At 68.7% G+C, this 56,935-nt stretch carries 50 protein-coding genes and 5 pseudogenes; 26 read left to right on the top strand and 29 right to left on the bottom strand.

What is annotated here, in order from left to right; all coding sequences use genetic code 11:
- Positions 1-175 precede the first annotated feature (175 nt).
- Positions 176-1,303 (top strand): permease, encoded by a 1,128-nt coding sequence (locus OG257_RS00280; RefSeq protein ID WP_329203896.1) that lies wholly within the window; start codon positions 176-178, stop codon positions 1,301-1,303.
- Positions 1,304-1,435: 132 nt separating this feature from the next.
- Positions 1,436-1,948 carry a GNAT family N-acetyltransferase gene (locus OG257_RS00275; RefSeq protein ID WP_329203894.1) on the top strand — a complete coding sequence of 171 codons (513 nt, stop codon included), beginning with the start codon at positions 1,436-1,438 and terminating at the stop codon, positions 1,946-1,948.
- 79 nt (positions 1,949-2,027) lie between these two features.
- On the opposite strand, the gene OG257_RS00270 is transcribed toward OG257_RS00275, so the two are convergent.
- From OG257_RS00270 to OG257_RS00240, 7 genes are all read right to left on the bottom strand, one after another.
- Entirely contained in the window at positions 2,028-2,849 is an 822-nt protein-coding gene (locus OG257_RS00270; RefSeq protein ID WP_329203892.1) for an S-methyl-5'-thioadenosine phosphorylase, read from the bottom strand.
- Positions 2,842-3,624: an acireductone synthase gene (gene mtnC / locus OG257_RS00265; RefSeq protein ID WP_329203889.1), complete on the bottom strand. Its 783-nt coding sequence runs from the start codon at positions 3,622-3,624 to the stop codon at positions 2,842-2,844. The genes OG257_RS00270 and mtnC overlap by 8 nt, the downstream gene beginning before the upstream one ends.
- Positions 3,624-4,199, bottom strand: a complete 576-nt coding sequence (locus tag OG257_RS00260; RefSeq protein ID WP_329203887.1) for a 1,2-dihydroxy-3-keto-5-methylthiopentene dioxygenase — start codon at positions 4,197-4,199, stop codon at positions 3,624-3,626. Before OG257_RS00260 ends, mtnC begins: the two co-directional genes overlap by 1 nt.
- A complete protein-coding gene (gene mtnB / locus OG257_RS00255; RefSeq protein ID WP_329203885.1) occupies positions 4,196-4,888 on the bottom strand; it encodes a methylthioribulose 1-phosphate dehydratase in 693 nt (230 codons plus the stop codon). Before mtnB ends, OG257_RS00260 begins: the two co-directional genes overlap by 4 nt.
- Positions 4,885-5,910 (bottom strand): S-methyl-5-thioribose-1-phosphate isomerase, encoded by a 1,026-nt coding sequence (gene mtnA / locus OG257_RS00250; RefSeq protein WP_329203883.1) that lies wholly within the window; start codon positions 5,908-5,910, stop codon positions 4,885-4,887. The genes mtnB and mtnA overlap by 4 nt, the downstream gene beginning before the upstream one ends.
- 38 nt (positions 5,911-5,948) lie before the next feature.
- Positions 5,949-7,211, bottom strand: a complete 1,263-nt coding sequence (locus OG257_RS00245; RefSeq protein WP_329203881.1) for an ATP-grasp domain-containing protein — start codon at positions 7,209-7,211, stop codon at positions 5,949-5,951.
- 584 nt (positions 7,212-7,795) lie between these two features.
- Positions 7,796-8,104 carry an ArsR/SmtB family transcription factor gene (locus OG257_RS00240; RefSeq protein ID WP_329203879.1) on the bottom strand — a complete coding sequence of 103 codons (309 nt, stop codon included), beginning with the start codon at positions 8,102-8,104 and terminating at the stop codon, positions 7,796-7,798.
- Between the two features lie 88 nt (positions 8,105-8,192).
- Here OG257_RS00240 and OG257_RS00235 point away from each other — a divergent pair, with 88 nt between their 5' ends.
- Positions 8,193-8,606, top strand: coding sequence for an arsenate reductase ArsC (locus tag OG257_RS00235; RefSeq protein WP_329203877.1), 414 nt, complete (start codon positions 8,193-8,195; stop codon positions 8,604-8,606).
- Between the two features lie 10 nt (positions 8,607-8,616).
- Here OG257_RS00235 and OG257_RS00230 read toward each other — a convergent pair whose 3' ends face one another.
- The 4 genes from OG257_RS00230 to OG257_RS00215 all read right to left on the bottom strand — a co-directional run bounded on the left by OG257_RS00230 (position 8,617) and on the right by OG257_RS00215 (position 11,271).
- On the bottom strand, positions 8,617-8,997 hold the full coding sequence (locus OG257_RS00230) for an ArsR/SmtB family transcription factor (protein ID WP_329203875.1): 381 nt from the start codon (positions 8,995-8,997) through the stop codon (positions 8,617-8,619).
- A gap of 88 nt (positions 8,998-9,085) precedes the next feature.
- Positions 9,086-10,144, bottom strand: a complete 1,059-nt coding sequence (locus OG257_RS00225) for an ArsO family NAD(P)H-dependent flavin-containing monooxygenase (RefSeq protein WP_329203872.1) — start codon at positions 10,142-10,144, stop codon at positions 9,086-9,088.
- The gene (locus tag OG257_RS00220) at positions 10,141-10,911 is read right to left on the bottom strand and encodes an aquaporin (protein ID WP_329203870.1); all 771 of its coding nucleotides are present in this window, start codon (positions 10,909-10,911) and stop codon (positions 10,141-10,143) included. The genes OG257_RS00225 and OG257_RS00220 overlap by 4 nt, the downstream gene beginning before the upstream one ends.
- Before the next feature lie 45 nt (positions 10,912-10,956).
- Positions 10,957-11,271 carry an ArsR/SmtB family transcription factor gene (locus OG257_RS00215; RefSeq protein WP_329203867.1) on the bottom strand — a complete coding sequence of 105 codons (315 nt, stop codon included), beginning with the start codon at positions 11,269-11,271 and terminating at the stop codon, positions 10,957-10,959.
- 71 nt (positions 11,272-11,342) lie between these two features.
- Between OG257_RS00215 and OG257_RS00210 the strand changes: the two genes are divergently transcribed.
- Together OG257_RS00210 and trxB are read left to right on the top strand one after the other, a co-directional pair.
- A complete protein-coding gene (locus tag OG257_RS00210; protein ID WP_329203865.1) occupies positions 11,343-11,762 on the top strand; it encodes an arsenate reductase ArsC in 420 nt (139 codons plus the stop codon).
- A gap of 5 nt (positions 11,763-11,767) precedes the next feature.
- Positions 11,768-12,766, top strand: a complete 999-nt coding sequence (gene trxB / locus OG257_RS00205; protein ID WP_329203863.1) for a thioredoxin-disulfide reductase — start codon at positions 11,768-11,770, stop codon at positions 12,764-12,766.
- 347 nt (positions 12,767-13,113) lie between these two features.
- Here trxB and OG257_RS00200 read toward each other — a convergent pair whose 3' ends face one another.
- The 6 genes from OG257_RS00200 to arsL all read right to left on the bottom strand — a co-directional run bounded on the left by OG257_RS00200 (position 13,114) and on the right by arsL (position 18,263).
- Positions 13,114-13,449, bottom strand: coding sequence for an ArsR/SmtB family transcription factor (locus tag OG257_RS00200; protein ID WP_329203861.1), 336 nt, complete (start codon positions 13,447-13,449; stop codon positions 13,114-13,116).
- Positions 13,450-13,521: 72 nt separating this feature from the next.
- Positions 13,522-13,710, bottom strand: coding sequence for a hypothetical protein (locus OG257_RS00195; RefSeq protein WP_329203859.1), 189 nt, complete (start codon positions 13,708-13,710; stop codon positions 13,522-13,524).
- A 60-nt stretch (positions 13,711-13,770) separates the two neighbouring features.
- Positions 13,771-14,559: a methyltransferase domain-containing protein gene (locus tag OG257_RS00190; protein WP_329203857.1), complete on the bottom strand. Its 789-nt coding sequence runs from the start codon at positions 14,557-14,559 to the stop codon at positions 13,771-13,773.
- 19 nt (positions 14,560-14,578) lie between these two features.
- On the bottom strand, positions 14,579-15,685 hold the full coding sequence (locus OG257_RS00185) for a GTP-binding protein (protein ID WP_329203855.1): 1,107 nt from the start codon (positions 15,683-15,685) through the stop codon (positions 14,579-14,581).
- Between the two features lie 37 nt (positions 15,686-15,722).
- Positions 15,723-16,982 carry a GNAT family N-acetyltransferase gene (locus tag OG257_RS00180; protein ID WP_329203853.1) on the bottom strand — a complete coding sequence of 420 codons (1,260 nt, stop codon included), beginning with the start codon at positions 16,980-16,982 and terminating at the stop codon, positions 15,723-15,725.
- Positions 16,983-17,012: 30 nt separating this feature from the next.
- Positions 17,013-18,263 (bottom strand): arsinothricin biosynthesis radical SAM protein ArsL, encoded by a 1,251-nt coding sequence (gene arsL / locus OG257_RS00175; RefSeq protein WP_329203851.1) that lies wholly within the window; start codon positions 18,261-18,263, stop codon positions 17,013-17,015.
- An 860-nt stretch (positions 18,264-19,123) separates the two neighbouring features.
- On the opposite strand from arsL, the gene OG257_RS00170 reads away from it, so the two are divergent.
- The 4 genes from OG257_RS00170 to OG257_RS00155 all read left to right on the top strand — a co-directional run bounded on the left by OG257_RS00170 (position 19,124) and on the right by OG257_RS00155 (position 23,303).
- Entirely contained in the window at positions 19,124-20,035 is a 912-nt protein-coding gene (locus OG257_RS00170; protein ID WP_329203849.1) for a phosphate ABC transporter substrate-binding protein, read from the top strand.
- A 2-nt stretch (positions 20,036-20,037) separates the two neighbouring features.
- Positions 20,038-21,870: a phosphate ABC transporter permease subunit PstC gene (gene pstC, locus OG257_RS00165; protein WP_329203847.1), complete on the top strand. Its 1,833-nt coding sequence runs from the start codon at positions 20,038-20,040 to the stop codon at positions 21,868-21,870.
- A complete protein-coding gene (locus OG257_RS00160; protein WP_443054205.1) occupies positions 21,858-22,592 on the top strand; it encodes an ATP-binding cassette domain-containing protein in 735 nt (244 codons plus the stop codon). The genes pstC and OG257_RS00160 overlap by 13 nt, the downstream gene beginning before the upstream one ends.
- A gap of 558 nt (positions 22,593-23,150) precedes the next feature.
- Positions 23,151-23,303 carry a hypothetical protein gene (locus tag OG257_RS00155; RefSeq protein WP_329203845.1) on the top strand — a complete coding sequence of 51 codons (153 nt, stop codon included), beginning with the start codon at positions 23,151-23,153 and terminating at the stop codon, positions 23,301-23,303.
- Between the two features lie 583 nt (positions 23,304-23,886).
- Here the strand turns inward: OG257_RS00155 and OG257_RS00150 are convergent.
- Positions 23,887-24,060, bottom strand: a pseudogene (locus tag OG257_RS00150) (IS5/IS1182 family transposase); the annotation flags it as partial.
- A 799-nt stretch (positions 24,061-24,859) separates the two neighbouring features.
- Between OG257_RS00150 and OG257_RS00145 the strand changes: the two are divergent.
- Complete coding sequence (locus OG257_RS00145) at positions 24,860-25,420, top strand: hypothetical protein (protein ID WP_329203843.1); 561 nt, start codon at positions 24,860-24,862, stop codon at positions 25,418-25,420.
- Positions 25,421-26,076: 656 nt separating this feature from the next.
- A pseudogene (locus OG257_RS00140) lies at positions 26,077-26,262 on the top strand (lamin tail domain-containing protein); the annotation flags it as partial.
- 64 nt (positions 26,263-26,326) lie between these two features.
- Here OG257_RS00140 and OG257_RS00135 read toward each other — a convergent pair.
- On the bottom strand, positions 26,327-26,923 hold the full coding sequence (locus tag OG257_RS00135) for a peptidoglycan-binding domain-containing protein (protein WP_329203841.1): 597 nt from the start codon (positions 26,921-26,923) through the stop codon (positions 26,327-26,329).
- A gap of 629 nt (positions 26,924-27,552) precedes the next feature.
- On the opposite strand from OG257_RS00135, the gene OG257_RS00130 reads away from it, so the two are divergent.
- The 5 genes from OG257_RS00130 to OG257_RS00110 all read left to right on the top strand — a co-directional run bounded on the left by OG257_RS00130 (position 27,553) and on the right by OG257_RS00110 (position 33,876).
- Entirely contained in the window at positions 27,553-28,119 is a 567-nt protein-coding gene (locus tag OG257_RS00130) for a hypothetical protein (RefSeq protein WP_329203839.1), read from the top strand.
- A gap of 503 nt (positions 28,120-28,622) precedes the next feature.
- The gene (locus tag OG257_RS00125; protein WP_329203837.1) at positions 28,623-28,970 is read left to right on the top strand and encodes a DUF2461 family protein; all 348 of its coding nucleotides are present in this window, start codon (positions 28,623-28,625) and stop codon (positions 28,968-28,970) included.
- 1,149 nt (positions 28,971-30,119) lie between these two features.
- A complete protein-coding gene (locus OG257_RS00120) occupies positions 30,120-31,949 on the top strand; it encodes a galactose oxidase early set domain-containing protein (protein ID WP_329203835.1) in 1,830 nt (609 codons plus the stop codon).
- A 384-nt stretch (positions 31,950-32,333) separates the two neighbouring features.
- Complete coding sequence (locus OG257_RS00115; protein ID WP_329203833.1) at positions 32,334-32,855, top strand: AAA family ATPase; 522 nt, start codon at positions 32,334-32,336, stop codon at positions 32,853-32,855.
- 124 nt (positions 32,856-32,979) lie between these two features.
- Complete coding sequence (locus OG257_RS00110) at positions 32,980-33,876, top strand: arginase family protein (RefSeq protein ID WP_329203831.1); 897 nt, start codon at positions 32,980-32,982, stop codon at positions 33,874-33,876.
- Between the two features lie 325 nt (positions 33,877-34,201).
- Here OG257_RS00110 and OG257_RS00105 read toward each other — a convergent pair.
- From OG257_RS00105 to sigJ, 4 genes and pseudogenes are all read right to left on the bottom strand, one after another.
- A pseudogene (locus OG257_RS00105) lies at positions 34,202-35,120 on the bottom strand (aminoglycoside phosphotransferase family protein).
- A gap of 310 nt (positions 35,121-35,430) precedes the next feature.
- On the bottom strand, positions 35,431-36,129 hold the full coding sequence (locus OG257_RS00100; RefSeq protein WP_329203829.1) for a nucleotidyltransferase domain-containing protein: 699 nt from the start codon (positions 36,127-36,129) through the stop codon (positions 35,431-35,433).
- Positions 36,130-36,690: 561 nt separating this feature from the next.
- A complete protein-coding gene (locus tag OG257_RS00095) occupies positions 36,691-37,269 on the bottom strand; it encodes a dihydrofolate reductase family protein (protein WP_329203827.1) in 579 nt (192 codons plus the stop codon).
- A 668-nt stretch (positions 37,270-37,937) separates the two neighbouring features.
- On the bottom strand, positions 37,938-38,894 hold the full coding sequence (gene sigJ / locus OG257_RS00090) for an RNA polymerase sigma factor SigJ (protein ID WP_329203825.1): 957 nt from the start codon (positions 38,892-38,894) through the stop codon (positions 37,938-37,940).
- A 150-nt stretch (positions 38,895-39,044) separates the two neighbouring features.
- On the opposite strand from sigJ, the gene OG257_RS00085 reads away from it, so the two are divergent.
- Positions 39,045-40,220: an LUD domain-containing protein gene (locus OG257_RS00085; RefSeq protein WP_329203823.1), complete on the top strand. Its 1,176-nt coding sequence runs from the start codon at positions 39,045-39,047 to the stop codon at positions 40,218-40,220.
- A gap of 188 nt (positions 40,221-40,408) precedes the next feature.
- Positions 40,409-40,696: pseudogene (locus OG257_RS00080) on the top strand (transposase); the annotation flags it as partial.
- Positions 40,697-40,758: 62 nt separating this feature from the next.
- On the opposite strand, the gene OG257_RS00075 reads toward OG257_RS00080, so the two are convergent.
- On the bottom strand, positions 40,759-41,976 hold the full coding sequence (locus tag OG257_RS00075) for a CoA transferase (protein WP_329214832.1): 1,218 nt from the start codon (positions 41,974-41,976) through the stop codon (positions 40,759-40,761).
- Between the two features lie 566 nt (positions 41,977-42,542).
- Here OG257_RS00075 and OG257_RS00070 point away from each other — a divergent pair.
- The 3 genes from OG257_RS00070 (at position 42,543) to OG257_RS00060 (ending at position 44,848) form a co-directional block, all read left to right on the top strand.
- Positions 42,543-42,797 carry a hypothetical protein gene (locus OG257_RS00070; RefSeq protein ID WP_329203821.1) on the top strand — a complete coding sequence of 85 codons (255 nt, stop codon included), beginning with the start codon at positions 42,543-42,545 and terminating at the stop codon, positions 42,795-42,797.
- Positions 42,794-43,345, top strand: a complete 552-nt coding sequence (locus OG257_RS00065; protein ID WP_329203819.1) for a trypsin-like serine peptidase — start codon at positions 42,794-42,796, stop codon at positions 43,343-43,345. Before OG257_RS00070 ends, OG257_RS00065 begins: the two co-directional genes overlap by 4 nt.
- Before the next feature lie 507 nt (positions 43,346-43,852).
- Positions 43,853-44,848 (top strand): hypothetical protein, encoded by a 996-nt coding sequence (locus tag OG257_RS00060; protein ID WP_329203817.1) that lies wholly within the window; start codon positions 43,853-43,855, stop codon positions 44,846-44,848.
- A 202-nt stretch (positions 44,849-45,050) separates the two neighbouring features.
- Here the strand turns inward: OG257_RS00060 and OG257_RS00055 are convergent, their stop codons facing one another.
- From OG257_RS00055 to OG257_RS00040, 4 genes are all read right to left on the bottom strand, one after another.
- Positions 45,051-46,565, bottom strand: coding sequence for an APC family permease (locus OG257_RS00055; protein WP_329203815.1), 1,515 nt, complete (start codon positions 46,563-46,565; stop codon positions 45,051-45,053).
- Between the two features lie 520 nt (positions 46,566-47,085).
- A complete protein-coding gene (locus OG257_RS00050) occupies positions 47,086-47,634 on the bottom strand; it encodes a DUF4262 domain-containing protein (protein WP_329203813.1) in 549 nt (182 codons plus the stop codon).
- 354 nt (positions 47,635-47,988) lie between these two features.
- Complete coding sequence (locus tag OG257_RS00045) at positions 47,989-48,483, bottom strand: NUDIX hydrolase (protein ID WP_329203811.1); 495 nt, start codon at positions 48,481-48,483, stop codon at positions 47,989-47,991.
- Between the two features lie 455 nt (positions 48,484-48,938).
- The gene (locus tag OG257_RS00040) at positions 48,939-49,442 is read right to left on the bottom strand and encodes a GNAT family N-acetyltransferase (protein WP_329203809.1); all 504 of its coding nucleotides are present in this window, start codon (positions 49,440-49,442) and stop codon (positions 48,939-48,941) included.
- 655 nt (positions 49,443-50,097) lie between these two features.
- On the opposite strand from OG257_RS00040, the pseudogene OG257_RS37170 reads away from it, so the two are divergent.
- The 3 genes and pseudogenes from OG257_RS37170 to OG257_RS00020 form a co-directional block, all read left to right on the top strand.
- Positions 50,098-51,295 (top strand): annotated as a pseudogene (locus tag OG257_RS37170) (hypothetical protein); the annotation flags it as partial.
- Positions 51,296-51,411: 116 nt separating this feature from the next.
- A complete protein-coding gene (locus tag OG257_RS00025; RefSeq protein ID WP_329203807.1) occupies positions 51,412-51,879 on the top strand; it encodes an HIT family protein in 468 nt (155 codons plus the stop codon).
- A gap of 55 nt (positions 51,880-51,934) precedes the next feature.
- Positions 51,935-52,528, top strand: a complete 594-nt coding sequence (locus OG257_RS00020; protein WP_329203805.1) for a hypothetical protein — start codon at positions 51,935-51,937, stop codon at positions 52,526-52,528.
- Positions 52,529-52,844: 316 nt separating this feature from the next.
- Here OG257_RS00020 and OG257_RS00015 read toward each other — a convergent pair whose 3' ends face one another.
- Positions 52,845-53,783, bottom strand: coding sequence for an SMI1/KNR4 family protein (locus OG257_RS00015; protein ID WP_329203803.1), 939 nt, complete (start codon positions 53,781-53,783; stop codon positions 52,845-52,847).
- 612 nt (positions 53,784-54,395) lie between these two features.
- Here OG257_RS00015 and OG257_RS00010 point away from each other — a divergent pair.
- Both OG257_RS00010 and OG257_RS00005 read left to right on the top strand, forming a co-directional pair.
- Positions 54,396-55,745 (top strand): helix-turn-helix domain-containing protein, encoded by a 1,350-nt coding sequence (locus OG257_RS00010; protein ID WP_329203801.1) that lies wholly within the window; start codon positions 54,396-54,398, stop codon positions 55,743-55,745.
- Positions 55,746-55,748: 3 nt separating this feature from the next.
- Positions 55,749-56,336 (top strand): hypothetical protein, encoded by a 588-nt coding sequence (locus OG257_RS00005; protein WP_329203799.1) that lies wholly within the window; start codon positions 55,749-55,751, stop codon positions 56,334-56,336.
- Positions 56,337-56,935 lie beyond the last annotated feature (599 nt).

Below are 56,935 nucleotides of genomic sequence, written 5' to 3'. Positions count from 1 at the left end.
TCGGCGCAACGAGGGACATCGGATCCCCATTGCCGGGCCTCTCTTTAATCGTCTATCATCGATATTCGATAAAAGGGATGCTGATCGAGCCTCCCCGCGCGGCTCGCCACGTCCCCCGTACGTACCTTCACGGCGCCGCTCCCCTCATGTGTCACCGTCTCAGAGAGGTTCACCCGTGGACGAATTGCGGGCCCTTGGCCTGTTCATCCTGCTCGAGGTGCTGCACTATCTCCCGTGGTTCCTGGTCGCCATCGTCCTGGGAATCGCCGTACAGCGTCTGTCGATCGACGTGGTCGCTCGCCGCAGCTTCGCCCACGGGCGCAAGGGCGTCCTCGGCATCGCCATCGTCACGGCCATCGGAGCGTTCAGCCCCTTCTGCTCCTTCACCGTGATCCCCCTGATCCGCCGCTTCCTGATAGCCGGCGTCCCGCTCTCGGCCGTGATGGCGTTCTGGATCGCCTCCCCCTCCATGGACCCGGAGATCTACGCGCTCTCCGCCGCCCAGCTCGGATTCCCCGTCGCCACCGCCCGTCTCATCGGCGCCCTGGTGCTGAGCTTCGGCGCGGGCCTCATCGTTCTCGCGCTCGAACGGCGCGGACGGTTCGCGGACCCGCTGATCGCCTCCACGGAGAAGAAGGCGCCGGCGAAGAGCTGCTCGCAGGAGGCGGTGACCGTTCCGGAGACCGCGTGCTCGGCGGCGAAGGCGACCGTGCCCGAGACCGTGGCCGTCGGAGGCGGAAGTGGCAGCGGTGGCAGTGCTGCCGGCGGGTGCGGCGGTGCCGCCCAAGAAGCCGAGCCCGCTCCTGAGGCCGGTGGCTGCTCCACCGCCGCGCGGAACGACGCTGACGACGACGGCACCCCATGGCGCGTACTCGTGCGGCGCGACATCAAGAACCTCCGGGCCGGCGAGATCCTGAAGGAGATCGTCAGCGACTCGCTGATCCTGGGCAAGTGGCTGCTCCTGGCCATCGTCCTCGAGGCCCTGATCGTCCGTTACGTACCCACCGACGTCGTCTCGGGCATCCTCGGCACGGACGGCGTCCTCTCCGTTCTGGTCGCCGGACTCATAAGCGTCCCGCTGTACCTCAACGGCGTCGGTGCCATCCCGGTCGTCGAGGGCCTCATGGACCAGGGCATGGTCGCCGCCGCGGGCGTCACCTTCCTCCTCGGCGGTGCCATCACGACGATCCCGGCGATGGTGGCCGTCAAGAGCGTCGTCAAGACGAAGGTCTTCGCCTTCTACCTCGGCGTGGGCCTCCTCGGCAGCGTGGGTATCGGCCTCGTCGCGCTGCCCCTGCTCTGACCCCGCAGTACTCCTCCTCACCCCCACCCACGCTCCTGCGGCGGCCCCCGACGCCGCAGGAGCGTCGCCGTACCCGCTGACGAACACCGTGCGTCCCCCGTCTGCGGGAGCGCACCGAGGCAAGGAGCACGCATGACCACACCCCCGCGCCCGGGAGTCACCCTGGCTCCGATGACCGACGACCACGCGTCGGCGGTCATGGCGATCTACCAGCAGGGCATCGACGAGGGCAACGCCACGTTCGAGACCGCCGCGCCGCCGTGGAGCGCGTTCGACACCTCCAAGCTCGCGGCGCACCGGCTCGTGGCGCTGGGTCAGCGGGGGCGGGTGGCCGGCTGGACTGCGGTGTCGCGTGTCTCGACCCGGCCCGCGTACGCGGGGGTCGTCGAGCACTCCGTGTACGTCAGTCCCACGGCGCGCGGAACCGGCGTGGGGCGCACGCTCCTGGAGGCGTTGATCGTCTCCACCGAGAAGGCGGGGATCTGGACGATCCAGGCGGGCATCTTTCCCGAGAACAGTGCGAGCCTCGCCCTGCACGAGTCCACCGGGTTCCGTGTCCTCGGCCGACGGGAACGCGTGGCTCGCCACCACGGCGTCTGGCGCGACGTCCTGCTGGTGGAGCGCCGCAGCCCGGTCGTGGAATGACGATGCCGGTCACCGTGGTGACCGGCATCGGGCCGCAGGTTCGTGGTCGGTGCGGACCGTGCCCGTACCGGCCGGGGTGTCAGGGAAGCTCGAAGGGCAGATCCATGCCGTTGAGCGCCGCTGCACAACCGCAACGCCTCTCGCGGTCCAGGACGGCGACCGTCTGCAGGACCAGGTCCTTCAGGCGCTCCACGTTCGCGCCGAAGACCCGGAAGACCTCGTCCTGGGAGACGCCCTCCCCTCGCTCCACGCCGGCGTCGTAGTCGGTGACGAGGGCGATGGAGGTGTAGCAGAGGGCGAGTTCGCGCGCGAGGACGGCTTCCGGGTGTCCGGTCATGTTGATCAGCGACCAGCCGGCCGACGCGTACCACTGGGACTCCGCCCGGGTGGAGAAGCGGGGCCCCTCGACGACCACCATCACGCCGCCGTCGTGAACGTCGGCTCCGGCCTCGCCCGCGGCCTTGAGCACGGCCGATCGCCCCGCGGCGCAGTACGGGTCGGCGAAGGAGACGTGGGTGGCGCCGTGGTCGTAGTACGTCTGGGCACGGCCCGTGGTCCGGTCGACGAGCTGGTCGGGAAGGACCACGCTGCCGGGGCCGAGGGAGCGGCGCAGCGAACCGACGGCGCAGGGGGCGAGGATCTGCCGTACCCCCAGTGAGCGCAGCGCCCACATGTTGGCGCGGTAGTTGATGCGGTGCGGGGGAAGCTCGTGGCGGCCACCGTGCCGTGGCAGGAAGGCCACGTCGCGGCCGCCGACGGTTCCCACGGATACCGCGTCGGAGGGCGCGCCGTACGGGGTGGTGACCTCGACGCGCCGTACCGACTCCAGGAGTTCGTAGAAGCCGCTGCCGCCGATGACCGCGATGTCGGCCTTCGGCACCGTGTCGGACGGATCACTCATCGCTTGGGTCCTCCTGCGGGTGCGTGTCGACCGGCACCGTCGGTCTGCCCGGGCCGGGTCGGGAAACGAGTGGGGCAAGGGAGGCGACGGCCTCATGACCTGGCACGGTCGCGCGTTCGTCGCCGGGGCGGCGTACGACCACCGTCTGCCAGCCGGCTTCGGCCGCGGCGTCGAGCTCGGCACCGACGTCGCTGACGAACAGCAGGTCGGCGGGTGCGTGCCCCAGGTCCGCCGCGATCGCACGGTAGGAGTCGGCGTCCGCCTTGGGGCCGGCCGTCGTCAGATCGAAGTAGCCGTCGAGCAGCGGGCGCAGGTCCCCGTGGGCGGTGTGGCCGAACCAGTCCTGCTGGGCGGCCACGGAGCCGGACGAGTAGATGAAGCGGCCTGTGCCCTGCGTCTTCCAGTGCTCCAGTGCGGGCGGCACGTCCGGGTACACGTGACCGTACAACTCGCCCGCCGCGTAGCCGCCGGACCAGATCAGTCCTTGCAGCGTCTTCAGCGGCGCCGCCTTCACATCGGCGTCGGCCCACTGTTCCAGGAGTGCCAGAGCACTTGCCTCGTCGTGGGCCGTCCCGGTGTGGGTGGTGACCGCGTCGAGGATCTGCTTCCAGGGCGCGGTGTCGCGGTGAGCCGCGAGCCAGGGAGCGAACCGCTCACGCGCGTAGGGGAAGAGGACGTCACGTACGTGGCTGAGGGAGCCGGTGGTTCCCTCGATGTCGAGGACGACGGCCCGCAGCCCGTTCTCGGGGGCTTGGGCCTGTCGGCTGCCCGGCATCAGCCTTCCCGCAGGAGCGCGTCGAGGCGGGGGAAGCCTTCGGCGATGGACTCCTGAGTGAAGTCGCCCACCCAGCCGTCCTCCTTCTCGAAGAACCGGATGGCGCAGAAGTCCGGTACGGGTCCCATGTCGAACCAGTGCCGGGTACCGGCCGGAACCGACAGCAGGTCACCGGCCTCGCACACCACGGCGTACACGCGGTCGTCCAGGTGCAGGTAGAAGCAGCCGGTGCCCTGGGCGAAGAACCGGACTTCGTCCTCGGCATGCCGGTGCTCGTCGAGGAAGGTCGACCGTGCCTTGGCCGCGCGCTCCTGCCACTCCGCTCCCTCCTCGGGGTGCAGCCGGGCGACATCGACGAGGCGCAGCCCTTGGTCGGCGCACAGCTCGTCGACCTCGGCCCGGTAGGCGTCGAGCAGTTCCTCGGACGATGTCCGCGGCGTCACCTCTGCGCGTAGCGGCCAGCGGGTGAAGGAGACCGACCGTTCGCGCAGGGCCTGCGCGATGGCTTCCTCGTCGCGGGTGCGGAGCAGCACGGTGTCCGGTGCGTCGTCCGGCATGATCTGCAGCAGTGTCATGGCGCGGTCCTGTGGTCGGGTGCCTGCGCGGCACGGGAGACATGCAGCTCGGCGTGGGAGAGCACGAGCAGTTGGCAGAGCGACTCGAGGCATTCGAGCCGGTTCTTCGCCTGGCCCAGCGAGTCGCCCCAGGCGGTGATGCCGTGATCGGCCAGGAGGAGCCCGGGCGGGCCTTCCCGGTCCGCCGTGAGGTGGGCGGCTACGTCGTCGGCGATCCGGTCGACCTGGGGCCAGTTGGGGAACACCGGCAGGTCCGTGAAGGCCGGGTCCTTCAGTCCCAGGCCCTTGAGCAGCTCGAAGCGATCCACTCGTACCGAGGAGACAGCGTCCACGGCAGCGGCGCGGTGGGCGACGACGGTGGCGTACGGGGAGTGGACGTGGATGACGGCGCGGGCGCCGGTGGCGCGGTAGACCGCCGCGTGGATGGAGGTCTCCGCCGAGGGGCGGGCCTGGCCGGGATGGGATGCCTCGCCGGTGCGGGCGTCGACCTCCACCACGTCCCGGGCGGTCAGCTCGCCCTTGTCCCGCCCGCTCGCCGTGATCAGTGCCCGGCCGGGATCGTCGGGCAGCCGAATGGAGATGTTGCCGGCCGTGCCCGGCATCCAGCCGCGCTCGTACAGGGTGCGGGAGACGTCGGCCAGCTGCTGGGCGGTCTGCTTGCCGGCTGCGGTGGACCGCGCGTAACTCATGCGCTCACCTCGGATGCGTGGTGGACACCGTACTCGGAGACGATGACGGTGATCAGGGAGGCGGGGGTGACGTCGAAGGCGGGGTTGTACGCGCGTGTACCGGGCGGGGTGGTGCGGATCCCGCCGTAGGAGGTCACCTCGTCGGCGGCGCGTTCCTCGATGACGACGTCCCGGCCGTCGGCGAGGGACCTGTCCCAGGAGGATTCGGGGGCGACGACGATGAACGGGATGCCGTGGTGGGCGGCGGCGATCGCCAGTGCGTAGGTACCGATCTTGTTGGCCACATCCCCGCGCGCGGTGATGCGGTCGGCTCCGACGAGGACGCAGTCGACGAGCCCCTGGCTCATGGCCGCGGCGGCCGCACTGTCGACGCACACGCGGTGCGGCACACCGGCTTCTGCCAGTTCCCAGGCCGTCAGCCGGGCGCCTTGCAGGAGCGGTCGGGTCTCGTCGACGAGGACCTCGGTGACCCTTCCGGCGTCGGCGAGGGCGAGGATCGTACCGAGCGCGGTGCCCACGGCGGCGGTCGCGAGCCGGCCGGTGTTGCAGTGGGTCAGGAGCCTCAGGGACTCCTGCGGGCAACGGTCCAGTACGGCCTGGACCGCGTGAACGACCATCTGCCGGTTGACGGCCCGGTCCTCGTCGATCATGGCGGTGGCTTCGGCCAGGACCGCGTCCGGGCCGTCGGCGAGCTTTGCGAGAGCCCGGTCGACGGCCCAGGCCAGGTTGACGGCCGTCGGGCGGGCGGCGGCGAGCCGCTGTGCGTCGGCGCGCACGGCCTCCTGCCCGTCGCCGGTGATGCCCGGTGGGCAGTGGGCGTACGCCGAGAGCGCGACGCCCAGGGCGCCCGCGAGACCGATGGAGGGGGCGCCCCGTACCGCGAGTGTTGTGATGGCGGTGATGACGTCGTCCACGGTGTCCAGGCGCAGGAGCCGCCTCTCGTGGGGCAGCGCGCGCTGGTCGAGGGTGACGATCGCGTTGTTGTCCCAGCGCAGTGACGGCTGGTCGGAGGGCTTGCTCACGGGCGGCGGCTCCTTTGGGGCCTGAAAGGTGGAACCGGTCAGTCGGACAGGGGGCGCGACCGCAGTTCGACCAGGGCGGGCGCGGCGTCCACGTCGGCGGTCACCTGCTCGTGGTCCTCGCCGACGGCGATGACGTAGCCGTACCGGTTCATGTACGCCCGGGGCGGGAGGGCCAGCCGGGTGCCGTGGCCTGCCGTCGCGACCGCGCTGTGCACCGTGGGCCCGAAGAGGTCGTTGCGGACGGTCACTTCGACCGCCTCGCAGTCGGCCTCCGGGTAGAGGAACCTGATGGCTGCGGTCCTCTGCGCCTTCGGTGCGGTCTCGGGGGTGAGCCCGGCCGCGACGTGGGCGGCCGCGACCGCCGGGTCGGTCCCGGTGGCGAGCATCCCGATGAGAGGGATGAAGTCACCGCCGAGGCGCGCGTTGATCTCGACGAGGCGGGGACCCTTGGGGGTGAGTTTGAACTCGGTGTGCGTGGAGCCGTGTTCGAAGCCGAGCGCCTTGTGGACGCGGTGCAGCTGGTCCAGGAGTTCGGAGTCCTGGAGGAGGAGGTCGGCGGCGTCGACGGTGTGGCCGGTCTCTTCGAAGTACGGGTCCATGCCGACCTGCTTGCGCGCCACGATCATCGGGGTGCACACGCCGTCGACGACGACCGCGTCGATGCTGATCTCGGAACCGGTGAGGTACTCCTCGACCAGGACGTCGGCCTCGTAGCGGGGTACTCCGGGCCAGTTGGCGGAGCTGGCCGCCTCGAAGGCCGCTTCGACAGCGTCGCCATGGTCGGCCCGGACGACACCGAGGCTGCCGGCGAGTCCACGGGCCTTGACCACCACGGGGTAGCCGGTCGCGTCGGCCGCACGGCGCGCCTCGGCCGCCGTGGAGACCGGGGTGCAGGCCGGCTGCGGCACGCCGGCTGCCGTCAGCCGTGCCCGGGTGGTCGCCTTGTCGCGGCAGGCAAGCACCGCGTCGGGTGCGCTTCCGGGCATACCGAGCGCTTCGGCGAGGCGCGCGGCGGCGTGCACGAGGGACTCGTCGTAGGTGAAGACCCCTGCGACGGGAAGCTGTTGCATGACCTTCTTCGCCTCGGCAAGGAGTTCGTCGAGGTTCTTCGTGTCGAGGAGTGAGGCCCCCTCCACGTACGGCAGTTGCCAGCTCGGCTCGTGGGCGTCGAGGAGCCACAGGCGGAAGTGGCGCGAGACGGCCGCCACGATGTACTCCCTGTAGCGGCGGTCACCGCTGCCCATGAGGAGCAGGACCGGTGCCTCGGTGGTAGACGAGTGCGGTTGGGGCGTGGCGGCCATGGTGGGGAACCTTTGCGTCGACGTGTGGTCGGGGCCGAGGCCGGCCGACGGAGCGGGGCAGCGCCCAGGTCGGCGACGGCACTGTCGGCCGACGGCCGGAACCCTGCCAGCATTGAGCGATGTATGTCAATAGATCGATGAATGGCTGAAGGATCACCCCTTGCCGGACGTCACCGCCGCACGGCGCCCCTGCCCCGATTCACCCACCTCTGTGGGTACTTGCGAAAGCCGGTCAGGTTACCCAGTGTGGGCGTTCATGCAGATGAGACCAGTAAGGACCAAGGGCACCCACGCACTTGCAACTCCTGCGGACTCCGTCGCCAGGACTGCAAGGTGACGTTTGGGCCGCGCGAAACGCGGCGAAAATCGATCGGTGACCGTCGATGATTCAGGCGTGGCGGATGGCTCCGGGTTCACCCCGCCCAACGCGGTCGCCGGCGCGGTCAAGTCACCTGCGCCGGGGTCGCCAGAGAGGCGGGAAGGGAGTAGCGTTCGCGCACGGATCGCGATCCACAGCCCGCGGGGTCACGGGCGAGCGGACGTCGAGACGGCGCGGGCGCTCCGAAGGAGAAGCGGCCGGACTTTTAACCGCAAGGCCGCCGGGCCGGAGGGGCTTCGTGCGTCCCGTCGGCCAGATCACCGAAGAACGTGGACAGATCGGCCAGCACCTCGGGGCGCAGCCGGTAATAGGTGAAACGCCCGCAGGGCTCGGTCTCCACGACACCCGCTTCCCGGAGAACCCGGAGATGGTTCGACAGGTTCGTCTGTCGCGCGCCCGTCTCCTCGACGAGATGAGTCGTACACAGCGACTCACGGGCAAGCAGGCACACGATGCGAAGCCGCAGAGGGTCCGCCAGGGCCCTGAGCAGTTCCGCGTTCACCGACGTCAGCATGGCCTGATCGTGACACACCGAGCACAACCGGTGTCAACCACCAGATTTATGAACGCCCTTGTATCGCAACCCATTTGAGGAGACGTAGGTGTCCCGGATGCCCTCTGTCCTGTTCGTCTGCATTCACAACGCCGGCCGGTCCCAGATGGCCGCCGCGTGGCTTCGCCACTTGGCCGGCGACCGGATCGAGGTCCGTTCGGCGGGCTCCGCCCCGGCTTCGGCGGTGAACTCGGCTGCGGTCGAAGCGATGCGCGAAGTCGGGATCGACATGTCCGCGGAGGTCCCCAAGATCCTCACCACAGAAGCCGTCGGCGAGTCGGACGTGTGCGTCACGATGGGCTGTGGGGACACCTGCGCGGTTTTCCCCGGTAAGCGCTACCTCGACTGGAAGCTCGACGACCCGGCCGGGCAAGGGGTGGAGGCGGTGCGCCCCATCCGCGACGCCATCAGGGGCCTCGTCGAGAACCTCATCGTGGAGATGGACGCTGCGGCGGCGCGTTGAACCGGAGCGGTCAGAACGGTGAGCAGTCGATACCTCTGGGGAAGGCATGCTTTCTGAGCCCTTGAAGAGCATCCCAGCGGATCGAGAACCAGGCCCAGGTTCCTCGCTGTTCGCGGCGCAGCAGCCCTGCTGTGGTGAGGATCTTCAGGTGACGGCTCACCGTGGGCTGGGCAAGGTCGAGCGACTCTGTCAGGTCACAGACGCAGAGCTCTCCGGCCGGCGCCTGGTCGATGAGGTGGACGATCTGCAGACGGGTCTGGTCGGCCATCGCCTTCAACTGGGCGGTCACCAGCTCGACTTCGTCGCGGTCGATCAGCAGCCCTGGGGAGCACGGAACACAGCGCTCCTCGTTCACGTCCTCAATCGGTACGCCCGCCAACGGAGTTGCCATCCGGACACCATACGAGCTGACAAGATCGCACGGCGAATCCGAGGATCGATATCCGGCAGGCGTTCACCGTTCGTTCACCCGGACGGCATCATCGCGGTAGGGCCGCGACAGCCCGGGCGGCTTCGCGGGCGGGGCGGCCGACGCCGATCAGGGTGGCCGAGGCTGGGCCGGTCCAGTCGCCGTAACCGAGCAGATGAAGACGGGGCTCGCCGACAGCCTGTGTACCCCGGGTGGGGATGTGTCCGCGAGGGCCGCGGAGCCCGAGCGGGGCGAGGTGGGCGAGAGCGGGACGGAAACCCGTGCACCAGATGATCGCGTCGGCCTCGGTCCGCGTACCGTCGGGCCACTCGGCGCCGGTCGCGGTCAGGCGCGTGAACACCGGCCGCGCCTTGAGGAGTCCGGCGTCACGGGCCGCACGCACCGGCGGCACGGCGACGATGTCGCCGAGCGAGGCCACTCCGCCGACATCGGTGCGGCCTTCGTCGAGGGCCCGGCGGCGGGCGGTGGCGTGGTCGAAGAGGGCGCGGCCGTCGATGTCGTCGGCGAGGAACCGCGCGGGGCGCTGGGTGACCCAGGTGAGGTCGGCGCCGTACGCGAGGTCGGCGGCGATCTGTGCTCCGGAGTTGCCGCCTCCGGCGACGATGACCCGCATTCCGGCGAACTCGCCGGGACCGCCGTAGTCGACGGTGTGCAGCTGCCGCCCCTGGAACACGTCCCGGCCGGGGACGGCGGGAAGGAACGGTCGTGACCACGTTCCGGTGGCGCTGACGACGGCGCGGGCGTGCCAGGTGCCGGAGTCGGTCTCGACGCGGAGGTGCCCGCCGTCGCGGTGGACCGCCCGGGCCCGGACGGGGCGGTGGACGGGAAGTCCGTAGCGCTGCTCGTAGTCGGTGAGGTACTTGACGACGTGGGCGGCGTCCGGGTACGTCTCCCCCTGCTGCGGCGGCATGAGGCGGCCGGGCAGGGAGGAGTACGCGGCCGGCGAGAAGAGGCGCAGGGAGTCCCAGGTGTGCTGCCAGGCCCCGCCCGGTGCACGCTGGGCGTCCAGGACGGCGAAGTCGAGACCGCCGAGGCGGCGCAGGTGGTAGCCGGCGGCGAGCCCCGCCTGGCCGCCGCCGATCACCACCACGTCCACGACCCGCGTCATTCGCCGGTCGTCCTGCCGCGCATGAAGATGACCGCGACCAGCGCCAGGCCCACGGCCGTGCCGATCAGCTGCATGCCGATGAACGCCGGGACGGAGGCCGGGGCGATGCCGGCGAAGGTGTCGGTGAACGCCCGGCCGATGGTCACCGCCGGGTTCGCGAACGAGGTCGACGAGGTGAACCAGTAGGCGGCGCCGATGTACGAGGCGACGGCGACGGGCGCGAAACGCAGGCGGTCGGTACGGGCCAGGCCGAGGATCAGCAGGATGAGGCCGGCGGTCGCCACGACCTCGCCGAGGAGGAGGTTTTCCGCCGAGCGGTCGTGCGTGGACCACTTCACCAGCGGCTCGCCGAACATGGCGTCAGCCAGGATCGCGCCGAGAACCGCGCCGACGATCTGGGCGGGGACGTACACCGCGAGCTCGCGGGCGTTCACGCCACCACCCCCGCGGCGGGCGGTCCACCACTCGGCCAGGGTGACGGCCGGGTTGAAGTGGGCGCCGGAGACCGGGCCGAGGAGCGCGATGAGGACGCCGAGGCCGAAGACGGTGGCGGTGGAGTTGGCGAGGAGCTGCAGCGCCACGTCGTCGGTGAGCTGCGTGACCTGGATGCCGGAGCCGACGACGATCGCCACGAGGGCAGCGGTGCCGACGAGTTCGGCGGCCGCACGTGCGACGAGCGGGGTGCGGGGCGGGGTCGCGCCGGGCCCGGGCTGCGGCGACGTGTCGGTGGCTATGGCGTCGCTCGCAGCGGGCTCGGTGGCGGTCACGGGTTGGATCTCCTCGGACAGGCGAAGCAAGAAAAGGGGGAGGGGTCAGGGGCAAGAGCGCTTGAAGTTCGCCTCGGCGGTCAAGCGCGCGGTCTGCGCGAGTGCGGCGAACTGCCCGGCGAGCTGCTCGATGACGTCCGGCTTGAGCCGGTAGTAGGTGAACCGGCCGCAGGGCTCGGTCTCCACGACTCCCGCCTCGCGCAGCACTCTCAGGTGGTTGGAGAGGTTGGTCTGCTTCGCGCCGGTCTCCTCCACGAGGTGGGAGGTACAGAGCGTCTCGCGGGCGAGCAGGGCCACGATCTGGAGGCGCAGGGGATCACCCAGAACCCGGATCAGGTCACTATCGACTGACGTCATCATGTGCTGATACTCTCACATCACCCAGAGCTGATACCAGCCAGGGCTGACCTCTTGGTAGCAAGGAAGACCCGATGACCACCGCACCGCTCGCCTCCGTGCTCTTCGTCTGCGTCCACAACGCCGGCCGCTCCCAGATGGCCGCCGGATTCCTGAGCCACCTGGCCGGCGACCGCATCGAGGTCCGTTCCGCCGGCTCGGTCCCGGGCGACCGGGTCAACCCGGCAGCCGTCGAGGCGATGGCCGAGGTCGGCATCGACATCTCCGCCCAGAAGCCGCAGGTCCTCACCACCGAGGCGGTCCAGGCGTCCGACTACGTCATCACCATGGGATGCGGCGACGCCTGCCCGGTCTTCCCCGGCAAGAAGTACCTCGACTGGGCCCTGGAGGACCCGGCCGGCCAGGGCGTCGAGGCCGTCCGCCCGATCCGCGACGAGATCAAGGCCCTCATCGAGGGCCTCGTCGCCGGGATCGACGCGCGGCAGGAGGCGTGAGCCCCGTGGCCGAGCCGACCGCGACCACCGGTGACGACGTCCGTGAGGTCATCGTCATAGGATCCGGCCCCGCCGGATACACCGCCGCCCTGTACACCGCCCGCGCCCAGCTCAAGCCCCTGCTCTTCGGCAGCTCGATCTTCGTCGGCGGCTCCCTGACCACGACGACCGAGGTCGAAAACTTCCCCGGCTTCCCCACCGGCGTCGACGGCCCCGACCTCATGGACAACATGCGGACCCAGGCCGAGCGCTTCGGCGCCGAGATGGTCGACGACGACGTCATCTCCGTCGACCTGACGGGAGACATCAAGGAAGTCACCGACAGCGAGGGAACGGTTGATCGTGCCAAGGCCGTGATCATCGCTACCGGCTCCGGCTACCGCAAGCTCGGCCTTCCCAACGAGGACGAGCTCTCGGGCCGCGGCGTCTCCTGGTGCGCGACCTGCGACGGCTTCTTCTTCCGCGACCGCGACATCGTCGTGGTCGGCGGCGGAGACACCGCCATGGAGGAAGCCACCTTCCTCACCCGCTTTGCCCGCTCGGTCACCGTCGTCCACCGCCGCTCGACCCTGCGCGCCTCCCAGGTCATGCAGAGCCGGGCCTTCGCGGACGACAAGATCTCTTTCGCCTTCGACAGCGAGATCGCGGAGATCACGTCCGAGAGCGGCATCCTGGCCGGCGTCGTCCTGCGCGACACCTTCACCGGCAAGACCCGCGACCTCGACGCCACCGGCCTCTTCATCGCCATCGGCCACGACCCGCGCACCGAACTCTTCACGGGCCAGATCGACCTCGACGACGAGGGCTACATCCAGGTGGAGGTGCCCTCCACCCGCACGAACCTGCCGGGAGTCTTCGCCGCCGGCGACGTCGTCGACCACACGTACCGCCAGGCCATCACCGCGGCAGGCTCCGGCTGCCAGGCCGCCCTCGACGCGGAGCGATACCTCGCCGCCCTTGCCGACAGGAGCAAGGCCGTCGCGAGCGTCGCTGTCACAGCCTGAGGCCACACCGAGGCCCATGCTGTCGACGCTCCCCATGAACACCAGCTCCGGCCCGTCACGTTGGCGGACCTGACGGGCAGGAGCTGGCCCTCTGCTCCGGTCGGCATGGTGAGTCGTACTCCAGCCGGCCTTCCCTCTGCTCTTCGGCCACGAGCGAGCACAAGGAGCCGGCAACGAGACTCGTTGCCGGCTGCTCTGCCCGTTGCTCGGACCTGCGACCTGTACAAGGCCACCACACTCGATGTTCAGGCGTCCACGCCCGGATCACGCCCCGAGGAGGACCTGCTGCCGGGGTGAATGCGGACGGATGCCGACGATTGCGGCATGGCAGTGGCCGAAGAGGTTCTTCAGCTGGATTCCGGTTCCCGGCAGGAGTGGACGGGGGCGCCGATGAGGATGTCGGCGGCGCTGGGGAACTCGGTGATGCAGCGGGGGTTGATGGCGTACCGGATGCTGGCACCGGCACGGCGCCTGGTCAGGAAGCGGACGGTGTGAAGGATCTTCAGGTGGTGGGAGACGGTCGACTGGTTGAGTCGAAGATGGTCGACGATCTCGCCCACCGGCACGGGCCCCGGCCGGCCGCTCAGGAACCGCATGATGCGGATGCGCGTGGGGTCGGCCAGGGCTCGGAACCAGCGGGCGTACTCCTCGACGGTCTCCCGGTCGAGTGACGTTTCGGACATGGAAATCCTTAGCGGGCCATGAGGATCACCGCCGCCGCGCCGGCCGCGGCGAGCAACGGGCCGGCCGTGCAATCAGGAGCTTGGTCGTCTGGCCGCGATCGCGAGCGAGTAGAGGCAGCCAAGGGGTGTGGCGACGGTCTCCTGGGCGGTGGCTGTGCGGTGCCGCGTCCCTCTGGCGTCCATCAGGGACACGAGTCCGTGGGGGACGTCCTTGCCCCTGTCGGCCGTTGCGCGCGCCGGGATCAGCACGCGGACGCGCATGACCGTGCGAACCGTGGCCGGAGCTTAGGCTCCGGCCACGGCCCGGGTGCGACGTCGTGGTCAGCAGCAGGTGCCGCCGGGCGCGCACTCCTGTGCGCCGGCGATGCTGTCGACGGGCTTGTGGGCACGGATGATCGCGGCGTGGAGGCCGTCGGCCGCCTCCTGGGTGAAGACGACCTCCGCGTCCTTCAGGCCGACCGCGTCGAGGAGTTCCTTGTACTCGGAGACGGACAGCGCGCCGGCGATGCACTGGCTGTGCCCGCCGCGCTCAGCTCGCTCCTCGGGGCTGAGCCGGTCCTCGGCGACGACGTCGCTGATGCCGAGGCGGCCACCGGGGGTCAGGACGCGGGCCATCTCGGCGAAGACTGCGGGCTTGTTCAGCGACAGGTTGATCACACAGTTGGAGATGATCACGTCGACGGTGTCGGCCGGCAGCGGGATGGACTCGATCGTGCCCTTGAGGAGGACGACGTTGTCGATCTCGGCGTCCTCGACGTTGCGGGCGGCGAGGGCGAGCATCTCCTCCAGGAAGTCCAGGCCGAAGACGCGGCCGTCGGGGCCGACGCGCCGGGCGCTGAGGATGACGTCCAGGCCGCCGCCGGAGCCGAGGTCCAGGACCGTCTCGCCCTCGCGCAGTTCGGCGACGGCGCTCGGGTTGCCGCAGCCGAGGCTGGCGAGGAGGGCCGCGTCCGGGGCGGTGCCGGGGCCGATCTCGTCGTACGCGGCGGGGCCGAAGGTCTGCGGGTCGGGCGAGCAGCAGGCGCCGCTCGTCTCGGCTTCGGCGGCCTTGGCCCGGTAGTACTCCCGGACCTCTTCCTGCAGGCTGCCGGCGGTGGTGGTGTCGCTCATGACGGGTGGTCCTTCTCGGTCAGGCGCCGGCGGGGGCGAGGCGGTGCACGGGGCGCGGGTAGGAGGGCTTGAACGACACCGGGGTGGTCGCCGAGGAGGTGACGGCGGTGGCGAGGTCGGCTGCCTTGACGGCCTCGGTGACGGCCGCGTCCAGGGCGTCGGGCTCGCAGGCGACCCGGGCGTTGACGACGGCCCGGCCGGTCGGCGCGTGCGCGGCGGCGGCGCGGTCGAGGGTGGGCTGCGCGCCGGACTCGGTGAGGCTGAGCTTGGCGAAGTCCCCGTCGGCCGTCTCCACGGTGATCTTGGCGTGGCCGATCACAGCGTCGTGCTCCGCGGCCCAGGCGGACAGCTCCTCAAGGACGGTGCGGGCCCAGGCCGTCGCGTCGAAACCGTCGCCGGCGGCGGTGAGGTCGAGCTCCTGGTTCATCCAGGCGAGCTGGGCCTCGGCGGCCGCGTAGCGGTCGTAGTCGATGTCGAGGACGACGTCCCCGTTCGTCGCCGGTGCCTGCCACGCGTCGAGCAGGTTCTCCAGGTGAGCGCCGGTGGTGGCGGAGTATCCGACGACGGTCGCCTTCGGGTTGCTCGCGCGGAGCGAGGCGAGGAGTTCCTCGGCCCGGTCCGCATTGATGGTGTCCAGCTTGTTCACAGCGATGACGTCGGCCTCGGTGACCTGCTGACGGAAGAGGTACGACAGGTCCGACTCCGGCTCGCCCCGCTCGGCGGCGCGGGCGAACGCCAGGTGCCGCAGCGGGTCGACCACGGTGGTCAGCGGGGCAACGACCATGTCGTCGCCGTAGTACTGGCGCAGCGGTCGTACGACGGTGGCCTGGAGGTCCGTGCAGCTGCCGACGGCTTCGGCGATCACGGTGTCGACGCTGTCGGAGGCGACCAGCGCGACGATGGCCTCGACGAGGTCCTCGAACTTGCAGCAGAAACAGCCGCCGGTGACCTCGGCGACGCTGTCGAGCTTGCTCCGTACGAGCTTGGTGTCGACCAGTTCGACGCCCTGGTCGTTGGTGATGACGGCGACCTTGCGGCCCTGCTCCTGGAGCGCGAGCGCGGCGGCGGTCATGGTCGTGGTCTTGCCCGCCCCGAGGAATCCGGTCAGGGGGATGAAGGTGATCATGGGGTCCTTCTCGTCCTTGTCGTGGAGTCGGGCGGGGTCAGCCGCAGCAGCTGTCGCCGGAGCCGCCCAGGAGGGGCAGGTTCGCGGGCTGGGCCGGGGCGGGGGACGCGGCGCCGAACGCGACGCGCCGACTGTTTCCGAAGGCGTCGAGCCAGGCGCTCGCCTGCGGGCGCAGCGCCGGGTCGGAGAGCAGCATCGAGGTACGGACTTCGCGCGGGGTGCAGCCGCGCAGAGCCTTCGCCTGGTGGGCTCCGGCGCCGAACTCGACGGTGCGTAGGCCCTCGGCGTACGCGTCGCGGACGGGCGCGTCCAGGACGAGGGCGAAGTAGATGCCGCTGCGCTCACCGATCGCGGCGTAGTCGAAGCCGGCCCACTTCGGGAAGAGGCGGTGGTTCTTTCGGATGGTGACGCAGGTGGCGACCAGAGCGCCGTCCTTGTAGCCGAGGTAGGCGCGGACGTCCGCGCCCTCGTCGATGAGCGCGGAGAGGACACCGACGATGTGCTCGGGCTCCTCGCCGGCGCCGTTCTTCTCCCGGTTGAGACAGGTGAGTTCGGCGATGCGGGCGACGTAGGGGCGGATGTCGGTACCGTCGACGCGCTCGATCGTCACGCCGGCGGCTTCGGCGCGGCGGACGTCGCCCTTGATGCGCTGGCGCTTCTTCAGCGGCAGGGCGGCGAGGTGTCCTTCCCAGTTCGGCGCGTCGAGGCTCATGAAGTCCTCGTAGCCCCAGAAGGTGCTGGACGCGCCGGCGGCGTCGAGCGCGTCGACGAGGGCGTCGTTGCCACGGCGGCTGGGAATCCAGGGGGCCACGATGCAGCGGATGCCGGCCTCGAAGGCGGCGGGCACGAGCTTGTCGATGATGGACCCCATCAGGGTGGGGGTCCAGAAGTTGTAGGCGACCTCGGTGCGGTAGCCCAGCGGGGAGCCGAGCAGGAGCGTCGGGAAGAAGGGCTCGGTTCCCAGCGCGTCGACCTCGGCACTGCGCGCGGCGTCGGTCTCGGCGCCACAGCACACCTCTTCGCCCGAGGGCGCCTGCCATCCGAGGTAGGTGCGCGGCTCGTGGTCGACGGCCGGCGGGGTGGTGAGGATGTAGCCGGGAAGGAGGGCCAGCTCGCCGCGGGCGCGGTGGGCGAGGGTGTGCCAGGGCTGGACGTCGGGGAGTACCTTCTCCGTGGCCCGCAGCCAGGTGGGGCCAAGGTACGGCCACGAGTCGGTGAGGCCGGCGAGCTCGCCGGCCCAGTCCATGTCCGGGAGTGCCTGGCCGGTGGAGATGACGACGCGGGGTGATCCACCCATGTCAGTGTCCTTTTCTTGTGAGCGGGTGGGTCAGCACTTCACGCAGCAGCGGATCTTGCCGGCGTCCTCGGCGTCGGTGCGGCGCTCCTGCCAGAGCTCCTCGACGCGCTTGTCGGGGTGGGTCCACTCGACCCAGAAGCCGCGGTCGACGGTGGCGATGTCCTCCATCCAGGGCGAGGAGAGCAGGGGGGAGCCCTTGAACAGCAGCAGTCGGGTCTGCAGGGCGGTCGGGTCGGTGACGCGGGCGAGGCCGGTCTCGACCAGCCAGTCCTCGAAGCCGAGGAGCTCCTCGTACTCAATCCACGGGGTGAAGGGGATGAACGTCGGGTACAGCTCGAAGCCGATCCGCTCGGCCTCGTCGACCGCCTCGCGCATGTGGTCGACGTCGATGTGCTTGTCGAAGATGCGCAGGATGCGGTTGGACGGGAACTCGAGGGCGCAGGTGACGCGGCGCAGCCCGAGCGAGACGAGCTTCTCCAGTTCCTTGGTGTAGTCGAGGACGTGGTCGACGCGGGTGGTGAACTCGAACGTGAGGGGGCCGATGGCCTCGACGAGCCGCTCGACCACACCGATGCCGATGGTGCGGGAGTTGAAGAACTCGGCGTCGATGAAGCAGAAGTGCCGGACGCCCTCCTCTGCCAGCTGCAGGGCGTCGGCCAGGACGCTGTCGGCGTCGTACGCGGCGACCCCGCCGTCGTAGGCGCCGTACACGGAGCAGTAGGTGCACTTGTGGTGGCAGCCGCGGGACGTCTCGATGTTGCCCATCAGGCCGAACGGCGAGTGGTGCGCCGGGTAGTGCACGAGGGAGGGGAACAGGTCCCGGGCGGGCTTGGTGACCGAGATGCGCCGACGCGGGGGCTTGGGCCGCATGCCCGTGCGGGTCATCAGGGCGGGCACCGCGTCCAGCGCGATGGTGCCGGCGGCGAGCTGGGCCAGCTCCTCGCTGATGAGCTCGGGCTCCTCCATGATGATGCCGTCGGCGACGTCGAGGAATTCCCGGTGGTTCATCTGCGCGTACTGGCCGAAGGTCACGACCGTGGTGCCGTACGCCTCCGAGACCCTGCGGGCCAGGGCGATTCCACGCTCGAGGCCCTCGAACTGCTGGACCGAGACGAGCGTGAGGTCGAAGGGGCCTTCCGGAATGGCGTCGGGAAGCAGGTGCGCGTCCCAGCCGACGACGTCGGCGCCGTGGTGCTGCAGAGCGGCAGCCGCGCACGCGGACGTCAAGGGCTGGAGCTCCGCTTCGAACGCGGAGGCAACCAGAACACGGGGACTACTCACACTTCCCCCCAGGGAGTGATCAAGGAGCGTGACGGATCGAGATGGGGCCGGGTCAGAGCCCAGGTCGGTAACGACGCTGTCGACCGACGGCCGGAACCCTGCCAGCGTTGAGCGATGTATGTCAATAGATCGATGAATGACTGAAAGACCATCTCGCCGATCCTCCGTCGCCACAAAGTGGCGCTGCCCCGATTCGTCCCCCTCTGTAGCTGGTTGCGAAGAGAGGCCATCCGCTTGAATCCGTTTGTTCACACAGCTTGAAGCCGTCCAGGGCGAAGGTTTCGACTGGCGACCCATGCGGCTTCGGAATTCGTGGCCGACCCCAGGCGGCGCACCCACCACCCCGGTGTGTGACTCAAATTCAATCGCCGATCATCGATGATTTCCACCAATCAAGGTGTCGCCAGGGGGACTCGGAGGCGGTAACGTTCGCCCACGGCATCGCGGTCCGCACCCGGGGTCAGCGGGTGGACGGATACCGATGCTTTGATGCTTCAGGCCCTTCAAAGGGGAGTGGGCCGAGCACCAATCGTTCAAGCGCTTGAGCGCCCCACGGCAACCCCTACGGTCCGGAGCGAGTTCAACGGGGAACGCGATAAGGATCGCAAGGGCATCGGCTGCAAGCCATGAGTAGCCATCATCCGCACGCCCGGTGTCCACCGCGCCGCCTTGTCGGAGCACCTGCAGGCTCGCCCGGCGTCCGCCCGCTTCGTCCACGTGGGCAGGGGGCCACCGGCAGTCACGGCCGCACCCCTTCTATGTCCCGACCACAGACCTGCATGCCACAGGGGCGACGCCCGTCACCGGTGTTCCCCGATTCCCGCCCCTCCCATCACCGCAAAGGCACCGCCATGTCTTTCATGTCCACCGAAATCCGCAGTAGAAGACCGCGCCTCACCGGACGGCGTGTCCGCCAGGGGACCTCCGTCGTCTCCGCCGCTCTTCTCCTCTCCGCCGCCCTGACCGGCTGCGCCGGCTCCGCGAACGCCGGCTCGGACGCCATCCAGGCCAGCGGCTCCACCACTGTCGCCCCGGTCGCCTCCGACGCCGCCGAGGCGCTGAAGGCCAAGGGCCTGAACATCACCGTCGCCACTCAGGGCGGCTCCGCCGGCGGTATCTCCCAGCTCGGCACCGGCCAGATCAACATTGCCCTCAGCTCCAAGCCTCTGTCCGACAAGGACCACAAGGCGTACCCCGACACGGACTTCGTCACCACGCAGATCGGTGCGGACGCCGTTGGCGTCATCATCACCAAGGAAGTCGCCGACGGCGGGGTCAAGGGCCTGACCAAGGCGCAGGTGGCGGGCCTGTTCGAGGGGAAGATCACCAATTGGAAGGAGGTCGGCGGCCCCGACCTCCAGGTCTTCGTGTACGACAAGGAGCCCGGTCGCGGCACCCGTGAGGTGCTCGACAAGTTCATCTACGGCAAGGGCGAGCCGCCGGCCCCGCCCAAGTCCGCGAACTACGCCGTCGTCGGTGGCAACCTGGAGACTCGCAACAAGCTGAAGTCCACCCGCGGTTCCATCGCCCCGCTGTCGACCGGCTTCATCGAGGGCCACCCTGAGCTGGTCGCCGTGCCTCTGGAGGGCGTCGCTCCCACCCTGGCGGACGTGGCGTCCGGCAAGTACCCGATGACCCGTCCGCTGTACATGATCACCAACGGCAAGCCGAAGGGCACCGTCAAGCAGTACATCGACTACATCCTCTCGCCCGAGGGCCAGAAGCTCCTGCCCGAGCACGGCTACCTCACACGCGAACAGATGGGCCTCTGACGATGGGGCTCACTCTGGAGCGCCCCGCCCAGGCGCCCGGACCCGCCGTGTCGCGGCCCTCCTCCGGGAGCGGCCGCGGCAGCCGGGCGAGATGGGTCTGGGGATGGGCGTACAGCGGCGTCCTGTCCGTGCTGCTCACCCTCACGATCCTGCTCGGCTATCTCTTCACGGGCATCGCGAGCGGAACCGTCGACTGGGCGACCCTGTTCACCTCATCCACCTGGAGTCCGGGGAACCTCGCCTTCGGCGGCCTGGCCATGATCTACGGCTCAGCGGTCGTGTGCGTCCTGGCACTGGTGCTCGCCGTCCCGGTCGGCTGGGCGGCGGCCGTCGCCCTGTCCGAGTACCTGCCGCCCCGCCTCGCCAAGCCTCTGCGCCTGAGCATCGAACTCCTGGCAGCGGTCCCCTCCATCGTCTACGGCCTGATCGGCATCATGGTGATCCGGCCGTTCGTGGCGGACCTCGGTGACGTACCGGGCGGCGACAGCCTGCTCGCCGCCGGCATCGTCCTCGCCGTGATGATCATGCCGACGATCGTGGCGGTCAGCGTGGACGCGCTGGCCGCCGTACCCGGCCGGTACCGGGAGGCCGCGTACTCCCTCGGCCTGACCCGCCGCGAGGTCGTGCGGTCCGCCGTCCTGCCCCAGGCCCGGTCGGGCATGCGCGCCGGCGTCCTCCTCGGCCTGGCCCGGGCACTGGGTGAGGCCATCGCGGTCTTCATGGTCATCGGCCGTGCCGACGGGCGGCTGCCGGAGTCGCTGGGGGACGTCTTCTCCTCCCTCGTACGCCCCGGTCAGACGCTCACCACCAAGCTGGCCGGCCCCGAGCCGATGCTCGCGGGCACCTCCGGCCCGTACTTCGCGGCGCTGTGCGGCCTTGGCATCATCCTGCTGACCCTGGTCGCCGTCGCCACCGTGTGGGGCACCCGCGGCTCCACGGGACGGGCCGCGCGCGCTCCGCGTACCCGTCGGTCCTCCGCGTGGCTGCGCACTCCGAAGGACCGGCTCACCACCGTCGTCCGGCTCGGGGCCCTGCTGCTGCCGGGAGCCCTGCTCCTCGGCATGCTCGGCATCCTGCTGACCCGCGGCGGCGCGGCACTCAATCCGGTCTTCTGGTTCTCGCCCTCCGAAGGCGCGGCGGGTGGCGGCATACGCGACCAGATCATCGGTACGCTCCTGCTCCTTGCGACCACGGCGCTGATCGCGCTGCCGCTCGGTTACGGAGCGGGCGTCGTGATCGGTACACGTGCCTCCGCGAAGACCGCCCGCGTCCTGGAGACGGTGACCGTGGCGGTCGGCGGGACGCCCACCATCCTGCTGGGCCTCGCCGGGTACGTCCTCTTCTGCACAACCATGGGCTGGGGCCGTTCCTGGCTGGCCGGCGCCGTGGTCCTGGTGCCCGTGGTGGTGCCGGTGGTCGCACTCACCACCGCAGGCCGGATCCGGAGCATGCCGGCGGAGATCACCGAGGCCGCCTTCGCGCTGGGCCTCACCGGCTCCCAGTACGTCCGCTCCGTGGTCATCCCGTACACCTGGCCGGCTACGCTCACCGGCCTGCTGCTCGGCCTGGCCCGCGCGGCGGGCGAGACGGCCCCCCTGATCTTCACCGCCACAGTATTCTTCGGAGCCCCCGCCCTCCCGACCGGCATCGTCAACGCTCCGGTCCAGGCCCTGCCCACGCACATCTTCACCCTGTCGCAGGACTCCGGCGCTCCCGAGGCGATCGCCCAGGCGTGGGGCAGCGCCCTCGTACTGGTCCTGATCACCGCGGGCCTGCTCAGCCTGGCGGTCTTCCTGCGCAACCGCTTCGAAGGAGCACGACGATGGACGACGTGACAACCGGTGCCGCGACCATGGACAACAGGGTCGACAGGGCTGTCATCGCGGTCCGCGACCTGCAGATCCTCAACGGAACCAAGCGCCTGGTCGGACCGGTGACGTTCGAACTGGCCGCCGGATCCACCACCGGCCTGTGCGGTCCGTCGGGCGCCGGCAAGTCCACCGTGCTCCGCGCTCTGGTCGACCTACTGCCCCACGGGCTCCGCCGTCAGGGCGAGGTGCAGGTCCTCGGCCGTCCCGTCCGGCACGGCAAAGGCGACGCCGGCCTGCGCAGCACAGTCGTCCTGGTACCGCAGACCCCCGTGGTCTTCGGCGGCAGCATCCTGGACAACGCCCTGTTCGGCCTCCGTCACCTGGTGCGGGCATCTAGGACGGAGCTGAACGACCGCGTCGAGCAGGCACTGCGTGAGGCGGGCCTGTGGAGCGAGGTCTCCAACCGGCTGGACACGCCGGCCCAGACACTGTCCAACGGCCAGCGCCAACGGCTCTGCCTGGCCCGGGCCTTGGCCCTCGAACCGGCGGCCCTCCTGCTCGACGAACCGACAAGCGCCCTGGACGAGCGGAGCCGCAACACGGTCGAGGAGTCCGTGGCGGCCCTGCGGGGCAACCGAACGGTCCTGCTCGTCTCTCACGATCCCGCACAGGTGGAACGGCTCTGCGACCGGACGGTCCGTATCGACCTGCCGAACACCTGCGAGCCTTCCGCAGCGGCGGTCTGAGCGCTCGTCCACCCCGCCGGGCCCCGGGCCCGCCGCCGCGACGAAAGCGCGATGGCGGGCCCAAGAGCATGATCAGGGTCTCGGCGACTCCACCGGCCAGCCCGTACGGCTCGTGGGGGTACAAGCTCACGTACGCAACCTGGTACGGACTCACGCGCAGGCTCCGCTGTGGTCCGACCGACCTACACGCGGGGCGGGTGTCGGGGCGCCGATCGGAAAATGTGCTGACCGTACCGAGCGGTCAAGGGCGCCTGCGCCGTCGCTACGCGATGGGCATCACTCACCCTGGACAACTCGCTCCAACCCAACGATCCAGGAGTCGCTCCCTTCGCAGGTTGGGGCAAGGATCTCGGCTCCGGGGTCTTGGCCGGGTCTCATGGTCCACTCCGCCCGTAGGGATACGGCAAGGGGTTTGGCGAGTCCGGCGGGTCGCTTCTTTGTCTGCTGACGAATGTGGATGCGTTGTCGGCGGAGCGGCGCCCGCTGCCGGATGTGTTGGGAATTCAGGGGCAATTACTGGAGGAGACAGCACAAGGGCCACTGCCGTGCAAGGAGTTGGTGGAGCGCTGCCGCATTCCTGCGATCGGACGGGCCCACGCGATCCATCTGCTGTGGAACCGGCACCTCGGCGTGGATCTCTCCGTGCCGTTCGGGGACGCCAGCCAGGTCCGGCTCGCTTCGCCCCAGCACCACCGGGAGCTCCAGCGGTGAGCACGACGGTGGAGACGGCTTGGGACCTACAGCCGGGTGCCGAGCTGATATCCGTGGTGCGTCGTGGCGCGTCCAGTCCTGCCTGCCCCAGCTGGGCCGGGTCACGCTCGTGGACGACCACGGCGAGTCGTGGAAGGCATCCCTGAGCGAACCAGGAGCTGTCCGGCCGATCATTGATGGCGTGCGTCTGGCTGCTGCTTGGGGCGCCTGCGGCGGCGGTGTGAAGTCGATTGCCGGGCGCCTGATGCTGCGCGACCATCGTCGGATGAGTACGGATGAGGGTGGGAAGCTGACGCGGGTTGTGTAGACGTGTTCCGCATACCCGTCGCAGTGGGATGCCTGGACGGCGGACGGCCAGTACCTGTATCTCCGATACCGGCATGGCGAGGGCTGCGTCGAGTGGCATCCCGGCCCTGAGGGTGACGCTGAAACGCCGGAGTCTTGGAACGAGAGCCTCTCCGGGATCCTGATCGAATGGGACGACGGCAGCGGCAGCGGTGTCATCGGCCTTGAGGACTTCCTTGCGGCAGCGGGCTTGGTGTTGGCGCCAGGTGCCTTGGTGAGTTGAGGTCCTGGCACGCGGTCAGGTGCGGAGCCAGATGACGAGGGCAGCTGCGGTGACGGTGCCGAGGAAGACGTAGCCGCGCTTGTCGTAACAGGTCGCGACGGCGCGGGAGTTCTTCAGCCTGTTGATGGCCCTCTCGACGGTGTTGCGCTTCTTGTACCACTCCTCGTCGAACCCCGGTGGCCGGCCACCGCGCGATCATCGCACCTCCGGCGGCCTCCACCTTGAGCGCGGACCGGCGGCTCCGGCACCACGTCCTGGAAGACCTCCCACAGCCCGTCCGGGACCAAGCGCTAACTATGTCCATGCTCAGCTAAGGCGGCCATCTTCGGTCCGCTCGCCCTTGCCTACATCGCCGCCCTGCACACCAACCCGCAGAGCCCCGCGAATGTCCCGACCGAGGATCTCGATGCTCGCGCGTTTACCCTCTACGTCCGCAGGTTCGGCTCCGCTCCCCAGGGGTTCGACGACGTCACCGACCTGATCGTGCTGGACAGCATCCGGTGGTGCACCCCGGCGCTCGGCACCGCCGCACAGGCACACGCCCTGAACCTCACCCAGAACTGACCGAAGGGGTGGAGCCGACCCGCTGCGCCCCGCCCCGGCGGCGGGGGAGTGGCCCCCTCGCGCCGTCCGAGACACACGCATCAGAATGAGGCGACAAATGGGCCACAACATGCCTGCGATGCCGTCCGCGGCAGGGCAGGCCGTCCGCCTGCTCCTCAGCCTGATCCACTCCGTAGGCGAGGGCCACGACGCCCTTACCGTCTTGGAATCCGGCCGCGCGCGTTCGGCTTCGGCCGGGACGCATCGCTGGTCGGTCACGGGTGAGACGGCGCACCATGATGCCGATCATTGCCCAGCGGATCATGCTCTCTGAGCGGGCCGGGCTGGTGTCTGCTGCGGTGTACGTGAGCGTGGCGGAGCTGGGCGTGCGCAGTGGCGGAGCGAGGCGCGATACGACCACGTCATTCCGAGGTACGCCTGTTCAATGGAACAAGAGACGGAGTCGGCCGGCCGCGGCGATGCTGGACGGTCCATGCATCGGTCTACTGCACTCGCTGCCCTTGGAGGAGCTCTGATCGGAGCCCTGTCTGGCCTGCTGGGAAGTGGGCTCGGCTACGTGCAGGGAGAGAAGGCACAGAACGCCACCGCAAGCGCGCGACGAGCTGACATCAGACGAACCGCATACGTGGAATACGCAACCAGCTGTCACACGTTCGATACTGCGGTCATCAGGCTCGCGCCGATGGTTGGTGTCGAATTCGATCAGAAGGAAAGGCGGCGCGAGGTTCGGGAAGGGCTCATCCCCGCCATCGACAGAATGAATCGGGCGGGCATGACCGTCCGCCTAGTGGGCACCGACAGAAGCCGGACTCTCTTCACCGCGGTTGAAGAAGGATGGCGCACCGTTGCCTACAAGGTCAGTGGTGCGTATGGGAAGCCGGTGCAAGACCTGAAGAGGTTCACCATCGAAATCGTCGAAGACCTGAAAGTCTTTCAGCGGGCTCTCAATGAGTTCCTGGAGGAAGTGGACGCCGAGGTCCTCTGACACCCTGCCAAGCTGCCGCTCCGCAGCGGGAGCGCCGATGCCCTGGGTGGCGGGCTTCTGACTCTCAACCCCGTCTCGGCACGTTCACCTCCGACACCATCACCCTGCACATCCGTCGAGCCGATGGGCTCAAGCCGGTGCCGGATATGGCCGGAGCTGGATACGGGCATCTGCTGATGCCCGTACGGCTCGCCGGCTGAGTGCGTAGGTGTCCACGGGGCGGGAGTCACACTCCCGCCCCGTGAAGACTCAAGGAGAACGCGCTCAGAGGGTTGTCTGTCTGCATGACTCGCGTAAGCGACCGCGCTCGTAAGGGCCCTGCAGGAGAGCCAGCAGAGTGATGGGCGGGTTCTCGTTGGCCGGACATTCGGCTGCCTTGCACCAGGGCGGCCGACTTGGCCCGGGCCCCGCTGCTTGTGGCTGAGCGGAGCCATGTCCTGCCCGAGAGGGACGACGGATCCGTGGCCGTACCTGTGCTCGGCCTCCGTCCCGGTTCTTCCGGGCCCGGGCCGACCTTGTCACCGGTGAGCGTGGAGTCGGGCGGGTGCTGGCGGCGGTTCTGGCCGGGGCGATGGCCAGGAGTGTGTCCGCGCCCAGTCTCCGGACCCCCAGGATCGACGGACCTCGCCCGGCGGCGGATGCCGTGTGGAGGTTCAGTCCACACCGGCATCGGCCGCGACGCGCGCACCGACCTCTTCCAGGACCGCCGCGCCTACGTCTGGGACAACAACTCCGACACCGCCGTCCTGGGCGACGACCGTGGCCGCAAGCGGTGGCTTACAGGCAGTGGGCGGCTTCGGCCGGCGGCAGCCAGGGCGGGGTCCCTGTCGGGCTTGCGATGACGAGCAGGAGGCCGCGGTACTCCTTCGGGGGTGCCGCGGCCTCCTGTTTGCGGCGGGCGGGAGATCAGCAGCCCGTGTGGTTGTACCAGGTCGATTCGTGCGCCCCGGTCCGCAGGTTCTCGAACGCCCAGCGGCCGTCCGACCCGTACCGCATCATCGTGAAGCTGTGGTACTTGCCGTAGTACCGGGCCACGATGTGGCCGGTGTCGGTGGTGCGCTCGTACTTCAAGTGGCCGGTCCAGGTGCCACCGTCGAGGTCCGGATTGTAGACACGCTCCGCGTCCAGCTTGCTCATGGTGTTCTTGCCCACGATGCCGTCGACGGTCAGGCCCCAGCGGTGCTGCAGGTTCCGCGTTGCGTACTTGGTCGTGGAGCCGAATTCACCGTCGATGTCGGACTTGGCGAAGCGGTATTCGGTGTTCTTCATGGCGCCTTCGGCGTACAGGACGTTCTGCCAGAAGCAGGTCGCGTTGGAGGACGAGTACGAGGTTGTGGACAGGGTGCCCTCGTCACCGAAGTCGTCGTACATCGAACCGGCGCCGCGGATGTACCCGTCGGACGCGGCGGCCGAGGCGGGCGTCGCGCTGACCGCCAGGATCGTCGCCGCCAAGGCGCCGATCGCAGCCGAGGCCATACGGGCCTGCTTGGTACGGAAGTTCATGCAGTTGCTCCCCCATTGAGATGGTGCACGTAAGCGGACGACGGTGCGCCCGGGCGGACCACGTGCGCCGCTTGGGAGCGAGCATCGCTGGCGCGAGCATGGCTAGCGAGGCCTTTGCGCCCTGTCGCAAAAGCACAGGTCAGCGATCCAGTGCACCTGCGGTGGGTGCCGGGGTGCGGTAGATGTCGTAGCGTGCGCAGGCCTTCCTATGTGCGCTGCCGGGCTGTTCCGGGTTCGGATCCTGAAGTGTCCAGACCTCGATCAGGTCCGACCGCGGAAGGCACCTGCCTCGCAGGGATGTCGTTGTCGAGGAGAACGGGAGGCACCCGCCGGGACCGGACAGCGGACCGGCACCGGCTGCCACCTGCGCCTGTAGCCGGCGCTCTTCCCCCGAGCGCCGGACGGGCGGTCGACGGCGTTTCGGCGGTCACTATCGAGCTACTGTCCGAAATCGTGGACGTTCGGCGCGGTCAGCGCCTCCCGACCTGCCAGAGAAGTGCTGCCCTTCGTCATCGACAGAGCCACCAGCGGGAGGAACAACCCGAAGCCCGCGCCCACTGTCAGTGCGGCAGGACAGCATGAGCCCGGGGCCGCCGAAACCTGCCCCGGGCTTATGACGAGAGGAGAGCATGCCTACCACCGACGCCGCCGAAGGGCTCGCCTATTCCGCTGAGGCATACGCCGCAGTCGAGAAGGCGGCGGAGTCCCAAGGCTCCCTGTACGTGCCCATGGTCCTGGCGGAAACGGCCGAGTTGCTGACCGACCTGTGGGCCGCCGGCGCGCGCCGCGGCGTTGCCCCGGCCGACTGGGCATCGGTGATCAATCTGGCGGTCGTCGCGCGCAACGTCGTCACCAAGAAGTACGGGCGGTTCTCGGATCCCGAGGGCACCATGGCGAAAGCCGTCTCCCTTCAGGGCCACCTGATCGCCGCCCTGGAGGAGGTCGGGCTCACCGCCCGGATCAGCGGCCCCGTCATCGTCGACCGTGGCCCTGACACCCCGCGCGGAGGCTTCCACGGCGATGCCGACATCGAGGTCCACGTCTACGTCGACGGCGGATGGGCCTTCGCCTTCGCCGAGTACGGCGCGCCCGTCGCGGCGATCGTCGCCCCGGCCTCCGAGGCCGGAGCCTTCCAGGTCGCCGACATCATCCGGGCCTTCGTGCGCGGCGAACTCGGTGACCTCTTCCGCTGCTGAGCCCACTACCGGCCGACCCGGCCAGCCGCGTCGCCGCGGATGTCGGTTTCGTCATTGCGAGTGACGATGACGACGGCCGCCGTCAGGACTGCTGGTGGTGCCGGTGCCACCGTCTCCTCCGGTGCTGCCGCACGGCGGGGTGCTCGGTTCGGCGGTGGGTTCCTCTACCGGGGTAGTGGCGTCGACAAAGACACTGAAGCAGCCGGGATCGGTGAATCCCGAGGCAGGGCGCGTTGTCGCCGGGTTGTTCTGGAGAGCCAGAACAACCAGGTTTACCCGGTGCTACCGGAGGACCTACGGCCTCCGTCGCGAGGGTGGGGGCCTTGTTCTGCTCCTTCAGAACAAGGCGGTTTACCTAGTGCTACCGCCATGATCCGGGGCACGAAGACGGCGCCGCACCGGAGCTGCAGCGCCGTGAGTTGCTTCGTGGGGCCAGGAGCCGGCCAGGAGCCCCGCTGAAGGGCGTATCAGGCCTGGTGGGGTGTCAGCCGGTGGCTGCGAGGTTGGCCATCTGGGCGGTTGAGCGGGTTCCCGATCCCGGCCAGGTGGACATGTTCCGCACAGCCGTGGCCTCGGAGGGGAGCGGCCGCGAACTGTCCGCCATCGTCGAGGAGGTGCGGAAGAAGGGCTATGACATCTCCGGGGACGTGATGAAACGCCCTCCGCGCGGCTACCCGACGAACCACTCCCGTACGAGCCTGCTGCGCCACCGTTCGTTGATCGCTGCCCGTTCCCTCGGCTGCGAGGAGTGGCTGCACACTTGCGAGGCAGTCGATCAGGTTCTTTCGGCTGTCGCTGATCTGGATGACCTGCTGATGTGGTTGGTCCGCCACGCGAAGTGCGCCGCCTGACGTCACGAGGGCGCCGCGCGGTGCGGGGGGAACCACACCCGCGTCGCCGAACCTGGCGGGGGTGCACCGCGAGCCGAGACAGCCGCAGTTGAAGCAGCGTGAGGCAGCACGAGAAGTCTCATGTCACAGCCTCGGTGTGCAGGGAAGCGCCGTACAGAATCCGGGGGTCTCAAATTTCGTGTCGGAGTCTCACGATCGATGTCGGATCAAGTCGGATCCGTCTGTCCCGGTGCAACGAACTGTTGTTCTGCCTCATCGAAGCTGGGAGATTCTCATGAGTCGGCACCGAGTGGGAACATGACGCTCAACGTTGGCAGCCGTCGAGTTGCTTCGTCCTCATCTCGAACATTCCAGCGTTCCCCGGCCGGCCCACGGGTGACCAGCTCCTTATCCTGCTGAGCTTTCACGGCTGTATGGAAGGCGTCCCCGCACTCGTCGGGGTCCCCGGACACAAGCCCATGGGCTTCCGACGCCACGTAGTCGAGCCACTCCCACCCGGGCCAGTCCTCGCCCCAACGGTGGGTGGTGGGTGGTTGAGGAATGCTGCCGGGCCGCGGGGGAGCGGGTGTGGTCTGGGCGAGTAGGAGGTCTGTCGGTGTCCGGGCTGGTTTGGGCGCATCATCCTGGCCGTGCTTGCTGGTGTCTTTCTTCGCGGCCCTGGCCGCCCAGGGCCGCGGGCCGGGAAACTGCAGGGGGCGAACCGGTCGGCCTCGTCTGCCTCGCCGTGGCGGAGATCCGGCGCTGGTGGACACCTTCCTGCCCCAGTCCAACCCCGAGCGCAATCAGTGTCGGCATGCCGTGAGGGGGTCCCGCCGGCGTAGCGCCACCGAGTCATCGTCCGACGGGGAGTGCTGAGCCGCGGTGGGGGTTCGGCCGTCTGTCAGCAAGCTCTTTCGGTGAGTGGTTTCGGGTGGTGTTTTCGGCAGGGTTTGGCTTCCGTGGGACCACGGTGCGGGGGTGGGATCGGACTCCGGGAGTCGCTGAGTGGTGGTGGCCTACTCATTCGGACGGTCGAGCGTGTGCGTTTTTTCTGGACGTGCGGGTGAGGCCAGGTGGTCATAAATATGACATTGAGTGATATTGATCACGGAATTTCACTCTCGGTGATCCTTTGGTGGTTCGTTGCCACCTCTTCCTGCGAGGAGCTCCATGTCACGTACAAAGCTGTCGGCGGTGATCTCGGCGTGTGCCGTGGTCGGCGCTCTCATGGCCACGGCACTTCCGGCCCACGCCCATGATTCGGGCCGGGCGGCCGATACCAGTGCCGAGGAGGCCACCGTACTTGGCCAGGACCACGCCGAGGCGCACGCGCGTGTCCGCTCCGGGGCCAAGGCCCTGGACGGCTACTCCCAGCTGGCCCGTGTCCAGAGCCTGCAGAACCTCGCCGCGTCGCAGGCGGAGGCCAACTCCCTGTTCCATCCCAGGGCGTACGGCGAGTTCGCCGAGTACTTTGCCTCTCCCGACTTCGGTGCGCACGTCGCCCAGCTGCCCACGGGCAAGGTGTTGCTGTTCTCGTTCGAGCGGATGGAGTCCAATCCCACGCTGGAGCCGGCGCCCACCGACACGATCGGCGCCGCCAACGCCGGCCGCGCGTTCCTGTGGGATCCCGCCAAGGGGACAGGCCAGAGGGCCTTCACGAAGGTGACTCCGCCGGAGGTCGTCATGCCGGACGGGACGCAGGAGAGCCGTCCCGCTCCGTTCTTCTGCGCCGGGCACGCGTTCCTGCCCAACGGCATGCTCGGTGTGTTCGGCGGGAACCTCGGCGGCAAGGGCGGCAGTGGCGCCAAACTCTCGCTGGTCTTCGATCCGTGGACGGAGAGCTGGGCGGTCAACCAGGACATGTCGGTGGGCCGCTGGTATCCGTCTGTGGTCGCTGCCCCGGACGGACGTCTGCTGATCATGTCGGGTCAGTCCGAGAACGGGTGGGGTACCGCCACTCCCGTCATCGAGCGTTTCCCCGCGAAGAGCCATCCCGTCCCCTGGAACGAGAAGGACGTCCCCCGGAATGTCCCTGTCGACAGGCTCCGTGTGGATGCCCCGTTCAGCTCGACCAGCGACTACCCGCATCTGTTCACCTTGCGCGACGGGAAGGTCTACGGCCTCGGACGTGACCCGAAGCAGCAGTGGATCTTCGACCCGGTCGCTGAGACCCGGTCCGATCTGCCCGCCCGGCCCGACAACTTCAGCCGCAACTACGGCTCCGCCGTGCCCCTGCCCGCCGGGTTCCGCGGCCCGGACTCGGTGCTCGTCCTCGGCGGCAACCGGGACGACCCCAACACCTACCGGCTCGCCAACGGCAAGTGGAAGACCCAGCAGCCCCGGGCTTTCGGCCGTACCCAGGACGACACCGTCATCCTGCCCGGCGGGAACCTGCTCACGGTCAACGGGGCCTACGACATCCGTGATTACGGCAACGGGCCGTACAACCCGAGTGCCGACCTGAAATACCGCCAGGTCGAGACGCGTGACGCCCTCGGACAGTGGAAGCTCGGGCCGGTCCAGCGGCTCCCGCGCGGCTACCACTCCAATGCAGTGGTACTGCCCGACGGCCGCATCATGCTCACCGGCGACGAACTCCAGCAGCTCGCCAACGATCCCAACATCAGCGACGACATGAACGGCAGCATCGAGCTCTACGAGCCGGCCTACCTCCACCAGGGCCCTCGCCCCGTCCTGAGCCGCGTCCCCGATGGCCCCATCGCCCACCGGTCCCGCTTCGAGGTCACCACCTCGACGCCGGACCGCGTCAAGCGTGCTGTGCTGCTCGCGCCCACGACCGCGACCCACGCGGTGAACTTCAGCCAGCGTCACCTCGACCTGCGGATCACCTCCCGCAGGGGTGGCAAGCTGACCCTCCAGGCCCCGCCGACGGCCAACGACGCGCCTCCCGGCTACTACATGCTGTTCCTGCTCGACGAGGACGGTGTGCCCAGCACCGCCCAGTTCGTCGCCCTCAGGGCGCAGCCGAAGGGGCGGTGACCTCCGGCTTCATCCGGCCGGCCGGACGCCGCACTGTCGGGCCGGCCGGCCCGACAGTGGGACAGGTAAGCCAACCGGTTACGGGCGGCCGCGGGCGGCCGGCCCGACTGTGCGGCGTCGGTCCCCGCCTCGTTGTTCGTGTAGCGCCACTCCCGTGAGGCTTGCTGTTTGGGTGTGTGTTTTTCGTGTGGCTTGTCGGAGTGTGTGTGGGGGTGCCGGACGGTGCAGGGTGGGGGCAGGCTGCACCGGGGGGGCAGGCAGGCGGTACGACTTGCTCAGTGTGTGCGGCGTTCTTTACGTCACGGGCTGATCGCCGTGCATCAGGCGGGTGTGCGTGAGAAACCGCCGGGCATGGTCGCTTGCCTGCGCGTTAACGTTGCCCGTATGGAAGAAGTGGATCTTCTGCCGCATCTGGACGGGTCGGAGCGCGGCCTTGTCGTGATGATGTGCGGCTTGCCCGGCTCGGGTAAGAGCACGTATGCGCAGGCCCTTGAACGCCGTGGCTACAGCCGGCTTTCGATCGACGAGGTGGTGTGGGCGCGTGTTGGTCGGGACGCGGCTGACCTCGACCCGGCGGTCTACGAGCAACTCAAGTCCGCCGTCGAGCAGGAACTGTGGGATGAGTTGATCCGCTTGATGGAGGCGAAGTTGCCTATTGTTATTGACTACAGTTTTTGGAGTCGTGCTACCCGGAACCGGTACAAGGCCGCGATCGAGAGTCACGGATGCCGGTGGGAGCTGATCCGCCTCAAGGCCGATCTTGCAACCCTGCGTCGCCGGCTGACTGCCCGTAGCCGGCGGGGCGACGCGAACAGTGTGACTGTCTGCGATGACCTCCTGGGACGCTACGTCACCGACTTCGAGGAGCCTGTCGGAGAGGGCGAGCGCGTCATCGTCCAGGAGTAGTTCCCAACTCGTTAGTGTCTGTCCTGTTGTTTTGCATACGCCTTGGTGGTGCCCAGGGTTGTCGCCTGTCTGTGGCACGAGGGGCGGGTGCTGCTCGGCAGGGTGGATAGGGGAGGGGCGGGGCGTGCGGGATCTGGTGGTGATCGAGGCGCCGTCCGTGCTCGGCCTGTGGCCGTCGGGCGTCCAGGATCTTCCTGCGGCTTTGCTTGACGCGGGTCTGCTTGCACACCCTGCAGGGGTACGGGTCCACCGTGTCCGGGCACCGGTGTACGACCCGAGGCGGGATCCGGACACCGGAATCCTCAACCCGGCCGGCATCGCGCAGTACTCCGTGCGGCTGGCCGACGCGGTCGGTGCCGCCCTGGATTCCGGGCACTTCCCCGTCGTCCTGGGCGGTGACTGCAGCATCCTGCTCGGCAATCTCCTCGCCCTGCGCCGCCGCGGACGCTACGGCCTGCTGTTCCTGGACGGACACACCGACTTCTACCAGCCCTCCGCGGAGCCGGCCGGCGAGGCGGCCTCGATGGAACTCGCCCTGGCCACCGGCCGGGGCCCTTTGCTGCTCACCGATCTCGAAGGCCGCGGGCCTCTCCTGCGGGACGAGGACGTTGTCGCTTTCGGGTTCCGTGACGGTGCGGAGTCCGCCGGGTCGGGGATGCAGCCTCTTCCGCCGGGCCTGCACGCGATCGGCCTGGAGGGTGTGCGCGCGGCCGGTGCCGCCGCGGCAGCGCGCCACGCGGTCGGCCGGCTCACCGGCGGCGGTACCGCCGGGTACTGGATCCACCTCGACGTCGACATCCTGGACGACGCGCTGATGCCTGCCGTCGACTATCGCCTTCCCGGAGGGCTGACCTGGGCAGAACTGGAGAGTGTGCTGCGCACGGCACTGTCCGGCGACCGGGCTGTCGGTCTCGACGTCACGATTTTCAACCCCCGTCTCGACCCCGACGGGACGATCGCTGCCCGCCTCACCGACTGCCTGCACCGGGGGCTCTCGGCGCGGACCGACCACCGAACCTGAGCCGGAACCTGAACTGCTGGTCAGGATTTCCTACGGGCCGCGGCGGGCCTGCCTGGAGACACAGGGACGGCCGCCTGCCTGGAGACAGGTATGGCTGACCCGCTGAGACACGTACGCCAACCAGTTACGGGTCAGACGGCCGGCCCGCCACGAGTCACGTACAGCTGCCGCAGCGCAACTGCCGCAGCGCACGGCCTCCGCCCCCACGGTCCAAAGGGGGCGGGCACAGTCACGCTTGCCGGACCACGGCGGCTGCCGCCGATACCTGACCGACCAATCATGGAAAGGCAGGAGCCCGTCCTTTACTCCGCGTCGGGGTGTCTGGTCACTCGTGTACCGGTGCGGTGAGGCGTTGCAGTGCGGCGTGGGCGGGCGGGCCCCAGGTGGGCTTGCCTCCGGGCCGGCCGTGGACGCCGGCGTCTGCGATGTGGAGGGCGCTGAGGGCGCGCAGTACCGCCCAGCCGCGGGCGCGGCGCAGGGTCGCGGCGTCAGGGTGCGGCCGGTAGGCCTGATGGAAGTGGTCGGCGGCGCCGTCCGGCAGCAGGACCCAGGCGGCGGCGAGGTCGCAGGCGGGATCGCCGGCGAACAGGTCACCGAAATCGATCACGCCCGAGAAAGTGCCGTTGGTGGTCAGGATGTTGGCGGGATGCAGGTCGCCGTGAAGCCACAGTGCCGGACCTGCCCATTCGGGCGCGGCTGCGGCGTTTTCCCAGACCGCGCGGACGGCATCCGGGTTGCGGACCAGCCCCAGCTCGACGGCCGAGGCGAGCCCTTGGATGAAGTGGTCGGCGGTCTCGGCCAGTCGGCCCCCGCGGTCTCGGCCCGCGGGCGCCCCGTCGGGGGCTGGCCGGTGAAGAGCGGTCAGGAAGGCGGCCAGGGCGACGGCTGATTCCGCGCCGCGTGTCGCGGGGGCGCGGTCGGCGGGCTCGCCGGGCACCCAGGTGGTCACCAGCCAGGGCCGCGGGAACCGTTGGGAGGGTTCACCCAGGCGCTGCGGGACGGGGACCTGCAGAGGAAGACGCGGGGCCAGGACGGGCAGCCAGGCGTGTTCCTTGCGCAGCAGCTCATCCGCAGTCCTCGTGGCCCAGGGCAGCCGGACGGCGAGGTCGTCACCGAGCCGCCACACCTGGTTGTCCCAGCCCAGCGCTCCGAGCTTCACGGGGCCGGTCGGCCAGATCGGGGTGCTGGTCGTGCAGCAGATCCCGGACCAACTCCGCGGTGATCTCCAACTCGATGTGGGTCATGCGGAACAACCGTAGTCGCGTGGCAGCCCGGCCTGCTCCGGGAGTGTGCGAAGTGGCAACGTTCGCATTCCGCTCGAGGTCGCCCTCTCTGCTTTCCGCCGGCCTTCGCTGCGCCGCGCTGCGGCTGTGCTGTCGTTGAGTTTCCGCAGTGGCCGGCCGTCCGACGGCTGGTGCACGGTGCATGGGGGAGGGCGCATGGTGGAGGGATGGAAGGGCTGTCCCGTGGCGAAGAGACGGGCGGGCCGAACGGTGTGGTGACGAGCGGTCATGTCTCTGGGGTGGCGGTGGCGGTAGCCGCGCCACCACCGGTTCATCGGACGGCGTACCCGTCCCACAGCGGGCCGCCGGCCTGGTTCAGTACCTCGGCCACGACCGCAGCGAAATCGTCTGTGTGTTCGGCGATTGCCTGCGCGGCGGCCTCGGTCAACGCGCGGTGCAGCCTGGGGTCGGCCGCAGCCAGCCGCCGCGACAGCCATTTGCCTTTGCCGAGCCAGTGTCCGCCGGCCAGCAGGGCCAGTTCCGAGGCACGCTGCAGCATGTGCGCGACCAGGTGCACCCGCTCGGCGGGGTCCGCGCAGCCACGCAGGTCATCGAGCAGGTCGGTCAGGATGTACCGCTGGTAGTCCCGCTCGCGGTCCGAGAGCGGCGGCGGGCCTGCAGCCCAGCGCCTTCGCGCCTCGGCCTGGAGCGAAGCGCCCAGCCCGTCGGTGTCCGCGAGGAGCAAACCATCCGCGCACATGGCGAGCAGCGGCGAGTTCCGCTTCGCGGTCTCCTGGTCGGCGAAGGTACGCCAGACAGCCTCGGTCTGTACGAACAGTTCGACCGGCCAGCCGCGGTACAGCACGTTCTCCCGGCAGGGAGCCGGCGGCCCGTCCAGGAGGACCACGATGTCGAGATCGGAGGTCGGTGTCCGGCGGTCGGTCAGCACGCTGCCGGCCAGGAAGGCCGCTCGGGCCGCGGGGAAGCGGTCCCGCACCAGTTCGCGGGAGGTGAGCAGGGGGTCGTCCATGACCGCAGAGTACGTGCCGGCACTCCGATGCCGCCCTCGGCGTTCAACGTGGGGGGGCTGGATCCGCCCGGCAGTTGAGGGTGCGGACGGCTCCTCCCCGGCAAGGGGCGTCCACTGAGTCATGTGTCCGCTGCGACCGCCGGTACCGGGTGCGCTCCACCGCTCGGCGGTGCCATCGACGTTGTGTCGCTAAGGCGGAGTGCCGTTGATCCCTCTCACGGTGGATGCGCCGGATCACGCTGCTGCCTAAACAGATCCGACGTGGGAGACGGCTCCGGCCTCAACCGGCGCAGCCGCCCCCTGCGCAATGCCGCCCCGCCGCCTTGCCCCGCCGGCCGACCAGCCGACCAGCCGCCCTGCCCGGCCGCCCGGCCTGAACCGTCGGCTGTCTCGCCGCGATGGCCGCCTCGCCCGCTGGGTGGTCGCGCGGCCCGGCCACGGCGGCCTGCTGCCCGTTACCGTGAGCGCCGTCGCCTGCCTGCCTGCCTGCTGTGGCTGTGGCTGTGGTTGTGGTTGTGGTTGTGGCTGTGGTTGTTGGAGGGATTTCTCGGGCGGGCCGGCTCAGACATGCAGGGTGGGCCGGTACACGAGTTCCTGGATATCGCCGTCGAGCGTCCGGTGCTCGATCAGCTCGAGGTCGAAGTCGGCCCCGCCCTGGAAGACCGGGTCCAGCCCGGTCCGGCCGGTGATCACGGGGAACAGTGTCACCTGGACACGGTCGACGAGGCCGGCGGCCATCAGCGCCCGGTTCATCGACAGGCTGCCGTGCGAGCGCAACGGCACCCCGGACTCCTCCTTCAGCCGGGCCACGACATCGACCGCATCCCCGCTCGCGACGCTCCCGTCCGGCCAGTCGATCGGTCCCTCCAGTGTGGTCGACACCACCGTCGCAGGCAGGCTCCTCATCCGCGTGACCCACGGGTCACGCACTTCTGACTCCTCGGTGCTCGAGGCCAGCATTTGTGCGAACAGCCGGTACGTGTTCGCCCCGAAGACCATCCGCTGCTCCTGGCCGTACAGGGCGAGGCGGTGAGCCAGGAGCTCGGGGCCCTGCTTGCCCCAGTAGCCGGTCCAGTCGCCGCCGGCGGCGCCGAAGCCGTCGAGGCTGGAGAAGACATCGAACGTATAGGTAGCGGTCATCACGCTCTCCTCGAGTGCGGTTGATGGCGTTTCGGAACATCAGACCGGCGGCCGCCGCTGCGGGACTTATCGCCCACAGACTCCTGAAGGCCGGCCGCCCCGGATCCAGCCCCTGGGCTCCGCCACGGCCAAGAATGTGGCAGGCCGTGCGGTCGGGGCACACGGCGGGCGGGAAGAAGCGGACGGCACGCCGGTCCACAGAAACGACACCCGTGCGGCCCGCCGGCCTGAGCTGTACCGGGCGCCGGTCATGGAGCTTTCTGCTGCCGGTGGCAGGACACCTCGGATGATGTCGTGGCCGAAGACGGGCAACGGCCCGCCGCACCGGGCCCGCGCCCGGACCACCCGACCGGTCGGCAGGAGTGTCGGGCTGCTTGAGGGACGGCTCGGACGCCGTCTCCTTCGGCTTCGGTACGGGCGAAAGGGCTACGGAGCACTCCCAGACGCAGGACCGTCACCGGCCTGCAAAACCACCGGGGGCACAGCCTGGGTGAACGGCAGGGCCGGTCGCAGAGTGCGAGACATGGGCTCGGGTGCGGGGGCGGGTGCGGGGGCGGGTGCGGGCTGGTGCCGGTCACGACCCGGCCGCTGAGGTGTGTCCGGACCGCTTCCGCTTTGCCGGGGTCGGAGCGGCTCAGCTGCTTTGCCGGGGTCGGGGTTGGAGTGGCTTAGTTGTTCTGCCAGGGGTGGAGCTTTTCGGGGTTGCGTACCGCCCAGATGTGCCTGATCCGGTCGCCTGTGATCTCGAACGCGAACACGGTCACGATGCTGCCGTCCTGCCGGGCCATCAAGCCGGGCAGGCCGTTGACCGAGCATTCCAGGAATGTTGTGCGGTCGCCCGTTACACGCGCGATCTCGGCGTAGGCACGTGCGATCTGCTCACCGCCCACGATCGGGTGGAGATGGGTGACGGCCAGCCCGCCGCCGTCGGCGGTCGCGGTGGCGTCGGGATCGAGCAGGCCGATCAGGGCGTCGATGTCCTTGGCCTCCCACGCCGTTTTGAACTGCCTGACGATGCCGGCCCGCCCGGCACCCGGGCCGTTCGGGTTCTGTGGGCTCTGTGGGCTTTGCGCGGTACGGATGCGGCGGCGGGCGGACGAGGCCAGCTGGCGGCACGCCGCCGGAGTGCGGCCGACGATCTCGGCGACCTCGCCGAAGGGGTAGCGGAAGACGTCGTGCAGGACGAACGCGACGCGCTCGGCGGGGGTCATCGAATCCAGGACGACCAGGAACGCCATCGTCACCGACTCGTCGAGGGTGACCCGGTCGGCCGGGTCGATCGAGCTGGCCCCCGGGCGCCCGGTGACCGACCCGGTGGGCCCGGGCAGCGGTTCCGGGATCCACTCGCCCACGTAGTTCTCCCGCCTGGCCCGTGCCGAGCCGAGCAGGTTCAGACAGATCCGGCCGGTGACCGTCATCATCCAGGCGCCGGGCGACTCGATGGCCCGCTGCTCGGGTACGGACATGGCGTACCAGCGGGCGTAGGTCTCCTGCACGACGTCCTCGGCGTCGGCAAGGGACCCCCGGAGCCGGTAGGCGAGGTTGATCAGCCGGCGCCGCTCGCTCATGATCGCGCTGAGGTTCGGATCGCTCCGGTCGTCGCCCAACCCGGCTCTGGTGGTCATGCTCGGCCCTCTTCCTCGCTCGGTTCTGTGCCTCTACCCGGTACGACAGGACAGCCCTGCGCAATGTGAGGCCGACGCGCCGCCTCACATTCCCGACGGCTGTCGTGTCGTACCGGTGAGGACGACAACGAGAGGGAGAGGGAGAGGCCGATGAACGCCTTCCAGACCATCGCGGACCGTGTCGAGATCGAGGCACTGCGCGGCGAGTTCACCGACGCGGCGATGATGCGCGACCGGACCCGCCTGGCGTCGCTGTTCACACCGGACGGTGCCCTGCGCATGCCCAACATCCCCATCGAGCTGGTCGGCCGCGAGGAGATCCGCACCGGGGGCGAGCGGCTGCAGGACCAGTGGGACTTCTTCGTGCAGACCACACACCCCGGCACGGTCCTGCTCGACGGCGACACCGCGACCGGCCGCGCCTACATCCAGGAACTCGCGCGCACCCTCGACGGACGCCAGGGCCTGAACTACGCCGTCTACCACGACCGCTACCAACGCACCCTCGAGGGCTGGAAGTTCACCGAGCGCGTGTACGAAGTCAGGTACCTCGACACCTCCCCGCTGGCAGGCACGGCGCCCCACACCACCCAGGACCCCACGACCACCCCGGCAGACACCACGACACCCCCGGCAGACACGACAGCCACCCCGACCACCCCGGCTCCGACCACCCCGGCTCCGACCACCCTGGCCCCGGCCACCCTGGCCCCGGCCGCATCCTTCACCGCCCCGGCACCTGCCGAACAACTCAACCGGGCAGCCGCCGCGCTGCGCACAGGCGGCTTCACCGTCGAGATCCTCGACGACGCCGCATCCGCGCGCATCCGCATCAAGGCCCTGGTCCCCGAGGGCGCCAGCGTGCTCACCGGAGCCAGCGAAACCCTCCGGCTGTCGGGCATCGACGAAGACATCAACGCCGGCGGCCACTACGACGCCATCAGGCCACGCATCCTCACCATCGACCGGGCCACCGGCGCCGACGAGATCCGAAAGCTGGCCGCCGTCCCCGACTTCGTCATCAACAGCGTCGCCGCGGTCACCGAGACCGGCTCACTCGTCCTCGCCTCGGGCAGCGGCAGCCAACTCCCCGCCAACGCGGGCGGCGCCGCCCACGCGGTCTGGATCATCGGCGCGCAGAAAGTGGTACCCGACCTCAGTACCGCGCTGCGCCGCGTCCAAGAGCACGCACTGCCGCTGGAGAACGCCCGCGCCCAGGCGGCGTACGGGATGCCCAGCGCCGTCAACCGCCTGCTCATCCTCAACGCGGAACCCCGCCCGGGACGCGGCACCGTGCTGCTCCTGCGAGAAGCCATCGGCTACTGACACCGGCTACAGCCCCCGCTCCGGGGCCGGTTCGGCTCAACGGGCCAAGAGGCCAGTCATGGACGCCGGCGATCCGGCCGGTGGCTTCGCAGGGGACTGGTGCGCTGGTCGTACCGCCCCGTCCTGCCCCGTACCGCCCCGCCCCGCCCGGCCCCGCCGCGCCCCGCGCCTGGCCTGTGCCGCTGGGACTGGACGCTTTGACCAGGCATGTTCGTGCCTTCGCCCAGATGCTCACTCAGCTCCAGGGTGGTCGACTCCGCGAATGGATGGCGGCGGTCCGAACCGACGACTTGCCCAGCATGCACACCTTCGTCAACGGCCTTGAACGTGATCTCGACGCCGTCATCGCGGGTCTCACCCTGCCCTGGAACTCGGGGATCGTCGAAGGCCATGTCAACCGGATCAAAATGATCAAGCGTCAGATGTACGGCCGAGCCGGCTTCTCACTCCTCCGGAAACGGGTCCTCCTGGCGTGAAGGGGGTCCAGCCAAGGTGAGACCAAAAGCCACAACGGCTCGGCCGTGCCTCTTGCTCCCGTTCAGGCCCAGTTCGGCAGATCGGTACCCCACCGGGTCGGGGCACGGTTCCAGTTCGCGGGTGCGCCGTCGTAGTGGACCGGGGCCAGGGCATGACGCAGCAGACCGTAGGGCGATTCGGTCTCGGTGAGCCAGGATCTGGGGTCGTAGAGGTCGGCTTCGCCCTGCCCGGAGGTGGGGTGGATATCGTGCAGCAGCCAGGAGGCCGTTCCTGCCAGGGAAAGGCGAAGATGCCGTCCGCCGCCAGTGGTCTGACGGTCGCTCAGTGCACGTAGGACGGCGGCGGCGAGCAGGTACCCGGTTCCGTGGTCCAGCGCCTGTGCGGGCAGCACACCGGGGCGGCCGTCGGCCGTGGCCTCGATTGCGGCGATACCGGTACCGGCTTGGACCAGGCTGTCGAAGCCGCGACGCTCGGCCCAGGTGCCGGACCACCCCCAGGCACACAGTTGGGCCACGATGAGACCCGGGTACCGGTCCATGAGCACGTCTGGGGTCAGTCCGTGCCGGTCCAGGGAGCCGGGGCGGTAGCCGGTCACCACGACGTCCGCCTGGCTGAGAAGGTCCTCGAAGGCGTGCCGGTCACCGGGGCTGCTGAGGTCCAGCAACGTGGAGCGTTTACCCATGCCGGTGTCGGTGTGAGTATCTGGGTCCTCGGGGAGTTGGGGGGCGTCCACGCGCAGCACGTCGGCGCCCAGCAGCGCCAGTGTGCGTGTGGCGACGGGGCCGGCGAGGACGCGGGTCAGGTCCAGGACCCGCACGTCCTGGGCCGGTACGGATGCGGGCGCCAGCAGTCGAGGGCTGCTCTGACCCACGTGCCGCGTCTCGACCAGGGCGGGTCCGGCCGCAGCGGGCGCGGAAGCCACGGCCACGGCAAGGCCGCCCGCCGCGTAGACGCTCTCCTGGACCTCCCCGGCCGGTCGCGATGCCAGCTCCTTCGAGAGCACACCCACCAGCACCTGGTCCCCTCCTGTGTCTGCGATATCCAGGGCGCTGAGCAGCCGGGCACGATGGTGCGGGTAGTTGGCGTGGGTGCGAACCCAGCCGTCGGCCGCCTGCCAGAACCCGGACAGCGGGGCGAAAGACGTCGGGGCCCGGCCGGCGATTCGCAGGTGGCGTTCGCTGACGAACGCGGTGGCCACCGCCGCCTCGTTCACCCGCACTGCGGGCACCGGCACGCGGTTGCGCAGCGCCAGCAGTTCCGCCGCTGCCAGCGAGGCCACTCCGACGCTGGCCCGCGCCAGTTCCCTCACCGGCAGACGCGACGGCAGGACAGCACCCGCCCCCTCGAAGGACACGCTCTGAACCAGTCGGCTCCGGCCCCCCAGGGCCGCCCAGGCGTGTGCGGTGGCCGCATCCTCCGTATACGTCATCCGCTCATTGTGCGACACCACCAGGATGACGCTGCTGGCCGGCATCTTGGCTGCCCCCTGAAGGATCACGCAACGTAATCGACCACAGAAATTGATCCAGAACCCGTTCTCGTGTGCAGAGCCAGGACACCCTTACTCGTGCTGTTCATAGATGCAGTCTTCTCGTGCCGGGGCGACGGTGGGCGAACTTGTGAAGCCCTTGCTTGGGGATGGGCTGGTGGTGCAAGATCCGTCAGCCGCCAGGTCACGGGGATCAGGGGCTTGACTTCTTGACCTGCGGGGTTTTTGTGGCTGGTGCGGACAGACCGATGAATCTGCTGGGCAGCGGCAGGGGGAAGAGACTCGCGTGGGCCGGTGCGGTCGCGGTTGTACTGATCACGCTAGGAACGATCGGCCACAGCCACAGGAGTGTTGGTGTGTCGACGGCCGGGCCGGAGATCGTTTTTCATGACGCAGCGGTCACGAAACAGGATCGCAGGCTGGTGGAGACGTACTGGACCGGCACGGGCATCGCGGACGTGGCCCACGAAGACGCCATTGGCGACCACGTGCAGCCCGAATGGACGGAGGGCGGTGTCACCGCCCGTACTGTCGGCCGCCTGTATGCCCAGAACGCAGGAGGCGACTTGGGCGCCTGCACGGCGACTGTGGTCGGCACCCGCACACGGTGATAACCGCCGCGCACTGCGTCAGAACATCGGAGGCCGGAGAGCCCGCCCGGTCGGCGACGTGGGACCAGCAGCTCTACTTCGTGCCTGGCTACCACGACGGCAAGAGCCCCTACGGCGGCTTCACTGTGCGCCGGGTGCGGATGGCCGAGGAGTGGCAGGACGAGGGCCTGGACGTCGCCGTGCTGGAGATGAACCCAGGCGACGACGGACGGACCATTTCCGAAGTGACCGGCGTCCAGCGGATCTCGTTCACGGCTGAATCGGGTACGCGCACCCACTTCTTCGGCTACCCGTACACGAACCGGCTCCTGCACTGCGAAGGCGACAGTGGGCGTGACTACCGCGGTAGTGCCCTGCTGCGGATCCCCTGCGTCATGGGCGTCGGGTCGAGCGGGGGCCCCTACATCGTCGACCTCGACGCGGCCGAGGCCGGCAGTGTCGTCGCGGTGAACATCAGTGGCGACGAGACCGTCAGTTACGGAACATCCCTAGGCTCGTTCGCCCGACGCCTCTACGCGCAATCTGAGAACTGCTCGCGAGATTGTTGAGCGATGCCGCCGGGAGCGTGCAGTTCCTACACCGCAGAAGACGGGAAATTGCGCAGGGGCAGGCAGGTTCTGTGGTGCGCGACGCTTAGCCGGCCCAGACGATAGGGAAGCCCCCGGCCGCTGGCCCTGGGGGTTCTTCATGGAGCGGGTGACGAGAATCGAACTCGCGCTCTGAGTTTGGGAATCACGGGGACTTGGGTACCTGAAGCCTGCTTGACCTGTGACAACGGTCCTGTCTGTGGCTAATGGCGGCTTGCCGTTGTGACCGTGGTTGACCGATGTTCCCTGCCCTATCTGGTGCGCATGTGGTGCGGCAGCCACTGTCGCGAAAGTCGCAGTGGTCGGCGTAAGGGACGGCCAGGCTCAGTAGGTCAGGACAGGGCCAGCGAGGCGGACCGGACGCGGCGCCCTGCCGGACCCGGGCAGGGACGGCGGAGACACGCTGCCGGAGCTGGCCTCTAGCTCACCTGCAGGCGCCGTGCGAGGCTGACGGTGGGGGATGACGACATGAAGCACATACCTTTCTTTCGCTGGGTTCTGACGGCCGGTTTCATGCTCTTCGCGTGCTCGGCGGGGCTGTACGCGATCGAGTCGGGGCCGGAGCTGCCCGCGACGCGCCAGATCGACATGGCGGTGGTCGATGAGAAGGCTGACGGCACCTGCCGGGTCCGGTGGAGCGACCCGTACGAGAAGAAGACGCGGGAGGGGCCGTACCACTGCGACGCCGGCCGGAGCGACAGCCTCAAGGCGCCGAACTACCCGGACAGCCGGGGCTACGGCTGGGCGTCCGGGTTCATGTTCACGAAAGGGCCGAACCGGGGGGACCTGTACGATTTCGAAGCCTTCTCGGAGGAGGACTTCACCACCTCGGACACCCTCCTGCTACTGGGGGTACTGCTCATCCTGATCGGGCTGGTCGGCGGCAACCTCCGCGCCCTCCCCCGGGTCCTTGGCGTGGAGGCGCGGCTCGTGCGTCGCGCGACCCGGCTGGCCCAGGCTGCCAGGTGGGCAGCCGAGGACTACGCGCGGGCGGTGGACGCGGTGCGGGACGCCGGGCGCCACGGGTCGCTCGACGCGGCACCTGACCCCGAACTGGTCCGCTCCCTTTGGGTTCTGCGGGAGGCCGGGCCGCAGCCACACAGGGCGGCGGCGGACGCCCGGGACCTCGCGAACCGGCTGCGCCCGCTGCTTAGGGAGGCGGCCCCCGCCGCCGGGCTGCGGAACAGGCTCCAGGCCGGACCGGCCGCCCGGGCCGACGCCGAGGCGGCGGTCATCGAGCTGCGCCGGCTGCTGGCCGACGCCGAACGGCACGGCCTGTGGGAGCGGTTCGCGCAGGCATCGGTCGACCTGCTCCGGGGGCAGGACACCGACCGGGCCGCCCTCGCGGCCGGGACGGACTTCGAGCGGGACCCGGACGCCTACCGACGGCTCCTGGAGGGCCTCGCGCCTCTCGAGGCGGCGGCCCGGACAGAGCCTCTCCGACGCCGCCGTCGGCGTTACTGACCGTCTACCCGGAACTGGCCCCGTACGGACGGCACTCGTATCAAATCCAGCCCCGACCACCGACGCAGCCGCCTCCCGGCTCGCAACCCTCAGTCGCTGCTGCACGAAATCTGAGCCAGAACCCGTTCTCGTGGACAAAGCCACCGAGCCGCGCGAACAGAGTCCGGCAGGCCGTTCCGGGGAGAGGCGGCGCTTCCCGGTGTCAGTCCTTGAGGCCGGCGGGGTCGGTGGTGTCGGTGAAGGAGTCTCCCTCACCCGGTTCCGTCTCCAGGACCTGGCGGTTGAGCCTCAGCATCACGATGAAGAACAGGCCGCCCAGGAACAGGAGGCCCACGACGATCACGACGGAGACGAACGCCTCTTCGGGGGCCACCAGCACGAACAACGCGATGAGTGTCCATACCAGGGCGCAGACCGCGACCGGCAGCTCGAACCGTCCGAGATCGAAAGCACCCTTCTTACGGCTCAGGCGCCCGCGTACCGCCAGGTAGAGCACGATCGTGGAACCGTAGGTCACCGCGGGCAGGATCGTCGATGCAGTGACCAGCTCCAGCAGCGCGGACCCCGGCAGCGCGATCATCAGGACGAGACCGAGGACGAAGACCAGCACCGTTGCCGGGATCGGCGTCCTCGTACGGGGGTTCACCCGCCGCATCAGGCGGTGGGCAGGAAAACGCCCGTCGCGCGCCATGGCGAAGACGAGGCGCGAGCACGCGACCATCACCACGATCCCGGCGCCGAAGAACGCGACGGTGATGGCGGTCAGCAGGATCTTCTCCGTCACCGGACCGAGGTGGTCACGCATGATCGCAGCGACCGGCGACCCGTCGGCGCTGACACGGGGGATGTCGTCGATAGCGACCGTCAGCGTGATCAGGAACAGCATTCCAAGGACACCGGCCGCCACCACCGATCCCACGATCGCGCGGGGAACCGTGCGGAACGGATCCTTGGCCTCCTCGGCCAGATTCGCCGCCGAGTCGAAACCGACGAGTGTCGCGAGCCCCATGATCATCGCAAGCATCAACCCGCCGCCGACCGCGAAGTAGTCGGGAGCGTCCTCGACGACACCGCGCGAGGTGAGGTTGCCCACCGAGCCGTCGCCCGTGACCGCCACAGCGATGACAAGTGCGACCGCCACCACCACGACCAGCGCCAGCTCGAGCCCCACCGCGACACTGTTGATCAGGCTGACGATACGTGTGGAGGCCACGGCCAGCACGGTCTGGACCAGCAGCACCACGAGTGTGATCAGACGCGCGGTGCCCTCGTCCGGCTCAACCCCGGCGAGCGGCATGAACGCCTGGCTCGCCAGCGCATTGTCCACCGCCACCACACCGATCGCCAGGTAACAGAAGGTCAGCCAGCCGAACCACCAGCCGATCTTCGGACTGGCCAGCCGCGAGGCCCATTGATACGAGGAACCGCTGAGCGGGATACGGGCCGCGAACTGCGCGACCACCAGCGCCACCAGCGTCTGACCCACCGCAGCGACGATCCACAACCAGATCCCGACCGGCCCGGCAGTCAGCAGCACCTCGTCGAATGTCGCGAAGATACCCACCGCCACCGAGATGAACGCGAACGAGATCGCGAACACCTGGAAGGAGCCGAGCGTCCGCTTCAACTCCTGCCGGTAGCCACCCGCCTCCACGGCCCCCGCATCGCCCTGGGTACCGGACGAGGACTCCACCACCGCGGTCACCTCACCTTCCATGGCCCTTCAGTGCCGCGGCCACGGCAGGCAAAGACCGATCAGTGCACCAATTCCACCATCTTCCACACCTTTGCCCCCGCCCGGCTCACACCATTACCCGTACGAATGCCAACCCGCCCCCACCACGCCGCCGTCGCGGACACCGTCGACCGGCACCGGCCCGGTCAGCCGGCGCCACCTCCCCCCGGCTCGAACGAACGATGTGCCCAACCAGACGGTGCGGCGCTACGCCCCCTACCGGAACCCGGAGATCCTCACGGCCCCGGCCGAGCCCCACTGGAAGCACTCCACGCGAGAGCGGCCTTCCTCCCCAGCACAGTAGGACCTCCGCGGCCCGCCACCCTGCCGCCCCCAAACCCCCGCCCAGGTCCACACGAGGGCCCTCAGCCACCACGACACGACCACTGGCCGCAGCTGGGCCGACCGCTGTCCGAGCGCGCCGGCGCTGCAGCGCCCACAGAAATGATCTTGCTTCAGTAGCTTTCGCGACGGTGTTGCTCCATCGCTGGTCGGCACGGGGTCACAGTTCGGTCGACCAGACCCCGACAGGGTGCTCAGCCGGTGGCAGCCACAACTGAGGCTGCGACTCCCGATACCTCTCCTCAGCCTGTTCCTCCCAGTGGAAGCGGCCATCCGCGTCGGGCCACGCAACTTGCAGCACAGGGAAAGGAGGCCGCCGGTAGAATCCGATGGCCTGCCCGAAGAAGGTCCGGTACCAGCGAAGATCGACCTGTCTGAGCGCGACTTGGTGACCGTCGACAACGTCAGGATGCCTCTGGCCATCAGTCAGTACAGAGCTCGCGGCGGACTTCGCTCCGAGGCTGTTGAGCATGCGGTGCATGGCATGGATATCGAGTCCGAACATGGCGAGTTCAGGCGCGCCGTGAGTGTGCGCGAGGCCGATCGTGTAGGCGCATCCAGGACCGATGTCGTCCTCGGGGACCATCACGACGTGCCATCCGTGCTGCTGCACATTCTCGATGATCGTCAGATCCACGCGGTCCGCTTCGTCCCGGTCACCGTAGTCATGACAGAGGACACAGCGGCACTGGAACGGATCATCAAGCATGTGCGGAGGCTACGAGGTGAGCGTTTGAGTCCGGCAGTCGGGGTTCACGGCCACCCTCTCAATCGAACAACATCGTCACCTTCGGCGACCGCTCCCCAAGAGCTGTGCCAGAACCCAATTCTCGTCAACAATCCGGAGTGAGCTGATCACCGGCAGCCGCCCGGAACTCGCGCACAAGTGCTGTCACGAGACAGGTTCTGGCACACATTCCGCGAACGATATTCATGGTCCTGCGTCAGGGTGAGGAGCGAGGCGCGCCACCTGCACCGATCGAAGACTGCAAGGCCCCGGATTGGTGAACGAGTTCTGGCCCAGCCCCGTGCATTGGAAGATGTGCCTTCCGCGGTCCGTTGCCTAGCCGGCAACGGTGATCGGCCGAGCTGGTGAGCCGTCCGCTATGAGTGCACCGAGCAGCGATGGAAGCCCCGCCGGTCTCAGCAAGTCCGTCGTGGTGGCCAGTTCCTCGGCGGTCCACCATCGGTGTCCTGTGATGGCGGCTCTCTCCACTTCCTCGAACCCAGAGGTGTCGACCGTGAAGGAAGGCACCCGGGCCAGGTAGTAGCGCTGGCGGACTTCGTAAGTGATGCCGTCTCGGGTCGTGGTCCAAGGACGCCCGCGCCAGACTTCGGGGCCCAGGTCGACATTGGCCAACCCAGTCTCCTCCCGCAGCTCGCGCAAGGCCGCCTGCTCATGGGTCTCGCCCGGCCCCAGCCCACCGCCCACGGTGAACCAGCGCAGAGAGCCGTCCGTCTGGTTCCTGGCGGAGAAGAGCAGCAGGCGATCGGCATCGTCCAGCAACACCACACGCGCGCTCAGGCGGAGCGGGAGCCTCTCGTCCGGTATCGTCACCGCGCCAGACTAGAGGCCCGAATCACCTCGCCAGCACGGTGGTCACGCCGGATCGCCGCAGACAGCCCTACATCTGCGGCATGACCAGCACCTTTCACCTGGAACATCTCGACGTTGCCCTGGCAGGAACCGGAGTGCTGTCAAAACTCAGGTTCGGGGCACATTCCGTGAATGACCTTGCCGGCCCTGCGTCGAGGTGAGGAGCCAGGCGCGCTACCGGCACGGATCGCAGTCTGCACGAGCCCGACGACGTGAACTCGGGAGCGTTCACGAAATGTGTGCCAGAACCACGAGACATCAACGTAGCCAGCCAGCCACCACCCCCGACAAGCCGCAGGCCAGACACGAAGATCACGACCTGCACCCGGACCACCAACCGACCCCGGCACGCCCGGCGCTCCGCCGCAACGCACTCGATCACCCTGAGCACGAAGCCCCGGCAGCACACTCCCGCGTCACAGCAACGAGCGTGTCAGCCAGACCACTTCACCGTTCTCCTCCATGGAAACGTGATCCCGCACGAACCCGACCTTCTCAAGGACACGGAGCGACGGCGTGTTCCACACACCGACCGTCGACCACAGCCGCTTCCGCCCGGTCGCCGCAGCGGCATCGAGCACCGCGCCGGCCGCCTCGGTGGCATAGCCACGCCCATGAGCACGCTGGAACAGCTCATACGCGATTTCAGGCTCCTCCACAGTGGAGCGGCCGATGATCAGCCCGCAGTAGCCGATGAAGTCGCCCTCGTCACGGCGCTGGATGGGCAACAGGGCGATCCCCGTGGTCGCCGTCGCGGTGAGCAGCTCCGCGATGGACGTCCGGATGTGCTCAACCGTGGGGGTTCCCTTGCCGCGTTCGGAGAGGAGGGCGCAGAACTCAGCGGCGTCCGACTCGGCCCACGGCCGCAGTATCAGCCGCTCAGTCTCCAGGTGGAACGGCATCGTCGCGAACGTAGTCATGCTCCCACTTTGCCCCACGCATCATCACGAACCACAGCCGGAGGAGCAACGGCGAGCAGAGCCACCGACCCGAAAACCTCGGCACACGACCCTGCTGAGACCGGCGGCTGATACAGGGGCGCTGTTGAGCAGGTGGCCGCTCCCGGTACCGAGGTCGATGTGCCTGAGTGCGGAACCCGTCACCCGACAACTGCCCCGACTCCGTCCTCCTGGCTTAGTCCACGAGAACGAGTTCCGGCTCAGATTCCGTGACATCGCCACGGTGAGTGACAGTTGGCCGTCGTGCGGCCCTTCGGGAAGTCGCCCGAAATCGACCAGCGGCGATCTCGAGTGGCTGACAGTCCGGGTCCGTGGAAGAGATGGTGCTCCGGCTGGAGGAGCTGCTGTTCCCGCCGACCGCGGACAGTGTCGGTGCTGGCGGTGGGCGTGATGAACAAGACGGCACGGACCGAGGCCTGTAGTACTACGGGCGGCTCGGCCTGTCCGGGTCGCGGAAGCTGGCCCACCCGGGTCCAAAGCTCCTACCAGCGGTTTCCACCAGACGCCTAGCGCGGGGCTGCGGGTGCTGCTCTGTCTGCACAGCCAGTGGACCGAGCGCCTGCGATCAACGCTGGCAGCGGTGGGCCTCACGCTCGCTGGCCGGGCGCGTGCACGGATGGCCAGCGTCTTCGAGGTGTCCGTCAGCCGCAGCACCGTGCTGCGCCTGGTCGCGGCACTGCCCGAACCGGACTCACCAGCGCCGCAAGTGGTCGTCGTCGATGAGAACGCGACTCGCAAAGGCCGTCATTACGGCACGTTACTGGTCGACGTCGAGACCCGGCGACCCGCGGACCTGCTGCCCGACCGGGAGGCGTCGAGCCTGGCGGCTTGGCTGGCCGAGCCGCCAGGCATCGAGGTGGCCTGTAGGGACCGGGCGCCGTATTTCGCCGAGGGCGCCACCATTGGGGCGCCCAAGACGGTGCAGGTCGCTGATCGCTGGGCATCTGCGGAACAACCTTGGCGAAGCCGCCGAGCGGTGCGTTGCAGACCACCGCGGCCGTCTACTGAACAGGGCGCCCGAGCCACCCGGGCAGGTCCAGGAGCAGAACCCACGAACCTGGCTCCCCGTGCCGACCGGCCACCGGTTCGGCCGACCGGAACAAGAGCCAATCAGCCGCCGTTCACGCGCTGCTGGCCGACGGCCACAGCCGCCGCGCGATCCAACGCCGGCTCGGCACGACCTACCGCACCGTCAAGCTCCTCGCTGACGCTGCCACCCCGGAAGACCTCTTCCACGGCCAGGGGCAGGGCCGCCCCTCGGTCTTGGATAAGTTCAAGCCTTATCTGGACGACCGCTGGAACCATGGCTGCACCAACGCCTGGAAGGTATGGGAGGAGATCGTGCCACTCGGCTACACCGGTAGCTACCAGTGAGTTCGCGCCTCCTTCCGCGCCAAGCGTCTCTCGGCAGTCCCGCTCCCCGCGTCCCCGCCATCGCCGCGCACCGTCGTCGGCTGGATACTGAGGCATCCCGACTCTCTCACCGAGGTGGAACAGCTCCGCCTCAAGGCCGTCTTGGCCCACTGTCCCGATCTGGATGCGCTCACCGGACAGGCCCGGTCCTTCGCCCAGATTCTCACCGAGCGCCAGGGCCACCGGCTCCCTGAGTGGCTCGACGCGGTCCGCCGAGACGACCTGCCCGGCCTCCATACCCTCGCCGCAGGCATCGACCGAGACCGCGACGTCGTCATCGGCGGCCTCTCGCCCTGCCCAGGAACTCCGGCGTCGTGGAGGGACACGTCAACCGAATCATGATGTTCAAGCGCCAGATGATCGGACGTGCCGGGTTCCAGCTCTTTCGGAAGAGAGTTCTCCTGGCGTGACTGGGTGACTGGGTGACTGGGTGACTGGGTGACTGGGTGACTGGTGACAGGCGACTGGTGACTGAGGCCGACAGGCGTTTCGAGAGACAGTTCTACGATCTCAGTTCATGACGACTCCCGACTGCTACACATGCAGCAAGGAAGCAGATTTCGACAACCTCCCACCACGCGAGTGCGTGGTATATGACCAGCACTGGCGGGTGGCCCACGCCTTCAACACCGCAGTGCCCGGCTGGCTGGTGCTGCTGCCTCGGCGCCACGTTGCCGCGGTTCATGACCTCACCAACGCTGAGGCATCTGCCCTAGGGGTGTGGCAGGTCAAGCTTTCCCGGGCTCTCCAGAGCCTGACTGGTTGTGCCAAGACCTACGTCATCCAATTCGCCGAAGCCGAAGGCTTCGCGCACGTGCACTTCCATATCGTTCCGCGCATGGCAGATCTACAACCAGAGCATCGTGGGCCGGGCATTTTCGAGCTGCTTCGGCGACCGGAGCAGGAGCGAGTAACGGCTGACCGGGCAGACCAAATAGCCCACTCGCTCCGAGCTCAACTTCATGGGCACCCGAACGCTCAGTAACCAGATCACGGAATCCGAGCTCGACCCTCGACACAGACAGCCCAAGGGAGAAGAGTTGACCACCGAGTACCAGCAGAAGCGGCGCGAGCGCTATATCGCCGCCACCGTCATGCCTGCCCCACAACCGTGGCAGCCGGTGCTGGACCACAGGACCCCCATCGGAGGTCTGCTCGGCATCGGCTTCGCCGTCCATCCCGACAGCGGGCACGACCTCGTCATGGTCGTGTCCAGCGACGGGCACGGACTCTTCGACGCGGTCACGGGCGAGAAGATCGCCCGCGACAGGGACCCAGACCCCGACACCAGCACTCCGGACGCGTCGCCGGAGCTCACCTGCCCCGGGCTCGGCCCTGTCGAAGGCGGGCCGGTGCGTATCGCCGGGCTCTTCGGCGGCGGCCTGCACAGCACCACACCGGACGGCTGGACCCTGGACGTCGTCAGCCCCGAGTGGCCCCACGACCGCGTCATCCTCTCCGCCGACGGCGGGTCCCACACAGGGCCGGCGGGAGGGACATGGTGGCACGTCTTCCACTCCGAGTACTCAGAACTCCGCGCAGCCGGCTTCTCGCCCTCCGGCCTGACCCTGGCGGTCGCCACCAGCAGCGACCTCACCCTCTGGACCCGGCCCGAACTCCACTTTGACGACTGAGCAGACAGCAGGACAGCGGGACAACGGGCGAAGGGGACGGCAGACGGACAGGGCAGAACCCGCAGGGACGCCGGGAGGCCAGACAAGGGCCTACGCACCTGCCAGAGCGGCGCTTACCGACGGAGGCGAGTTCGTCGGACGGGACGACAGCATTCCCCAGCCGCCAGCTTGCCCACGCCTACGCGGCACGCCTCCGACGGACGAGGAGACGAGGTACGGAGACTCCAGCGTTGCCATCCACCGTCGACACCCTCACCCGGCTCGAAGCCGCCTCGGCCAGGATCGGCTGCATCTCCTCAACCTGTCCGCCCCCACGTCAGCCCGCGAACCGCTCCCACAGGGCAGCCTCATCCGCGGCGAGCGGCGGCCCCCACACCAGCCTGCCGCCGATCAGCCCCGGCAGGCGGCCGGTGGCCAGGTGCGGATTCTCCAGCTTGTCGGCCGTCTCCTCCAGCAGCATGCTCAACGTCTGGTCCCCGACAGTCCGCACGGACGTGTCGTCCCAGTGCCCGACCTTGCCCGTCTCGGCGTCGACGAACAGGCCATAGCTCGTGTCGGTCACCGACCATGAACAGAACGGAATCCATGACGGCTTCCACACCATCGCATCGCCAACGCCCCACCCGCCTCCTAGCTCCCGCTGGTTCTCCCCATGCCACCGGTAGGACGTAGCCACCGTGCCCAGCGGCATCAACGCCCAGCCGTAGTCGGGCATCACACCCGCCCCCGGGGTGTCTTTGCCCCCCGCGCACAGCAGCCACAACGCCCGCAGCTCCACGGATACACACACCCCAAGTGAATGCTCCAGCGCGGCAATCTCGTACGTGGACGCGCCCGGCAGCAGCGCCGCATGGGTAGCGGGCGCGTGCTGCTCAAGCCAGCTGGTGACCCGCCGCCATGCCTCGGTCACCTGCCGCGCGGCGATCTGCTGCAGGCGGGGATCCGGCATGGCCGCGGGAGCCTGCTCGTCGCCGGCGTCGGGAAGCGGCCCGGTCGCCTCGATGTCCCGGATCTCGATCCGGTCTACGTCCAGCAGGGGCGGACCGTAGGCGTAACGCACGATCAGGGGCGGGCACGCATCGAAGGTGTCGCTGTCGATCGTCGCCGCGTACAGGCCGAGCCTGCCGGCGCGCTCGCCGAGGCGTGGATCGCCGGCCAACTGCCGGGCCAGGGTCTTGACCGCATACAGGACACCGTCGCCGAGCTCCGTGCAGCGAGCGCGTATGCGGTCGGGCAGGTCAACACTGACGGTCACTGGGAAGCGTGCTCCTTGCGTAGGACTCGGGCTTACCGCTGGGTGCGTTCGGCCGTTTCCCACAGGGTGCGTTGCTGCGCCTCGTGGAGTGATGAGCTCGAGGAGGTATTCCTGGAGGGACTCGCCGGTCTGCGCGGCGCGCACCTTGAGACCGGTCATGGTTTCATCCAGAATGTTATGGATCGTAACGGAGTCAGCAGCACAGGCGACGAGGGATGCGTGGACTACAGCCTCGTGATCGCCGCTGCCCAGGCCGCAGGACCGTGCCAGCCCGGCGAGGAAGCCTCCTGGGCCGCAGCGTACAAACCCTCACGGTCGACCTGCACATGATTGCCAAGCAGGCCAAGCAGACCGTGCAGGACGTCGACCGGCTGGAGAGCGCCAAGACGTTCGTATCGCTTTCCTGGAAAAGGTCGAGATCGAGGGGACCAGCGGCCGAGGCCTGCTGACCCTGCGGCTGCCGTCCGGCGACGCGGAGCCCGTGACTGAAGCGATTGCTTCATAGGGCGCCAGCGTCTCCGTCTAGCGATGGGCAAAGTTGCGACACCCGCTCACGGCATGCGAATCTCGCATTGAATATGCGGAAACCGCATCCCCTATTAGTATGTGTTCATGCCGATGAGCACCGAAGAAATGCTGCGAGTGACAGTCACCGCCATCGCACACCGCACCGGTGAACAACAGTCAGACCTCGCAGCAGCCCTCGGGCTGACGCAAAGCCAGATCAGCCGCAGGCAGCATGGAAGGGCCGCATGGACCCTCCAGGACTGTGACCGCCTCGCCGCCCACTGGGGCATGCCCGTACTCGACCTCCTCGCAGGGCCCACACACGCCCTGGCGAAACTGCACGCCGACCGGGTCACGACCCACGCAACGCAGACCCTCATCCCGATCGACACCCCGCCACCCACAGCCCCCCCGACCCCAGAGCCCGAACCCGCTCCCGCCGAGCCGGCCGAAACCCCGGCACCCACAACGCCCGGCCCACCGGCCGCACCAAAACGCGTCACCGCACCCGCCGGCCCACTGGCCGACCAGATCCGCAAGCGCGTCAAACAGGAACTCGCCGCGCACGGAGGAGACCTGGAGACAACGCGGGCCACGCTCATCAAACGAGCAGTGCCCGACGTGATGGCACTCTTCGCAGCCTCCCGGGTCGGCGGCCGCTACGAACACTCCGAATTCCCCCCCACCGCCGACATCCTCAAAAAAACCTCACAGAAAGGAGCAGACCAAATCTGGGAAGGCCGACCCAAGTGGCGCTCCGAGGACCTGTACCGCGCAGCACGAAGCGGACACGTCACGATCGAGGTGACAGTCCTCGACATGAACGCGGCCTACCTCTCCGCACTCAAAGCGTGGCTACCGATCGGCAAACTCGTCCACACCGAGGGCCACCCGCACGACCCCAAGCGCTCCGGAGTCCACCGAGTCACCCCCGCACCATGGAACGAACCAGATCTCCCCTCCCCACTCGGCGCACGAAAAGAGCCGGGACCCCTATGGATCACCGAACCCACCCTCCGCCTCCTGCTGCGCTGCGCAAAACTCGGGTTCTGCGAAGCGCCCGTCATTCACGAATCACTGACATCCGGCGCATCCGAAGGACTCCTCGAAAAAATGCGCCGCGCACTCACCGAAGTACGCCGGGAAGCTACAACCCAGAACGACGAACTAACCACCGAATACGTGAAATCCATGTATTCTAAGTTCGTGTCCACCATCGGCGAAAGCAGCGCGAATCGCGAAATCCGGCGCCCAGACTGGATGCACATCATCCGCTCCCAAGCCTTCGCGAACCTATGGCTGAAAGCCTATAAGGCACACACCGCCGGACTGACAGTGGTTCAAATCTCCGGAACCGACGAACTCCACATCGCCGGGGACTGGCAGCAGGTGTTCCCCGAAGGCCGCGACCTCGCCCAGGTCAAAGCCAAGTCCCTTTACACACTGGGGGAGTAGGCCATGACCGGAGCAACAGACCTGTGGGGCGAGTGGCAAAAACACGGCGCCCAGGGAATCAGCGGAGCCCAAGCCCTCGCCGCCGAACTCGACCGCATCGCCCGCGAAGGCGGAATCACCTCACCCGTCACCACCAAACGAGGCCTCTCCGCCCGCCTGCGCTACCTCTCCAGCAGCGCAGGCCGCGAAGTCCTGCGCTCACACGGCATCAGCGCACGCCTGCTGCGCTCCTGGCAGAACGGGGCACGCCCCAGCCGACGCAAGCTCGAAGCGGTCGACCGCGCATACCAGGAGCGGCGCCGGCACAACCTCGTCCGCTCCGGCGCCCTGAAGCGGCTCCTGGACAACGAAGGACGCGGCCGGCGCATCGAGGTCTATCCCGTCGACCAGTCACGGGTACCCGAGCAGTACCGCAGGCCCAACCTCAGCGAACGCTCGGTACAAGCCCGTTACGTCTGGGACGACATGGTCGAAGCCTGGGCCAAGCGCGACCTCGAAACGTTGGACGAAATCTGGGACGACATCATCACCGACCTCGACTCCGACTATGCGGCTTACGCATATGTGGGTTCCATCGGAGTCGGCGCGTGAAACTCGCACAGGGCTGACGCATAAATACTGTGGCTTTCCAGTCATCGGAAGGCCATTATTTTCAACTTTGCGTCGGTGATCGGGCGGAGGCAGACGGTGTACCCGTCCTTATCGAGGTCGATCCTTCATCGAGTACGGATACCGGACACGCCCAAAGGCCGGAAACCCTATTTGGAGGAACGATGCTGCGCCACCGAATGCATTTTCCGCATCTGTCCGCGTGGAATTCGGCTCCCTTTGCCGTACCTCTCTTGCTCCACCGGGAAACGTACCTCCGGAGGAGGTAACGGTCCTTGAAGAGCAGGAAATTGACGATACGTCAGACGCGGAACCACGCTGCGCGGCACGAACCAGCGGTGGGATTGGACCGCGGACACTGAAATTGAGAATGAACACAAGATCACCAGTAACACCCGACAGAGCAAATCGAACAGATGACCCGTCACCCTTGCTTGTAGCCAGCCAAGGGCCGGCCGGAGGCCGGACCTTTGGGCCGAAGGCCCAGCCTCATCACCGAAGGTGATGAGGCATCAGGGCCGGAGGCCCTTGAGGGCGCGGAGCGCCCGGAGTCTTTGACGGCCCGTAGGGCCGTCGCGTCA

Source organism: Streptomyces sp. NBC_00683 (genome assembly GCF_036226745.1).
Classification (GTDB): Bacteria; Actinomycetota; Actinomycetes; order Streptomycetales; family Streptomycetaceae; genus Streptomyces.
Note: the sequence above shows the minus strand (reverse complement) of the source record. Positions and strands in the feature narration are given on the sequence as shown.

Excerpts from the sequence above, each read along its gene's own strand:
- OG257_RS00135 (WP_329203841.1), bottom strand. The coding sequence starts at position 26,923 with ATGAACTTCCGTACCAAGCAGGCCCGTATGGCCTCGGCTGCGATCGGC.
- OG257_RS00260 (WP_329203887.1), bottom strand. The coding sequence starts at position 4,199 with ATGACACTGCTGCAGATCATGCCGGACGACGCACCGGACACCGTGCTG.
- OG257_RS00055 (WP_329203815.1), bottom strand. The coding sequence starts at position 46,565 with ATGGAAGGTGAGGTGACCGCGGTGGTGGAGTCCTCGTCCGGTACCCAG.
- OG257_RS00225 (WP_329203872.1), bottom strand. The coding sequence starts at position 10,144 with ATGACGCGGGTCGTGGACGTGGTGGTGATCGGCGGCGGCCAGGCGGGG.
- OG257_RS00040 (WP_329203809.1), bottom strand. The coding sequence starts at position 49,442 with ATGACTACGTTCGCGACGATGCCGTTCCACCTGGAGACTGAGCGGCTG.
- OG257_RS00085 (WP_329203823.1), top strand. The coding sequence starts at position 39,045 with ATGAACGCCTTCCAGACCATCGCGGACCGTGTCGAGATCGAGGCACTG.
- OG257_RS00160 (WP_443054205.1), top strand. The coding sequence starts at position 21,858 with ATGGACGACGTGACAACCGGTGCCGCGACCATGGACAACAGGGTCGAC.
- OG257_RS00215 (WP_329203867.1), bottom strand. The coding sequence starts at position 11,271 with ATGATGACGTCAGTCGATAGTGACCTGATCCGGGTTCTGGGTGATCCC.
- OG257_RS00100 (WP_329203829.1), bottom strand. The coding sequence starts at position 36,129 with ATGGACGACCCCCTGCTCACCTCCCGCGAACTGGTGCGGGACCGCTTC.
- pstC (WP_329203847.1), top strand. The coding sequence starts at position 20,038 with ATGGGGCTCACTCTGGAGCGCCCCGCCCAGGCGCCCGGACCCGCCGTG.
- OG257_RS00120 (WP_329203835.1), top strand. The coding sequence starts at position 30,120 with ATGTCACGTACAAAGCTGTCGGCGGTGATCTCGGCGTGTGCCGTGGTC.
- OG257_RS00145 (WP_329203843.1), top strand. The coding sequence starts at position 24,860 with ATGGAACAAGAGACGGAGTCGGCCGGCCGCGGCGATGCTGGACGGTCC.
- OG257_RS00060 (WP_329203817.1), top strand. The coding sequence starts at position 43,853 with ATGAAGCACATACCTTTCTTTCGCTGGGTTCTGACGGCCGGTTTCATG.
- mtnC (WP_329203889.1), bottom strand. The coding sequence starts at position 3,624 with ATGCCGGGCAGCCGACAGGCCCAAGCCCCCGAGAACGGGCTGCGGGCC.
- OG257_RS00025 (WP_329203807.1), top strand. The coding sequence starts at position 51,412 with ATGACGACTCCCGACTGCTACACATGCAGCAAGGAAGCAGATTTCGAC.
- OG257_RS00130 (WP_329203839.1), top strand. The coding sequence starts at position 27,553 with ATGCCTACCACCGACGCCGCCGAAGGGCTCGCCTATTCCGCTGAGGCA.
- OG257_RS00050 (WP_329203813.1), bottom strand. The coding sequence starts at position 47,634 with ATGCTTGATGATCCGTTCCAGTGCCGCTGTGTCCTCTGTCATGACTAC.
- OG257_RS00115 (WP_329203833.1), top strand. The coding sequence starts at position 32,334 with ATGGAAGAAGTGGATCTTCTGCCGCATCTGGACGGGTCGGAGCGCGGC.
- OG257_RS00180 (WP_329203853.1), bottom strand. The coding sequence starts at position 16,982 with ATGGGTGGATCACCCCGCGTCGTCATCTCCACCGGCCAGGCACTCCCG.
- OG257_RS00095 (WP_329203827.1), bottom strand. The coding sequence starts at position 37,269 with ATGACCGCTACCTATACGTTCGATGTCTTCTCCAGCCTCGACGGCTTC.
- OG257_RS00210 (WP_329203865.1), top strand. The coding sequence starts at position 11,343 with ATGACCACCGCACCGCTCGCCTCCGTGCTCTTCGTCTGCGTCCACAAC.
- OG257_RS00240 (WP_329203879.1), bottom strand. The coding sequence starts at position 8,104 with ATGCTGACGTCGGTGAACGCGGAACTGCTCAGGGCCCTGGCGGACCCT.
- OG257_RS00245 (WP_329203881.1), bottom strand. The coding sequence starts at position 7,211 with ATGGCCGCCACGCCCCAACCGCACTCGTCTACCACCGAGGCACCGGTC.
- OG257_RS00185 (WP_329203855.1), bottom strand. The coding sequence starts at position 15,685 with ATGATCACCTTCATCCCCCTGACCGGATTCCTCGGGGCGGGCAAGACC.
- OG257_RS00005 (WP_329203799.1), top strand. The coding sequence starts at position 55,749 with ATGACCGGAGCAACAGACCTGTGGGGCGAGTGGCAAAAACACGGCGCC.
- OG257_RS00195 (WP_329203859.1), bottom strand. The coding sequence starts at position 13,710 with ATGCGCGTCCGCGTGCTGATCCCGGCGCGCGCAACGGCCGACAGGGGC.
- OG257_RS00170 (WP_329203849.1), top strand. The coding sequence starts at position 19,124 with ATGTCCACCGAAATCCGCAGTAGAAGACCGCGCCTCACCGGACGGCGT.
- OG257_RS00230 (WP_329203875.1), bottom strand. The coding sequence starts at position 8,997 with ATGGCAACTCCGTTGGCGGGCGTACCGATTGAGGACGTGAACGAGGAG.
- mtnB (WP_329203885.1), bottom strand. The coding sequence starts at position 4,888 with ATGAGTTACGCGCGGTCCACCGCAGCCGGCAAGCAGACCGCCCAGCAG.
- OG257_RS00190 (WP_329203857.1), bottom strand. The coding sequence starts at position 14,559 with ATGAGCGACACCACCACCGCCGGCAGCCTGCAGGAAGAGGTCCGGGAG.
- OG257_RS00200 (WP_329203861.1), bottom strand. The coding sequence starts at position 13,449 with ATGTCCGAAACGTCACTCGACCGGGAGACCGTCGAGGAGTACGCCCGC.
- OG257_RS00275 (WP_329203894.1), top strand. The coding sequence starts at position 1,436 with ATGACCACACCCCCGCGCCCGGGAGTCACCCTGGCTCCGATGACCGAC.
- OG257_RS00270 (WP_329203892.1), bottom strand. The coding sequence starts at position 2,849 with ATGAGTGATCCGTCCGACACGGTGCCGAAGGCCGACATCGCGGTCATC.
- OG257_RS00010 (WP_329203801.1), top strand. The coding sequence starts at position 54,396 with ATGCCGATGAGCACCGAAGAAATGCTGCGAGTGACAGTCACCGCCATC.
- sigJ (WP_329203825.1), bottom strand. The coding sequence starts at position 38,894 with ATGACCACCAGAGCCGGGTTGGGCGACGACCGGAGCGATCCGAACCTC.